This window comes from Galbibacter kalidii (genome assembly GCF_026241135.1).
In the GTDB taxonomy this organism is placed as follows: domain Bacteria; phylum Bacteroidota; class Bacteroidia; order Flavobacteriales; family Flavobacteriaceae; genus Galbibacter.
This window is the reverse complement of record NZ_JAPFGA010000013.1, coordinates 115,343-159,353: the sequence shown is the minus strand read 5'-3', so window position 1 is coordinate 159,353 and position 44,011 is coordinate 115,343. Positions and strand designations below refer to the sequence as shown.

35 protein-coding genes and 1 pseudogene (1 of these 36 only partly in view) are annotated in these 44,011 nt (G+C 39.9%); 26 read left to right on the top strand and 10 right to left on the bottom strand.

Annotated elements, in window-relative coordinates; translation table 11 throughout:
* Positions 1-270: 270 nt before the first annotated feature.
* A pseudogene (locus tag OOZ15_RS13925) lies at positions 271-759 on the bottom strand (alpha/beta hydrolase family protein); the annotation flags it as partial.
* On the bottom strand, positions 749-1,204 hold the full coding sequence (locus OOZ15_RS13920; RefSeq protein ID WP_265957036.1) for a hypothetical protein: 456 nt from the start codon (positions 1,202-1,204) through the stop codon (positions 749-751). The gene OOZ15_RS13920 and the pseudogene OOZ15_RS13925, both read right to left, overlap by 11 nt.
* A 232-nt stretch (positions 1,205-1,436) precedes the next feature.
* On the opposite strand from OOZ15_RS13920, the gene rimP reads away from it, so the two are divergent.
* Genes rimP through infB form a run of 3 tightly spaced genes read left to right on the top strand, consistent with a single transcriptional unit; the run spans position 1,437 to position 5,962 of the window.
* Positions 1,437-1,898: a ribosome assembly cofactor RimP gene (rimP, locus tag OOZ15_RS13915; protein WP_265957032.1), complete on the top strand. Its 462-nt coding sequence runs from the start codon at positions 1,437-1,439 to the stop codon at positions 1,896-1,898.
* An 18-nt stretch (positions 1,899-1,916) separates the two neighbouring features.
* Positions 1,917-3,149: a transcription termination factor NusA gene (gene nusA / locus OOZ15_RS13910; RefSeq protein ID WP_265957031.1), complete on the top strand. Its 1,233-nt coding sequence runs from the start codon at positions 1,917-1,919 to the stop codon at positions 3,147-3,149.
* Positions 3,150-3,187: 38 nt separating this feature from the next.
* Entirely contained in the window at positions 3,188-5,962 is a 2,775-nt protein-coding gene (gene infB / locus OOZ15_RS13905) for a translation initiation factor IF-2 (protein ID WP_265957030.1), read from the top strand.
* Positions 5,963-6,014: 52 nt separating this feature from the next.
* Here infB and OOZ15_RS13900 read toward each other — a convergent pair whose 3' ends face one another.
* Entirely contained in the window at positions 6,015-6,416 is a 402-nt protein-coding gene (locus OOZ15_RS13900) for an SPOR domain-containing protein (protein ID WP_265957029.1), read from the bottom strand.
* 211 nt (positions 6,417-6,627) lie between these two features.
* Here OOZ15_RS13900 and OOZ15_RS13895 point away from each other — a divergent pair, with 211 nt between their 5' ends.
* The 8 genes from OOZ15_RS13895 to OOZ15_RS13860 all read left to right on the top strand — a co-directional run bounded on the left by OOZ15_RS13895 (position 6,628) and on the right by OOZ15_RS13860 (position 18,368).
* Positions 6,628-7,914 carry a c-type cytochrome gene (locus OOZ15_RS13895; RefSeq protein WP_265957035.1) on the top strand — a complete coding sequence of 429 codons (1,287 nt, stop codon included), beginning with the start codon at positions 6,628-6,630 and terminating at the stop codon, positions 7,912-7,914.
* Between the two features lie 91 nt (positions 7,915-8,005).
* On the top strand, positions 8,006-11,131 hold the full coding sequence (locus OOZ15_RS13890; RefSeq protein ID WP_265957028.1) for a TAT-variant-translocated molybdopterin oxidoreductase: 3,126 nt from the start codon (positions 8,006-8,008) through the stop codon (positions 11,129-11,131).
* Positions 11,132-11,167: 36 nt separating this feature from the next.
* Positions 11,168-12,901 carry an NrfD/PsrC family molybdoenzyme membrane anchor subunit gene (gene nrfD, locus OOZ15_RS13885; protein WP_265957027.1) on the top strand — a complete coding sequence of 578 codons (1,734 nt, stop codon included), beginning with the start codon at positions 11,168-11,170 and terminating at the stop codon, positions 12,899-12,901.
* Between the two features lie 3 nt (positions 12,902-12,904).
* A complete protein-coding gene (locus tag OOZ15_RS13880; protein WP_265957026.1) occupies positions 12,905-13,429 on the top strand; it encodes a DUF3341 domain-containing protein in 525 nt (174 codons plus the stop codon).
* 9 nt (positions 13,430-13,438) lie between these two features.
* Positions 13,439-14,011, top strand: a complete 573-nt coding sequence (locus tag OOZ15_RS13875; protein WP_265957025.1) for a c-type cytochrome — start codon at positions 13,439-13,441, stop codon at positions 14,009-14,011.
* A gap of 27 nt (positions 14,012-14,038) precedes the next feature.
* A complete protein-coding gene (locus tag OOZ15_RS13870; RefSeq protein ID WP_265957024.1) occupies positions 14,039-15,406 on the top strand; it encodes a quinol:cytochrome C oxidoreductase in 1,368 nt (455 codons plus the stop codon).
* Positions 15,407-15,438: 32 nt separating this feature from the next.
* On the top strand, positions 15,439-16,503 hold the full coding sequence (locus tag OOZ15_RS13865) for a cytochrome c oxidase subunit II (RefSeq protein WP_265957023.1): 1,065 nt from the start codon (positions 15,439-15,441) through the stop codon (positions 16,501-16,503).
* Positions 16,504-16,547: 44 nt separating this feature from the next.
* Positions 16,548-18,368, top strand: a complete 1,821-nt coding sequence (locus OOZ15_RS13860; RefSeq protein WP_265957022.1) for a cytochrome c oxidase subunit I — start codon at positions 16,548-16,550, stop codon at positions 18,366-18,368.
* Positions 18,369-18,451: 83 nt separating this feature from the next.
* Here OOZ15_RS13860 and OOZ15_RS13855 read toward each other — a convergent pair whose 3' ends face one another.
* A complete protein-coding gene (locus OOZ15_RS13855) occupies positions 18,452-18,925 on the bottom strand; it encodes a very short patch repair endonuclease (protein WP_265957021.1) in 474 nt (157 codons plus the stop codon).
* 31 nt (positions 18,926-18,956) lie between these two features.
* Between OOZ15_RS13855 and OOZ15_RS13850 the strand changes: the two genes are divergently transcribed.
* Complete coding sequence (locus OOZ15_RS13850) at positions 18,957-19,724, top strand: Eco47II family restriction endonuclease (protein WP_265957020.1); 768 nt, start codon at positions 18,957-18,959, stop codon at positions 19,722-19,724.
* On the opposite strand, the gene dcm is transcribed toward OOZ15_RS13850, so the two are convergent.
* Positions 19,713-20,981, bottom strand: a complete 1,269-nt coding sequence (gene dcm, locus OOZ15_RS13845) for a DNA (cytosine-5-)-methyltransferase (protein ID WP_265957019.1) — start codon at positions 20,979-20,981, stop codon at positions 19,713-19,715. The two genes, OOZ15_RS13850 and dcm, sit on opposite strands and share 12 nt — an antisense overlap.
* A 146-nt stretch (positions 20,982-21,127) precedes the next feature.
* The gene (gene ahcY, locus OOZ15_RS13840; protein WP_265957018.1) at positions 21,128-22,444 is read right to left on the bottom strand and encodes an adenosylhomocysteinase; all 1,317 of its coding nucleotides are present in this window, start codon (positions 22,442-22,444) and stop codon (positions 21,128-21,130) included.
* Positions 22,445-22,553: 109 nt separating this feature from the next.
* Here ahcY and OOZ15_RS13835 point away from each other — a divergent pair, with 109 nt between their 5' ends.
* From OOZ15_RS13835 to OOZ15_RS13800, 8 genes are all read left to right on the top strand, one after another.
* Positions 22,554-23,186, top strand: coding sequence for a 4'-phosphopantetheinyl transferase family protein (locus OOZ15_RS13835; RefSeq protein ID WP_265957017.1), 633 nt, complete (start codon positions 22,554-22,556; stop codon positions 23,184-23,186).
* 43 nt (positions 23,187-23,229) lie between these two features.
* The gene (locus OOZ15_RS13830; RefSeq protein WP_265957016.1) at positions 23,230-23,490 is read left to right on the top strand and encodes a YkoF family thiamine/hydroxymethylpyrimidine-binding protein; all 261 of its coding nucleotides are present in this window, start codon (positions 23,230-23,232) and stop codon (positions 23,488-23,490) included.
* A complete protein-coding gene (pnuC, locus tag OOZ15_RS13825; protein ID WP_265957015.1) occupies positions 23,474-24,112 on the top strand; it encodes a nicotinamide riboside transporter PnuC in 639 nt (212 codons plus the stop codon). The genes OOZ15_RS13830 and pnuC overlap by 17 nt, the downstream gene beginning before the upstream one ends.
* Positions 24,067-24,633, top strand: coding sequence for an ATP-binding protein (locus OOZ15_RS13820; protein ID WP_265957014.1), 567 nt, complete (start codon positions 24,067-24,069; stop codon positions 24,631-24,633). Before pnuC ends, OOZ15_RS13820 begins: the two co-directional genes overlap by 46 nt.
* The gene (locus OOZ15_RS13815) at positions 24,630-26,192 is read left to right on the top strand and encodes a DUF4301 family protein (RefSeq protein ID WP_265957013.1); all 1,563 of its coding nucleotides are present in this window, start codon (positions 24,630-24,632) and stop codon (positions 26,190-26,192) included. The genes OOZ15_RS13820 and OOZ15_RS13815 overlap by 4 nt, the downstream gene beginning before the upstream one ends.
* 237 nt (positions 26,193-26,429) lie before the next feature.
* A complete protein-coding gene (locus OOZ15_RS13810; RefSeq protein ID WP_265957012.1) occupies positions 26,430-26,732 on the top strand; it encodes a hypothetical protein in 303 nt (100 codons plus the stop codon).
* Between the two features lie 395 nt (positions 26,733-27,127).
* The gene (locus OOZ15_RS13805) at positions 27,128-27,403 is read left to right on the top strand and encodes a hypothetical protein (protein WP_265957011.1); all 276 of its coding nucleotides are present in this window, start codon (positions 27,128-27,130) and stop codon (positions 27,401-27,403) included.
* 124 nt (positions 27,404-27,527) lie between these two features.
* A complete protein-coding gene (locus OOZ15_RS13800) occupies positions 27,528-28,880 on the top strand; it encodes a sigma-54-dependent transcriptional regulator (protein WP_265957010.1) in 1,353 nt (450 codons plus the stop codon).
* Here the strand turns inward: OOZ15_RS13800 and OOZ15_RS13795 are convergent.
* On the bottom strand, positions 28,877-31,330 hold the full coding sequence (locus OOZ15_RS13795; protein ID WP_265957009.1) for an ATP-binding response regulator: 2,454 nt from the start codon (positions 31,328-31,330) through the stop codon (positions 28,877-28,879). The genes OOZ15_RS13800 and OOZ15_RS13795 overlap by 4 nt on opposite strands.
* Before the next feature lie 464 nt (positions 31,331-31,794).
* Between OOZ15_RS13795 and OOZ15_RS13790 the strand changes: the two genes are divergently transcribed.
* On the top strand, positions 31,795-34,176 hold the full coding sequence (locus OOZ15_RS13790) for a TonB-dependent receptor (protein WP_265957008.1): 2,382 nt from the start codon (positions 31,795-31,797) through the stop codon (positions 34,174-34,176).
* Positions 34,177-34,273: 97 nt separating this feature from the next.
* On the opposite strand, the gene OOZ15_RS13785 is transcribed toward OOZ15_RS13790, so the two are convergent.
* Complete coding sequence (locus OOZ15_RS13785; protein WP_265957007.1) at positions 34,274-34,720, bottom strand: Rieske (2Fe-2S) protein; 447 nt, start codon at positions 34,718-34,720, stop codon at positions 34,274-34,276.
* Positions 34,721-34,850: 130 nt separating this feature from the next.
* Here OOZ15_RS13785 and greA point away from each other — a divergent pair, with 130 nt between their 5' ends.
* The 3 genes from greA to OOZ15_RS13770 all read left to right on the top strand — a co-directional run bounded on the left by greA (position 34,851) and on the right by OOZ15_RS13770 (position 37,187).
* Positions 34,851-35,327 carry a transcription elongation factor GreA gene (gene greA / locus OOZ15_RS13780; protein ID WP_265957006.1) on the top strand — a complete coding sequence of 159 codons (477 nt, stop codon included), beginning with the start codon at positions 34,851-34,853 and terminating at the stop codon, positions 35,325-35,327.
* A gap of 61 nt (positions 35,328-35,388) precedes the next feature.
* Entirely contained in the window at positions 35,389-36,309 is a 921-nt protein-coding gene (locus OOZ15_RS13775; RefSeq protein WP_265957005.1) for a hydroxypyruvate isomerase family protein, read from the top strand.
* Between the two features lie 11 nt (positions 36,310-36,320).
* Entirely contained in the window at positions 36,321-37,187 is an 867-nt protein-coding gene (locus OOZ15_RS13770) for a polysaccharide deacetylase family protein (protein WP_265957004.1), read from the top strand.
* A 1-nt stretch (position 37,188) separates the two neighbouring features.
* Here OOZ15_RS13770 and OOZ15_RS13765 read toward each other — a convergent pair whose 3' ends face one another.
* Positions 37,189-37,677: a YciI family protein gene (locus tag OOZ15_RS13765; RefSeq protein ID WP_265957003.1), complete on the bottom strand. Its 489-nt coding sequence runs from the start codon at positions 37,675-37,677 to the stop codon at positions 37,189-37,191.
* Positions 37,678-37,687: 10 nt separating this feature from the next.
* A complete protein-coding gene (locus tag OOZ15_RS13760; RefSeq protein WP_265957002.1) occupies positions 37,688-38,161 on the bottom strand; it encodes a CYTH domain-containing protein in 474 nt (157 codons plus the stop codon).
* 115 nt (positions 38,162-38,276) lie between these two features.
* Here OOZ15_RS13760 and dinB point away from each other — a divergent pair, with 115 nt between their 5' ends.
* Both dinB and OOZ15_RS13750 read left to right on the top strand, forming a co-directional pair.
* Positions 38,277-39,380 carry a DNA polymerase IV gene (gene dinB / locus OOZ15_RS13755; RefSeq protein WP_265957034.1) on the top strand — a complete coding sequence of 368 codons (1,104 nt, stop codon included), beginning with the start codon at positions 38,277-38,279 and terminating at the stop codon, positions 39,378-39,380.
* Between the two features lie 122 nt (positions 39,381-39,502).
* A protein-coding gene (locus tag OOZ15_RS13750) for an endonuclease/exonuclease/phosphatase family protein (RefSeq protein ID WP_265957001.1) crosses the window boundary here: on the top strand, positions 39,503-44,011 show its 5' portion. It continues 129 nt past the right edge of the window; 4,509 of the gene's 4,638 nt are visible here — the first part of the coding sequence; the start codon lies at positions 39,503-39,505; its stop codon lies beyond the right edge, outside the window.

Here is a 44,011-nt window from a genome sequence, read left to right as displayed (position 1 = left end):
TAAATCGTAATAGGTCTAGTGATAATTCCAATGCAAGTATTTTTTTTGCAAAGATCGAACTTTACTTCAATTCTCACACAACTTTTAGGAATGATCCCAAGTGTAGCTTGTCGAGGGGAGTCCTTGTAGGCCAACAAAAATAAATGAAAATCCCGCTCCATTTTAGAGCGGGATTTTTTGTTTTAAGCCTTATGTTTTTAGGATTTTTAACTTGCTTAACTATTTTGAATCATTATTGATTGGTTTTTTGTTTTTTACATAGGTGTCTAGCTACTGGTCTTCTTCCCATAAAACATGCAGGGTACTTTCTTTTGCACTATATCCATGACTTTCTTTTGGTAGTATGACAAGTCTGACAGTTGCCCCTAACCCTTTTAAAGCGTTGAAATAACGTTCACTTTGCATAGGATATGTCCCCGAATTGTTGTCAGCTTCACCATGGATTAAAAGCAAGGGAGTTTTCATTTTGTTGGCATGCATAAAAGGAGACATGGTGTAGTATACTTCCGGAGCTTCCCAATAATTGCGTTCTTCACTTTGAAACCCAAAAGGGGTCAGTGTTCTGTTGTATGCACCACTCCTTGCAATTCCGGCAGCGAAAAGGTCAGAGTGCGAGAGTAGGTTGGCAACCATGAAAGCACCATAGCTATGTCCGCCTACAGCTACTTTTTCCCTGTCGATATAACCCAGTTGATCAACGGCATCAATGGCAGCTTTGGCATTGGCAACGAGTTGTTTTCTGAAAGTGTCATTGGGTTGCAGATTGTTTTTTTAAATCAGCAACCCAAAGCTCGACACCGGTTTTGGTAGTATTTGTGAAAGCCATCATAGATTCGTCCGGAGACCACCTCAGGTTGGCAATCCTTGGGTTTTCAGGAAGGCCTTTTATTTGGATAGCATCCTTATCATGAGGGTTTTTTATCTTGATGTTGTTGTAATACCTTGTTCGGCTACCAATGTTGGTGACCGGATTGATGCGTAAACCGGCCAAGCGCAACTCAGGTTCAGAGAGCTCTTGGATGCTTTTGTAGCGGTCGCGGTAGAGCATAACCATGTATTTGCCATTATCGCTTATTCGAACAGAAGGGGCCAATTGAACATCAGCGAGCTCCAATATTTCAGCAGGAGGTTTTTGATAGGTCAATTTTTCTTGTGAGTAGCCTAAAAAACATATAAAAAGAATTAAAATAGAAAGCTTTTTCATGATTGTTGGATTTAATTAGCTTGACTAATTTACATAAAATCAATTCATGATTCTTGAATTTAACAAAAAGCAAAAGCAAGGACAAAGTCTTGTTTTTGCTCGTAGGTGCCGCAAAGAAATTAGTAACAAATTAGTATTTACAGGTTTAAAAAAAATTGTATATTTGCAGCGTTGAAAGTGAATAATCTATTTCAGAGGGGACGAAAAGTCCCCTCTTTTTATACTAATTCGAATGTTGAAGGAAAAAGTAGCGACGCTTTTAAACGAAGTTTTTGAAGAAAATCAATCACTTTTTTTGATTGATTCTTCTGTAACTCCTGACAACAAGGTCAAAATAATTATCGATGGCGACCAAGGGGTGTCTTTAAAAGATTGTATTGCCGTAAGCAGGCATATAGAACACAATCTGGACAGAGAGGAAGTGGACTTTTCATTAGAGGTAACTTCTCCGGGAGCTACAGAGCCTGTTAAACACAACAGGCAATTTCAAAAAAATGTAGGAAGAAAGTTTCAGGTGAAAACATCTGAAGAGAAATATGAAGGGACACTGACCCAGGTTGCCGAAAATGGTATACAGCTCGAATGGAAAACCAGAGAGCCCAAGCCTATCGGAAAAGGAAAAGTGACTGTGAAATATGAAAAAGAGATCCCGTTTGCGGATATCGTGGAAGCTAAAGTGAAGATAACTTTTTAATTAAGAAATTAAATTGACATGGAAAATCTTGCATTGATCGAATCGTTTTCTGAGTTTAAGGACGATAAACTCATAGATCGTGTGACATTAATGGCCATTTTGGAAGATGTATTCAGAAATGCGCTAAAGAAAAAATTTGGATCTGACGATAATTTTGATATTATTATCAACCCAGATAAGGGTGACTTGGAAATATGGAGAAACCGAGTTGTAGTGGCAGATGGTGAAGTGGAAGATGACAATCAGGAGATATCCTTGTCTAAAGCAAGAAAGATCGAGCCCGATTTTGAAGTGGGTGAAGATGTGTCTGAAGAAGTAAAACTGGTTGACTTGGGAAGAAGATCGATCCTCGCTTTAAGGCAAAACCTGATCTCTAAGATACACGAACACGACAATACAACCATATACAAGCAGTTTAAAGATCTTATTGGTGAAATTTATACTGCCGAAGTACATCACATACGTCATAAAGCTGTTATTTTGCTGGATGATGAAGGAAATGAGATCATCCTGCCGAAAGACAAGCAGATTCCTTCAGACTTTTTCAGAAAAGGAGAGAACGTTCGCGGGATCATTGAAGGGGTAGAGTTGAAAGGAAACAAACCGATGATCATCATGTCCAGGACTGCACCGGAATTCCTCGAGAAATTGTTCGAGCAGGAAATCCCGGAAGTTTTTGACGGTTTGATCTCTGTGAAAAAAGTGGTGAGAATACCCGGTGAAAAAGCTAAAGTAGCCGTAGATTCTTATGACGACAGAATAGATCCTGTTGGAGCTTGTGTAGGAATGAAAGGATCGCGAATCCACGGAATCGTGCGTGAATTGGGCAACGAGAATATCGATGTGATCAATTATACGAGCAATCCGCAGCTATTTATTAGCAGGGCATTGAGTCCGGCAAGGGTAAGTTCCGTAACTTTGAACGATGAAACTATGCACGCCGAAGTGGTTTTAAAACCGGAAGAGGTGTCAAAAGCCATTGGAAAAGGCGGGTTCAACATTCGCTTGGCAGGACAATTGACCGGTTATGAAATAGACGTGCTTCGAGAAGGTGTTGAGGAAGATGTAGAGCTTACAGAATTCTCGGACGAAATTGAAGGATGGATCATAGAAGAGTTCAAAAAAATAGGCCTTGATACGGCCAAAAGTATTTTAGACCAGGAAGTAGCTGATTTGGTGAGAAGAACTGATCTGGAAGAAGAAACAATTTTAGAAGTAGTCAGAATTCTTAAAGAAGAGTTTGAAGACTAATTTTTAGAATAAATAAAATTTAGGATAATAAATATTTTATGGCTGAAAGCGCAAAATTGAGGCTAAATAAGGTTTTAAGGGAATTAAACATTTCATTAGACAGGGCGGTAGAATACCTCTCTGATAAAGGTTATGAAGTGGAGGCACGACCTACCACAAAGATAACTGATGAGGTGTATAATGTGCTCTTAGACGAATTTCAAACAGACAGGAGTAAAAAGGTAGCTTCTAAAGAGGTTGGGGAAGAAAAACGTAAGGAGAAAGAAGCGATCAGGCAGGAACTGGAGAAAGAAAATGAGCTGAAACGCCAAAGAGAAGAACAAGAAATTGTTAAGGCTAAAGCAAATTTGACAGGTCCTAAAAAGGTTGGTAAAATTGACCTTGAATCTGAAAAGAAAGAGTCAGCTCCTGAAAAGAAAGAAGAAAGGCCGGCCGAAAGTGCAAAAGCGCCTAAGCAAGAAGAAAGACCAAAGGAAAAGGCGAAAGAAAAAGCGCCAAAAGAGGAAGTAAAGAAGAAAAAAGAGGCAAAAACTGAAAAGAAAGCACCTCAAGAGAAGAAGCCTGAAGATCCCAAACAAACCAAAAAGGTAATTGTAGATGGTGAAGAGGTAGACTCTGAACAAGTAGAAACCAAATACACCAAGCTTTCCGGGCCAAACTTCACAGGGGAAAAAATAGACCTTTCTCAATTCAACAAGCCCAAAAAGAAAAAGGAAACCGTTAAAGATGGTGATAAAAAAGGCGGAGGTAAACAAAAAGCCTCAGATGATAAGAAAAAACGTCGCCGTAGGATAAGCAAAGACAATAAGGGCGGCGGAAGATCAAATAACAAATCCGCAGGAGGTCGATTCAGAGACAAGAACCAACGCGGCGGAAAAGGCAGGCGTCAAGTAGAAAAAGTTGAGCCTACAGAAGAAGAAGTGCAAAAACAAGTGCGTGAAACACTTGAAAAACTTCAAGGAAAAACAACTAAGTCCAGAGGTGCTAAATACCGTCGGGAGAAAAGAGATTCGCACAAGCAAAAAACAGAAGAAGAATTAGCACAACAAGCAGCAGAAAGTAAGGTATTGAAGGTGACCGAGTTTGTTACGGTCAACGAAATCGCTACTTTGATGGATGTTTCGGTAACGCAAATTATCTCTGCTTGTATGTCGCTTGGAATGATGGTGACCATGAACCAGCGCTTGGATGCGGAAACATTGACCATTATTGCTGATGAATTCGGTTATGAAGTCGAATTCATTACTACCGATATAGAAGAAACTATTGTTGAAGAAGAGGATGCACCGGAAGATTTAGAGCCACGTGCACCAATCGTTACCGTGATGGGTCACGTAGATCATGGGAAGACATCCTTGTTGGACCACATTCGCGAAGAGAATGTAATTGCCGGGGAAAGTGGTGGAATTACACAGCACATTGGTGCTTATGGGGTGACCTTAAAAAATGAACAAAAAATAACATTTTTGGATACACCGGGTCACGAAGCCTTTACGGCTATGCGTGCTCGTGGTGCACAAGTAACAGACCTTGCAATTATCGTGATTGCAGCAGATGATGATGTGATGCCGCAAACGAAAGAGGCGATCAGTCACGCACAAGCAGCGGGAGTACCAATCGTGTTTGCAATCAACAAGGTGGACAGGCCTACGGCAAATCCAGATAAGATTAAAGAAAGCTTGGCCAATATGAATTTATTGGTAGAGGATTGGGGTGGTAAGATACAATCTCATGACATTTCTGCTAAAACAGGACAAGGCGTACAGGAATTGCTTGAAAAAGTATTGCTGGAGGCTGAACTTCTTGAGTTGGAAGCCAATCCGAATAAAATTGCGAATGGTACTGTGGTTGAAGCTTACCTTGATAAAGGAAGAGGGTATGTGTCGACCATATTAGTACAGGGAGGAACGCTGAAAATAGGAGATTATGTGCTTGCAGGAACGCATAGCGGTAAGGTAAAAGCTATGCAGGATGAACGAGGAAAAGATGTTAAAGAGGCAGGGCCTTCAACGCCAATCTCGATTTTAGGATTGGATGGAGCACCTCAGGCGGGTGACAAGTTCAATGTGTATGAAGACGAAAGGGAGGCAAAACAGATTGCTGCCAAACGTACACAATTGCAACGCGAACAATCGGTAAGGACACAACGTCACATTACCTTGGATGAAATTGGAAGACGAATTGCCTTGGGTGACTTTAAAGAGCTTAACATTATCTTGAAAGGTGATGTAGATGGTTCAGTTGAAGCGCTTACAGATTCCTTCCAGAAACTTTCAACAGAAGAAATACATATCAATATTATTCATAAAGCAGTAGGGCCTATTACAGAATCCGATGTGTTATTAGCATCGGCTTCAGACGCTGTTATTATCGGATTTAACGTAAGACCGATGGGTAACGCACGTTCTATAGCTGATAAGGAAGAAATCGATATCCGTACCTATTCGATCATCTACGATGCTATCAACGATCTTAAAGATGCCATGGAAGGGATGTTGTCTCCTGAATTGAAAGAAGAGATCACAGGAACAGCAGAAATCAGGGAGACCTTCAAGATATCCAAGGTGGGTACCATTGCTGGTTGTATGGTGACCAATGGTAAGATATACAGAAACTCCAGTATACGATTAATCCGTGACGGAGTGGTGATATTCACAGGAGAGTTGGAGTCGCTTAAGCGATTTAAAGACGATGTGAAAGAAGTGTCAAAAGGTTATGATTGCGGACTTCAAGTGAAGAATTACAACGATATCCAAGTGGGTGATATTGTAGAATGCTTCCAGGAAGTAGAAGTAAAAAAGAAACTCAAATAAGAGTAAATTAATAGTTAAAAAAAAGCGGCTTTTCGGCCGCTTTTTTTATGGTTTATGGTTCCAGGAGAAATGCACTTGGGTATTTTTCTTTTACCTGTAAGAGATGTCGATCGGCCTCAAGTCGTGTCCTGAAATTCCCTACCCTTACTTTATAGTTAGGTGTTTCAAAGGAAATATCACTACTCATATCGTCAAACTGATTGGAGAACGATTGTTTGGCTTTTTGAGCACCTTCCAGAGTACCGTTATAGATTTGAATGCGGTATCTTTTTGTATTGCTACTGTTTATTTTGGCTTTGTAAGCAACAAGTTTCTCAATTCTCGGGTCTTGATCAATGTTTATTTTACCCTCCTTGGAAGAAGTTTTAACACTCTCCTGAGCATGGGTAATTCCACTGAAAACAAATGTAAAAATCAATAAAACAAAATAGTTTTTAAAGGCTAATAATCTCATAATGAATGCTGTTTTGTGCAAATGTAAATTTAATATTTTTTTTAAGTCAAACTTTTTTATTTAGAATTGATATAAATTATCATTAACGCTTCTCGAACGTTTTCCAAATCGAGTCTATGTCGTATTTTTGTGCTCGGATTTAAAAAACGGTTTATCACACAATATAGTGTAATAATCGTGCCAATTTATGATAGAAAATACATATTCCAATATGAAAAAGGTGATATGCCGTAATTCAACTTCGCGAATTTTAGGTATCGGATTAGCGCTTCTGCTATCATTTTCAAGTTCTCTTTTTGCACAGGATCAAGAGGCAGATCCAGCAGCGGGTAAAACCCTGTTCAACACATATTGTGCTGCCTGTCACCACCTCGATAGGAGGATGACCGGACCAGCGCTTAGAGGTGTAGGCGACAAGCATGATACGGAGTGGTTGTATGCGTGGATTAAAAACAGTCAGGCTTTGATCAAGTCCGGAGATAAAGAGGCTGTGAAGCTGTGGGATGAATACAAGCCGTCTGTGATGACTGCTTTTCCTCAGTTAAGTGATGCCGATATTGACAATATTATTGCTTACACCATGCAGCCGAAGTCGGAGCCGAAAGTGGCTGATACAGGAGGTGCTGCTCAAGGAGGGGGAGCTTCTGGTGGTTCAGGTGTAGGAAACGAACTCATTCTTGGTGGTTTGATCTTGGTTTTTGGGGTCTTGGTCGTGATGCTTTTCTTGGTGAACAAGACCTTGAGAAGAATTGCTGAAGCCAATGGGGTTGAGTATCCTGAAAAAGAAAAAGGACTTCCGTTGTGGAAGGCATTTGTTCAGAACCAGTTCTTAATGTTGGTCTCTGCTATTGTCTTGCTTCTCGGAAGTGGTTATTTTGCTTTTGGCTATATGATGCAAATAGGTGTAGATCAGGGGTATCAACCTGTGCAACCCATTCACTTCTCACATAAGATCCATGCCGGAGATAACGGGATTGACTGTAAATATTGTCACTCTTCTGCAAGGGTTTCCAAAACATCGGGGATTCCTTCTTTGAATGTTTGTATGAACTGTCACAAGAGTATTCCTGAAGTGGCTCCGGAAACCGGAACTGCAGAATATTCAAAAGAATTTTACGATGGTGAGATTGCCAAATTGTACAAAGCTGTAGGTTGGGATGTTGCTACTCAAGATTACACAGGAAAAACAGAGCCTGTAAAATGGGTGCGTATTCATAATTTACCGGATTTCGCATACTTCAATCACTCTCAACACGTAACTGTTGGTAGAATTGCATGTCAAGAATGTCACGGTCCTGTTCAGGAAATGGAAATCTTACATCAAGATGCGCCGTTAACTATGGGATGGTGTATCAACTGTCACCGTGAGACTAATGTGAAGATGGAAGGGAATGAGTATTACACCAAAATTCATGAAGAACTTTCCAAGAAGTATGGTGTTGAAGAATTGACGGTGGCTCAGTTAGGTGGAATCGAGTGTGCAAAATGTCACTATTAATAAAAACAATTTCTCGAAAGGAAATTTTAGAATAAGAACGTAAAGTTGAGGCTTGCTTTGAGCAGGTTGATTTAAAATAGTTATATATAACATGGCATCAAACAAAAAATACTGGTCAAGTGTTGAAGAGCTAAATCCAAATAGTTCTATCGCGGAAACGCTTAAACAGAATGAGTTTGTTGAGGAAATTCCTACAGATGAATTTTTGGGAGATGAAGAGTCGTTAGGTTCGTCATCGACAAGCAGAAGGGATTTTCTTAAATATGTAGGGTTCAGTACGGCTGCTGCTTCTTTGGCGGCATGTGAAGGCCCTGTGAAGAAATCTATACCTTATGTGGTTCAGCCGGAAAGTATCGTTCCGGGAGTGGCAAATTATTATGCCACAACCATTGCAGATGGATATGACTTTGCCAGCATATTGATCAAAACTCGTGAAGGCCGACCTATAAAAGTAGAAAGCAATACCGACGCTAAGGTAAATGGAAGTGCAAATGCAAGAGTGCATGCTTCTGTCTTGGGTCTGTATGATAGTTTAAGAGTGCAAGGGCCTAAAACTGAAGGTGAGTATGTTTCTTGGGACGATCTGGATACCAATGTGGTGAATGCACTGACCAAGGCTAAGGTTACAGGGAAACAAATCGTTTTGCTTACACAAACCTATGCGAGTCCTTCTACAAAGAAATTGATTGCCGAATTCAACGAAAAATACGGAAACGTTAAGCATATTCAATATGATGCCATTGCTGAAGATGCTGCCTTAAACGCTTTTGAAGCTGTTTATGGGGTTAGGGCGTTGGCTGATTATGATTTTTCCAAAGCGGAAGTGATTGTTTCTTTTGGAGCCGATTTCCTTGGAGATTGGCAAGGTGGAGGATATGATTCTTCTTATGCCAAAGGACGTATTCCTTCTCACGGGAAAATGTCACGCCATATTCAGTTTGAATCGAATATGAGCTTGACCGGAGCTAATGCAGATAAAAGAATTCCCTTAACGCCTTCACAACAAAAAGTAGCTTTAGCTAAATTTTACGGGGCGCTTAACGGAACATCGGTAAGCGGTGAATTGCCTGCAAAAATTGAAGAAGCTGTAAAAAGTGCAGCTGCTCAGGTGAAAAAAGCAGGAAAAAAAGCCATTGTAGTTACCGGAATCAATGATGAAGATGCACAAAAAGTTGTTTTGTCGATCAACAAAACGCTTGGAAGTGCAGCAATGGATGCCAATGCGCCGAGATTGACAAGGCAAGGTGATGCAAAGCAAGTAGCTTCCCTTGTTGATGACATGAATGCCGGTAAGGTAGAAGTGTTGGTGATGAGCGGGGTCAATCCGTTATACACATTGCCAAATGCTTCAGAGTTTGAAGCTGCCCTTGAGAATGTAGGGCTTTCAGTAGCATTCTCATTAAAAGAAGATGAAACTGCCGTGAAGGCAAATTATATAGCTGCAGCACCTCATTATTTAGAGTCTTGGGGTGATGCGGAAATGAAGAAAGGGCATTACAGTCTTATGCAGCCTACCATTAGGCCTATCTTCAACACAAGACAATTTCAGGAAGCTTTATTGAAGTGGAGCGGAATTGAAAAAACATATCAAGAGTATTTAAAAGAAACATGGGAAGCAGATATCCTTGGAGGTTCTTCTTGGAATTCGGCTTTACATGATGGGGTATTTATCGGAAGCGGAAATACTGCTCCAGCAGTTGAAGAAACTATTGAAGCAGCAGCACCTGTTGTTGAGACTGAAACATCTGAAGAGGAAGAAGTGGAAACTGCAACTGTTCCAGTCGCTTCTTTAGTAAAAAAACTGGCGAATACTACTTCTTCGGGAATGGAGCTTGTGCTTTATCCTAAAATATCAATGGGAGACGGACAGCAAGCCAATAACCCTTGGTTGCAAGAATTGCCGGATCCGATCACTCGTACAACTTGGGATAACTACTTAACGATTTCCATGGCCGATGCTGAAGCATTAGGTGTTGAAAACTATACGGTTTCCAATGGAGGATTGAACGGGGGGTATGCTAAAGTAACCGTTGGTGATGTGTCGATCGAGAAAGTACCGGTATTGATACAACCGGGACAAGCAAAAGGAACAGTGGGACTTTCTTTCGGTTATGGAAAGAAAGCAGCAATGAAGGAAGATATGAAGACGGGGGTTAATGCCTATCCGCTTTACTTAGGCTTTAAGAATACCCAAGAAGTAAAAATAGAAAAAGTGTCCGGTGTGCATGAGTTTGCTTCAGTGCAAATGAAGAGTACCATGGACGGAAGAGGTGATATTTTACGTGAAACCTCTTTAGAGATATTCAATACAAAAAATGCTCATGATTGGAATCCGCAGCCGAAAGTTTCTGTAAATCATCAGGAAGTTCCTGCAGACGAAGCTGATCTTTGGACAGAATTCGACAGTTCTATAGGGCATCACTTCAATCTTTCGATAGACTTGAACGCCTGTACAGGTTGTGGGGCATGTGTAATTGCTTGTCACGCAGAAAACAATGTGCCGGTAGTTGGTAAGAGAGAGGTAAGGAAATACAGGGATATGCATTGGTTGCGTATTGATAGATATTATTCTTCTGAAGAGACATTCGAAGGAGATAATGAAGCAGTTGAAGCTGCTCCTAATTCTATTAGTACGTATCATGAATTGGAACATCCGTCTGAGAATCCTCAGGTGGCATTCCAGCCGGTAATGTGTCAGCACTGTAACCATGCTCCTTGCGAAACGGTTTGTCCGGTAGCGGCAACGTCACACGGTAAACAAGGTCAGAACCAAATGATCTACAACCGTTGTGTGGGAACACGTTATTGTGCGAATAACTGTCCGTATAAAGTGCGACGTTTCAACTGGTTCTTGTACAGTGAAAATGATGAGTTCGATTTCCACATGAATGATGATCTGGGTAGAATGGTATTGAATCCTGATGTTACTGTACGATCTCGTGGTGTGATGGAAAAATGTTCTATGTGTATCCAAATGACACAGAAGACCATCCTTGACGCCAAGCGAGAAGGAAGACCGATCAAAGACGGAGAGTTCAAGACGGCTTGTTCGGCAGCATGTAGCTCGGGTGCTATGGTGTTTGGTGATGTGAACGACAAGGAAAGTGAGGTAGTTGAATTGAAAGAAAGTAACCGTATGTATCATTTGCTTGGATTCAAAGGAACCAGACCGAATGTATTCTATCATGTTAAAGTGAGAAATACAGAAGAAGTATAAAAAAAGAGATTAATAAGAATAATTATATAAAGTATTATGGCGTCGCATTACGAAGCACCTATACGTGAACCTTTAGTAAACGGAGAGAAATCTTACCATGATGTTACTGTAGACGTTGCTGCTCCTGTAGAAGGAAGAGCGAATAAACAATGGTGGATTGTCTTCTCAATAGCCTTAGCGGCTTTTCTTTGGGGAGTAGGCTGTATTATCTATACCATATCAACCGGTATTGGTGTATGGGGATTAAATAAAACGATAGGTTGGGCTTGGGATATTACCAACTTTGTATGGTGGGTAGGTATCGGGCACGCAGGAACCCTTATTTCTGCGGTGTTGTTGCTTTTCCGTCAAAAATGGAGAATGGCGGTGAACCGTTCTGCGGAAGCAATGACAATCTTTTCAGTAATACAAGCAGGATTGTTCCCTATTATTCACATGGGGCGTCCGTGGTTGGCTTATTGGGTGTTGCCTATTCCAAACCAATTTGGGTCATTGTGGGTGAACTTTAACTCGCCTTTGCTCTGGGACGTATTTGCGATTTCCACATATCTGTCGGTTTCCTTGGTATTCTGGTGGACAGGTTTATTGCCTGACTTTGCCATGATCAGGGACCGAGCTGTAAAACCTTTTCAGAAAAAGATATACTCATTGTTGAGTTTTGGATGGACCGGTAGAGCAAAAGACTGGCAACGTTTTGAAGAAGTGTCTTTAGTGTTGGCAGGTTTGGCTACGCCTTTGGTACTTTCGGTACACACCATTGTATCTTTCGACTTTGCGACATCGGTAGTTGCGGGATGGCACAGTACCATTTATCCTCCGTATTTCGTTGCAGGAGCGATTTTCTCCGGTTTTGCCATGGTGTTGACATTGCTAATCATTATGCGTAAAGTTTCCAATTTGGAAGCCTACATTACCAGGGTTCACGTTGAGTACATGAATAAGGTAATTCTGCTTACTGGTGGAATTGTGAGTGTAGCCTATATAACAGAGTTCTTTATCGCATGGTATTCCGGAAGCAATTATGAAGATTACACATATTTATCCATCGGAGCTGCAACAGGTCCTTATTGGTGGGCATTCTGGGCGTTGATTATCTGTAACTTTATCGTGCCGCAGACACTTTGGATTAAGAAATTGAGAAGAAACTTTGCATGGTCTTTCATTGTATCGATCATCATCAATATAGGAATGTGGTTCGAGCGATTCGATATCATTGTGATCAACTTGAGTAAAGGTCACTTACCATCGTCTTGGTCTATGTTCTCTCCTACTTTTGTAGATGTGGGAATCTTTATCGGAACTATCGGGTTCTTCTTCGTGTTGTTCTTGTTGTATGCCAGAACCTTCCCTGTAATTGCACAGGCAGAGGTGAAAACAATCCTGAAATCATCGGGTGAGCGATACAAGCGTTTGCGTGAAGAAGGAACGAGCTTGGCAGGCGCAGCTGCAGATCAGAGAACAGCATTAAAACCAGTAGCAGCTAAAGCACCAAGCGGGAAAACAGAGATTGATAAAGAAAAACAGTCTCAATTGTTAAACACAATTGGAGCTTTTGATCCTGAAACCGATCAAGCTGATGATTTGAAAAAAATTAACGGTATCGGGCCCGTAATGGAAAAGACACTAAACCAGATTGGGATCTATAAATACGAACAAGTAAGTAAAATGTCCGAGAACGAATACGATCTTTTAGATGCTATTACAGGAGCATTTCCCGGGAGGGCACAAAGAGACGATTGGGCAGGTCAGGCTAAAAATCTAATAAATTAATCTATGGCTTCAAAAGTTATACAAGCAATATATAATGATGACGACATATTGATGTCGGCCGTTAAGCGTGTTAAAGAAGCGCATCATCATATAGAGGAAATATATACGCCGTTTCCGGTGCACGGATTGGACAAAGCTATGGGATTGGCACCAACGAGAATTGCCATCACATCGTTTATGTATGGTTGTGTTGGGCTTACAGTTGCCATATTGATGATGAACTTCATCATGATTGAAGACTGGCCGCAAGATATTGGTGGTAAGCCAAGTTTTAGCTTTATATCGAATATGCCGGCTTTTGTGCCTATCATGTTTGAGATGACCGTATTCTTTGCTGCTCACTTAATGGTGATTACTTTTTATATGAGAAGTAGATTGTGGCCATTTAAAAAAGCGGAAAATCCGGATGTTAGAACTACAGACGACCATTTTTTAATGGAAGTATCGTTGAGCGGTAATGAAGAGGAGTTAACAAAGCTCTTAACAGATACGGGAGCACTAGAAGTTAAAGTTTCAGAAAAGCATTAATAATTCGAAATGAGAGTTTTTGTAAAAATAGGGATTGTTTTAGGGGTTGTAGCCTTGGTTGCATCGTGTCAAAACAAATCAACACCAAATTATCAATACATGCCTGATATGTATGAGCCCGTAGGTTATGAAACCTATCAGGAAACCCGTGCATTCAGAAATGGAAAAGAGGGGCAATTACCTGTAGAGGGAACTATTGCACGAGGGCATAAGCCTTATGATTATCCAAACACATTGGAAGGTTATAATGAGGCCAAGTTGAATCTTAAAAACCCAACTGATTCTGTTACTGCAGTTTCAGAAGATTATTTAAAGAACGGTGAGGAGCTTTTCAATATATACTGTGCTGTTTGCCACGGAGACAAAGGTGACGGACAAGGCGTTTTGGCAGAACGTGAAAAAATACTTGGGGTGCCAAGTTATGACGATGCCGGAAGAGCAATTACAGAAGGAAGCGTTTACCATGTCATTCGTTATGGATTGAACGCGATGGGGTCTTATGCCAATCAATTGAACGAGGAAGAGCGTTGGCAAGTAACCGAGTATGTAATGACACTAAAAGAAGACTTAGAGAATAAATAATCAACTATCAAAAAGAAGATTCAGAATATGTACACGTTTTCAAATAGATTAAGAATAGCATCTTTCATTTTAATGATAGTTGGCGTTCTTGGCATAGGATATGGATTTTTTCATTCTCCTTCTACGGTTGAAGAAGCAAAAGCCCTTGTTGCCCAAGATGCACATCACGGAGAGGCTGCATCACATGGAGATAATACACACGAAGCAACCGGTCATGAAGCGGCAAGCGCCGAAGAACATCACGGAGAGACAAGTGAGCACGGAGAGGCTGCAGAAGGGCATCAATCACATGATGAGCATACCTTAGCAAAATTACAGAATCGTCCATGGGCAGCTGTTTTTGTAGCAGCGTTCTTTTTCTTTATGCTCGCTCTAGGAACTTTGGTTTTTTATGCTGTACAGCGTGCTTCACAGGCAGGTTGGTCACCGGTTCTTTTTAGGGTGATGGAAGGCATTACCGCCTATTTATTCCCGGGAGCCTTGATTATCTATGTATTTATGGTATTGACGTCAGGCTTCCATATGAACCATCTTTTTATTTGGATGGATCCAAACGTGATGGCGCATGATGAAATACTGCAACTGAAATCAGGATATTTGAATATTCCTTTCTTCTTGATCAGATCTTTCCTATTCTTGTTGGGATGGTGTGTTTATAGATATTTTGTCGTTAGAAATTCAGTAGCACAAGATGAAGCAAGTGATTATGCTCACCATAAAAGAAACTTTAAAATATCAATCTTTTTCTTACTGTTCTTCTTTGTTACCGAAGCCATAATGGCATGGGATTGGTTTATGGGATTAGAACCACACTGGTATAGTACGTTATTTGCATGGTACATTTTTGCAAGTATGTTTGTGTCGGGAGTAACTGTGATAGCTATGGTTACGATGTACTTGAAGTCAAAAGGGGTTTTAGACTTTGTAAATGATAGCCACCTGCACGATTTGGCCAAGTATATGTTCGGATTGAGTATTTTCTGGACGTATTTATGGTTTGGTCAGTTTATGTTGATCTGGTATGCAAATATTCCTGAAGAAGCCGGTTATTTCTTAACACGGATAGAATATTACAATTTACCTTTCTTTGGTATGCTGGTGCTTAACTTCGTGTTCCCATTCTTAGTATTGATGAACAGCGACTTTAAGCGAATGAACTGGTTTGTGATGATTGCCGGGATCAGTATCCTTATAGGCCATTACATCGATATTTTTCAGCTTGTTATGCCATCCACGGTTGGTGAACACTGGAGCTTTGGAGTACCCGAAATTGGAAGTATACTTTTCTTCTTAGGATTGTTCATTTTTGTAGTGTTCAATGCCTTGTCAAAAACAAAATCGTTCTTGGCAAAAGGCGATCCGTTTGTTGAAGAGAGTAAACAGTACCACTATTAATTAAATTTTAAAAAGTAAACAGGATATATACGATGACTGCTTTATTAACAATAATTGTTCTTCTACTTGTTGCCATTGCCATTTGGCAAATGACCAAGATTTTTGAATTATCTCAGATCAATACAGATAATTCTCAAATAGCCAATGATAAAGACAACAAGCTTAACGGGTATTTAATGTTTGGATTTTTGGTGTTCATCTACCTACTCACTATCTATTGTTTTTGGGAGTGGGGAGATGTAGTACTTGGGACTCCGGCTTCTGAACACGGCTCTGAATATGATAACCTGATGTTCATTTCGATGGCATTGATCTTCTTTGTACAGATAATAACACAGGCCTTGTTGCACTATTTTGCCTATAAGTACAGAGGAGAAAAAGGGAAAAAAGCTTTGTTCTTTGCGGATAATGATAAGTTGGAGTTTATTTGGACAATTATTCCTGTAATTGTATTGGCCGGATTGATCCTTTACGGATTGTTCACTTGGACAAGCTTGATGGATATTGATGAAGAAGAAGGCAATCCGATGATTATCGAACTGTATGCACAGCAGTTCAACTGGAAAGCGCGCTATGCCGGAACGGACAATGTGCTTGGAGAAGCCAATGTACGATTGATCGATATAAACAAAAACAATGTGATTGGTATAGACGAAACAGATTCTTACGGAGAAGATGACGTTATTTCCCAAACAGAACTACACTTGCCTGTTGGAAGAAAAATCATCTTTAAAATGCGTTCTCAAGACGTATTGCACTCTGCATACATGCCTCACTTTAGGGCACAAATGAACTGTGTGCCGGGAATGGTTACTCAGTTTTCATTTACACCAACAATAACCACAGAAGAAATGAGAATGGATCCTGATATGGCTGAAAAAGTTAGACATATCAACAAATTGAGAGCAGAACGTAGGGCTAATGGCGACGATAATGCCGATCCATGGGAATTTGATTATATCTTATTGTGTAATAAGGTTTGCGGTTCTTCTCACTACAATATGCAGATGAAGATTGTTGTGGAATCAGAAGAGGACTTTAATGCTTGGATGGAAGAACAACAAACGTTCAAAGAATCAATGGCGGCAGCGCAGTAAGAACTATTAATTTAAGTTAGATAAAAATAAAAGAAAATAAGATTATGTCAGCAACAGCACAAGCGCATTCAGAAGAACATGCACATGATCACGGGCATCATCATAAAGAGACCTTTATAACTAAATATATTTTCAGTCAGGATCACAAAATGATCTCTAAGCAATACCTGATCACAGGTTTGATCATGGGAACTATAGGTATATTGATGTCTATAATGTTTAGAATGCAGATTGCATGGCCCGGGGAATCTTTTAAAATCTTCGAAGTTTTATTGGGAAAATGGGCACCAGATGGTGTGATGGATCCTAATATTTACCTGGCATTGGTCACCATTCATGGTACCATTATGGTATTCTTTGTGCTTACTGCCGGATTGAGCGGTACTTTCAGCAACTTGTTGATTCCATTGCAAATTGGAGCAAGGGATATGGCATCAGGGTTTTTGAACATGATTTCATATTGGTTGTTCTTCTTGTCATCAGTGATCATGGTTATTTCCTTGTTTGCCGAGGCCGGTCCTGCTGCTGCCGGATGGACGGTCTATCCACCATTGAGTGCTTTGCCACAAGCGCAAGGAGGTTCCGGATTGGGAATGACACTTTGGTTAGTTTCCATGGCGATTTTTATTGCATCTTCTTTGTTGGGATCTTTAAATTATATCGTAACGGTATTGAACCTGCGTACCAAAGGAATGACAATGACCAGATTGCCTTTGACGATTTGGGCATTTTTCGTTACGGCTATTATCGGGGTGGTTTCTTTCCCGGTACTTTTATCAGCCGCGTTATTATTGATTATGGACAGAAGTTTTGGTACTTCCTTCTTCTTGTCAGATATTTTTATTCAGGGAGAGGTATTACATTACCAAGGCGGGTCTCCGGTATTGTTTGAACACCTATTTTGGTTCTTAGGACACCCAGAAGTATATATCGTAATATTACCTGCCATGGGAATTGTATCGGAGATTATGGCTAACAACTCACGTAAACCTATTTTTGGTTACAGGGCCATGATTGCTTCCATATTAGCCATTGCATTTTTGTCAACGATAGTTTGGGGTCACCATATGTTTATATCGGGAATGAATCCGTTCTTAGGATCTGTGTTCACATTTACAACATTATTGATCGCGATTCCATCAGCGGTAAAAGCATTTAACTGGATAACGACCCTATGGAAAGGAAACCTGCAAATGAATCCGGCGATGCTATTTTCAATAGGATTGGTTTCTACTTTCATTACAGGTGGACTGACAGGGATAATTTTAGGGGATAGTGCACTGGACATTAATGTTCACGATACGTATTTCGTTGTAGCACACTTCCATTTGGTGATGGGTATTTCAGCACTATATGGCCTGTTCGCAGGAGTATATCACTGGTTCCCAAGAATGTTTGGACGTATGCTAAACAAGAACATGGGGTATATCCATTTTTGGGTTACTGCGATATGTGCATACGGAGTATTCTTCCCAATGCACTTTGTAGGAATGGCCGGTGTTCCAAGACGTTATTATACGAATACAAACTTCCCAATGTTTGACGATTTGACAAACATTCAGGTAGTGATGACTGTCTTTGCCATCATAGCCGGATTGGTGCAGGTGCTATTCCTATACAATTTCTTTCATAGCATTTTCTATGGTAAGAAAGCACCTCAAAACCCTTGGAAAGCAAACACATTGGAGTGGACAGCTCCTGTAGAACACATGCACGGGAACTGGCCTGGTGCAATCCCCCACGTATACAGATGGCCTTACGATTACAGTAAGACCAAAGAAAACGGTGAGTATGTAATCGAAGGACAGGATTTTGTACCACAAACTGTTCCTTTACAGGAAAATGAAGAAGAATTGAATCATTAAAGATTTATATAATTTCCCCTGAACATAACTGAAAATTTTCGGTTATTACGGTTAAAAGGTCACCTTTATAGGTGGCCTTTTTATTACCAATCGTTTCTACCTGTCTCAATATAGGTTAGTACGTCGTTCAGGCACCGCTTTAAATCATTTTTTACATCCCTTTGCCAAAACCGGAAGACGGTATAACCCATTTCAGCTAATTGGCGGTTTACCTCTTTGTCGCGTTGCATATTGCGCTCTATTTTAGGGATCCAAAAACCGCGGTTACTTTTTATGGTCTTCTTTTTTTCATCCCAGTTATAACCGTGCCAAAACTCACCATCTATAAAAATAGCAAGTTTGTACTTTTTAATGGATACATCAGGTTTTCCAGGAAGTGTTTTGTTGTTTACCCGATAGCGAATTCCCTTCGCCCACAGCGCCTTTCTGAACAAGAGTTCGGGTTTGGTATTTTTCCCACGGATGCGGCTCATGATTTTTGACCGTTTTTTCGTGGTATAAAAACCCGATTCTTCGTTAAAACGAGGGACTTTTATTTTGTTATCTTCGTAGGGCATAACTTTCTACAAATTATAAAAAATGGGACAATTGGGAAATAAATACGTTGATTTTGTAACTGATGAACATTTGCTGAAATGTATTTCAAACCTTTATCTTTCTTATGTTGAAGCTAAAAAAGGGTTTACCAAATCGAAGTTCTATAAAAATAAAGTAGATACTTTTAAATTGACTTTTGATTCAAAATTCAATGAATTATCTGAAGAAGAATTAATAAAATTGGAAATGTCAAGGCAAATAGATAAGTCTGTTAATAATGCTATTGGTACATTTCATGAAGAAATTCTTGGTGGAATTGATGGTTATTCCAGTGGAAAATTAAGTGGTTATGATATAAAAGCTGATGATAATACTTTGTTTGCTGAAATCAAGAATAAACATAACACAATGAACAGTAGTTCTGCAGAGAGTGCGTTCCAGAAGTTAGCACGTTATGCAGATGATAACCGTCAGGCAAAATGTTATTTGGTTCAAATTTTGGCAAAAAAAAGTTTCTTAAAAAAATGGGAGGGCATAATTAATAGAAAAGAATATAGTCATAGTAGGGTTTTTATGATTTCAGGAGATAAGTTTTATGGATTATTAACAGGAGATAATAATGCTTTCTACAAGCTGTATAAAGCTTTGCCAATTGCTGTCAATGATTTTTTAAAAACCATTGATAAAAATTCAGCAAATAAAAATACCATCCTAAATGATATTTCAGAAGGAGCAAAAAAATCCAAGAGAAGTATAATGGACGAAATAACTTTTGAAAACTTTTATTATTATAGTGGGTTTGATGATTTAAGCATATAGAGCTTGTTCACCTTTAACTTTTAATTGATGCAATTCAACTTTGTTCAAAAACGAAATAACAGAATAGCCAATTTCTTTAGCCAAGTTAACAGGAACAGCGTTGCCAATTTGTTTGTATTGTTGTGAAACAGAACCTTCAAATTTCCACTCGTCAGGGAACGTTTGTATTCTTGCATATTCCCTGACGGTAAATGGTCTAGTTTCATCTGGGTGACAACGCTCGGTTTGCTTTTGTGCAGGACTGCAGGTCAATGTTAAACAAGGCTCGTCCCAGCCAATCCTTCTAGCCATACCTGTTTTACCTCCGCCAAGGTAAAAGCTTTTTTGCATGTATTCTTTTTGTATGTCAAGGGGTAAATCCCGCCAATAACCCTTTGGGGGCACTAAATCCAATACTCTTTTTTTGTGGTCCGGATAAGTGGACCCTTTTGATTTTGGGACGTCTTTATCAAAGAGTTTTCCTTTTTTTAAAGCATCTTTTAGAGTGTAGATCTCAGAGAAAGGTTTTGGGTAATGGTATTCTACGTCTATATCTTTTCTTACGGCAACCAGTATCAATCGTTCCCGTTTTTGAGGAACATTATAGTGAATGGCTTTTAATACCTCCACTGGAGAAACCACATTGTAACCGATTTCATCCAATATGGAAATCATGCCTTCCAAAGTTCTTCCTTCATCATGATTTAAAAGCCCCCTAACATTTTCACCAATACAAATCTTAGGTTGTACTTCTTGAACTACTCTTGCAAATTCATAGAATAAAGTTCCACGAGCATCTTTCAATCCCAATTTTTTGCCGGCATAGCTAAATGCTTGACAAGGAAACCCCCCGGTTACTACATCAACTTCATTTTTGAAATGCGAAAAGTCAAAATTTTTGATATCTCCTTCGAACACATTCCAATTAGGTCTGTTTTCATGAAGTGTTTGACATGCCCATTTATCAATCTCGTTAAGTGCTTTGCATTTCAGTCCTGCTTTTTCCAGACCAATAGCTAAACCTCCCGCACCAGCAAATAATTCCAATACGGAATAATCTTTTATAGGTTTGATAAAATTCCCTTCGTCAAGTTTTTCAAAAAACCTTTTGAATTCAGGAAAAATTTGAAGTTGTTCTTTTTTATAAACCCTGTAGTTGCTCATGGGTTCCCGAACGGCTTTTAGTTTACCTTCATTGTCCCATCTTCTTAGGGTTTCTGGGTTTTTGTCCAAAATTTCAGCAGCTTCGGAAACTGAATAGATGTCTTTTATAACCATATTATACAACCTTATATATGGTTACAAATATAATTAAATTTTATATTCAAAAAACTTAAGTTATCAACAAAAAACCCCAAACTCCTTTACAATCGGAATTTGGGATTTGTTTATGGGGTTAAACCTGTTAGGTTTTTGTTTATTATCTAATATCTATAATAATCCGGTTTGAAAGGCCCTTTGGCCTCTACACCGATATATTTAGCTTGTTCCTCGTTAAGTTCTGTGAGTTCAACACCTATTTTTTCAAGGTGAAGTCTGGCTACTTTTTCGTCCAGGTGTTTAGGCAACATATACACTTCGTTTTTGTATTTGTCGCTATGGTTCCACAACTCGATCTGCGCCAGTGTCTGGTTGGTAAACGAATTACTCATTACAAAACTCGGGTGTCCGGTAGCACAACCTAGGTTGACCAATCGGCCTTGAGCCAAAAGAATCACATCTTTTCCGTCAATCGTATATTTATCTACTTGCGGTTTGATGTTTACTTTGTTCTCCCCATGGTTTTTATTAAGCCAAGCCACGTCTATTTCATTGTCAAAGTGCCCAATGTTACATACGATAGTCTTGTCTTTCATTTTCTTAAAATGAGAAGCAGTAATGATGTCTTTGTTTCCGGTTGTAGTGATGATGATATCGGCTTTTTCAACAATGGTATCGAGTTTCTTTACTTCATAACCTTCCATAGCGGCTTGAAGTGCACAAATCGGATCAATCTCAGTTACGGTAACAATAGACCCTGCTCCTCTAAAAGAAGCTGCTGTACCCTTTCCTACGTCTCCATATCCGCAAACTACTACACGTTTTCCGGCAAGCATCACATCTGTAGCCCTTCTGATAGCATCCACAGCGCTTTCGCGACAGCCATATTTATTATCGAATTTCGATTTGGTCACCGAGTCATTCACATTGATAGCCGGCATTGGTAACGTACCGTTCTTCATACGTTCGTATAGACGGTGAACTCCCGTAGTGGTTTCTTCAGACAAACCTTTAACCCCAGCAGCAAGCTCAGGATATTTGTCCAATACCATATTGGTCAAGTCACCACCGTCGTCCAAAATCATGTTCAAGGGTTTTCTTTCTTCCCCAAAGAACAAGGTTTGTTCAATACACCAATCAAATTCCTCTTCCGTCATTCCTTTCCAGGCATATACGGGAATTCCGGCAGCGGCAATGGCAGCGGCAGCTTCATCCTGAGTAGAATAGATGTTACAAGAACTCCACGTCACCTCGGCTCCAAGAGCGATTAAGGTTTCTATAAGAACAGCCGTTTGAACGGTCATATGTAAACAACCGGCGATACGGGCACCCTTAAGGGGCTGCTCATCTTTATATTCTTCTCTTAGCGACATTAAACCCGGCATTTCAGCCTCGGCCAGTTCTATTTCTTTTCTTCCCCATTCCGCCAAAGAAATGTCTTTTACTTTGTTGGCTACATAAGGAATTGTTTTGGTACTCATATTACTTTCTTATTTTTACGCTTGTTAAGCGGTTTATATTTCCTGCTTAACAGCAATTTTCATTTGATTTAAGTCAGGTGCAAAGTTACATAAATAACTTGTATAAAACATGCCTCTTTATAAAACTATAACAGTAGCCCCGGGTACTAAAGTGTTGATTTGGAAGATAGAAGAATCTAAGGAAGACTTGATGAAGGGCATTGAGGCTACGAAAAATTGTATTTCAAGGCTGAGCCATATGAAATCTGAAATTCATCAAAGGGGATTTTTGAGTGTGAGGCATTTGTTGAAAGCTGCCGGATATAAAGCATCAGATTTGTATTATGATGGTTTCGGAAAACCACATTTGAAAGACGGAAAGTATATTTCGATAACACACTCTTTTATTTTTTCGGGGATTATTGTCAGTGACGACATCAAAGTAGGGATTGATATAGAAAAACAGCGGGAAAAGATCAGTGTGATTGCCCATAAGTTTGTGGATTATGAATACAATTACCTGACCGATGAAGACATTCGGAAACTTACCGTTGTATGGTGTGTAAAAGAAAGCCTGTACAAAGTTTTTGCCCGCGAGGGAATGAGCTTCATTCAGCATGTCAAAGTGATTCCGTTTGAGCTGAATGATAAAAAGACCGTTGGTTGGGTGTATTATGAATCCATCATAAAAAAATATAAGCTCAATTTTTTAGAGTTCGACGGATTTACCTGTGCGTATGCCTTAGAAGATGGTTTTCAGTAGGAAATAAGCAGTTCAAACACAAATAAATCAACATCTAATTAGCATGAAAATATCAGTAGAATTAACATTGACACCCATACAGGACGATTTTGAACCGTCTATCATTCATTTCATAAAAAAAATGAGAAATTCTGGTTTGACCGTGAAGGAAAATCCGCTGAGTACACAAGTATACGGGGATTATGACGAGGTGATGAAAGTATTGACGACAGAGATCAAAGAGGCTTTTGAGATGATCGACAAGGGTTTGTTGTACATGAAGCTGGTAAAATCTGACAGAAGCGATTATGAGCCACATTTTTGATTGGTTTTTTGCACAATACCAAGGTGTTCCCACACATTATGTTGTGTTGGAGATCATAGCTGTAGTTTTCGGGTTTTTGAGTGTGCTGTACTCAAAAAGGGAAAACATTTTGGTTTACCCTACAGGGATTATCAGCACAGCTATTTTTGTGTATTTACTGTTGCAGTACAGCCTTTTGGGGGATATGATGATCAACGCTTACTATTTTTCCATGAGCATTTACGGATGGTATATGTGGACACGGAAAGTAGATGACACCCATTTTATCCCGATAACCAAAACGACCGTAAAAGAACAGAAAATTGCTGTTTTGCTTTTTGTCGGGACGGTGATTTTTGTCTTCGGAATCTATGAATTTTTTGATAAGTGGGATAGCTGGGTGTCTTATGTGGATATTTTAACCACTGCTATCTTTTTTGTTGGAATGTGGCTTATGGCTAAGAAAAAGCTGGAGAATTGGATCTATTGGATTATTGGGGATATTATTTCGGTTCCACTTTACTTGTTTAAAGGCTTGGCCTTTACCAGCTTGCAGTATTTGATTTTTACCATTATCGCTATTTACGGATATAAAGCATGGAAGAAAAACTTAAACAAAAGCCCTCAGACCTTGTTAAAGTAGTATTGTTCGGACCTGAATCTACCGGAAAGACGACTTTGGCAGAAGATTTGGCGATCCATTTTGAGACAGAATGGGTGCCTGAATACATGCGGGAATATCTTGAGGAGAAATGGGACCACGAAAAAAAAATGTGTGAACCAGAGGATCTTCTACCCATTGCAGAGGGACAAATGACTTTGGAAAACAGCTTAACTTCAAAAGTAAAGGAGCTTCTTATTTGCGATACTAATCTGTTGGAGCTAAAAGTATATTCAGAAGCATATTATAACGGATATTGTCCCCCGTTAATACAAAAAAATGCTTTGGAAAATAAATATAATTTGTATCTTTTAACAGCTATTGACGTACCGTGGGAGGAAGACAATTTAAGGGACAAACCCCACGATCGTGAATTTATGTTTTCCTTGTTCAAAAAGGCCCTCGACATTCATAAAATGCCCTATGTAATATTGAAAGGCGATCGACAAAAGAGATTGCAGGTTGCTATTAACCAGATTGAAAAACTTTTAGAAAAGAAATGACTACACTTACTAAAGCTGACAAGAAGCAATTAAAAGAAAAAGGAATTACTGCCAAACAGCTAGAAGAACAAATTGAAGTATTTAAAAGGGGGATACCTTATGTTAATCTAATTGCTGCAGCCACCATAGGTCATGGAATCCATAATTTTACCAAAGAGGAAAAAGATAAATATGTAAAGCTGTTTGAATCTAAAAAAGATCAGATGGAATTGTTGAAGTTTGTTCCGGCTTCCGGAGCGGCCACCCGTATGTTTAAGGCGTTATTTCAGTTTTTGAACAATTATAATCCGGATAAGGAAACCATAAACGCTTATGTGAACAGGGAAAAGGCCGACATCATCCGCACGTTTTTTATCGGGGTTGAAAAATTTCCTTTTTACGAAGCTGTTATCAAGCGCTTTGTGGAAAAACACCCCGATTTTTTAAACCTGCCGGATCACTTTCAAAAATATTATTTCATCAAAATCATGCTTTCTGAAGATGAATTTGATTACGGCTCGAGTCCGAAGGGTTTATTGCCGTTTCATAAATACAAAACCCATCCGGCAACGGCCTTTGAAGAACACCTGTACGAAGCTGCTTTGTATGATGAGTCTAACGGATTGGCCAAATTACATTATACGATTTCTAAAGAACACAATACTGATTTTGATGATGAAGTGGGAAAAATTCAAAATCTGGTGGAAGAAAAAACAGGAGTTTCTTTTTCAACTTCATTTTCTTTTCAGAAAAGTGCAACCGATACTGTGGCGGTTGATATGGAGAACGAACCTTTCCGTTTGGAATCCGGGGAAATATTGTTCAGACCGGGGGGTCACGGTGCACTTATTGAAAACCTGAATGATCAGGATGCTGATATTATCTTCATCAAAAATATAGACAATGTTGTGGTCTATAAGTACAAGCACGAAGTAGCACTTTACAAAAAAATACTGGCTGGTAAATTACTGAAATTGCAGGAAAAAGCTTTTGCATACGCCAAACTCCTTGACGAGGCCGTTCCCGATGCTTCAAGAATTGAAGAAATGAAGACATTTTTGAAAGAAGAGCTCAATGTACACATAAAACCGGATGTGGATAAGTATAAAGAGGTATATCAAATTGAATTCCTAAGAGAAAAACTCAATGCCCCGATACGAATATGCGGAATGGTAAAAAATGAAGGAGAGCCCGGAGGAGGTCCTTTTTGGATTAAAGATGAAGACGGAAACATCTCTCTTCAAATTATAGAATCCCCACAAATAGATGGCAACAACAAATTTCAGCAGGATATTTTGAAAGCATCAACGCATTTTAATCCGGTGGATATTGTTTGCGGTATCAAGAATTATAAAGGAGAGAAATACAACTTATTGGATTATGTGGACAAAAGACAGGCCTTTATCACGAACAAAACAAAAGAAGGGAAGGAATTGAAGGCATTGGAGCTTCCTGGTCTGTGGAATGGTGGTATGGCATTCTGGAATACCATTTTTGTGGAAGTACCGCTTACCACTTTCAATCCGGTAAAAACAGTAGTCGATCTGCTAAAACCTGCGCATCAGGTGAAAGATTTGTAAAAAACGTACATACTTCTAACTTCGTACTTCATTTATATGTTTCTTTTTTACACACTTTTTGAGGATTTACACACTTTTTTACACATTCTACTTTGATCATATTATTTTGAAAACAAGCATAAGTGTTTGTTTTTCAGTATTATATATCCCAATAATGTTTTGCGGTCATTATTGGTACAGATATGGTTATATATAAATCAGAAAACATTAATTAATAATCATAAAAATAAATTTATTATGAAAAAGTTAGTTTTAGTATCCGCAATCGCTTTAGGAAGTTTTGCTTCATTTGCAGCAACACCTGTTATTTTCCACGACGGAATTGCAGAGGATATCTATATGATCCAGGAAGAGTACGTAGAAATTGAAATAGCTGAGGTTCCCCAAGCCATTACAGATAAATTGGCTGCAGACTATCCTGGTGCAGAACTTACCAAAGCCTATAAAAATGAAGCTTCTGAATACAAATTGGAAGTTGCTGTAGGTGAGCAAACTGCAACACTCTACGCGAATGAAAATGGTGAGTGGATTGAAAAATAAAGCGTAAAGCTTCGTTTATTTTAATTACGTTCAAAAAAGCTTCCCTGTGTTTTTGGGAAGCTTTTACTTTTACATCAATTAGTTTAAGGCGAGCCTAAGGAGGTATTCAAAACAAAAAAGCCTTGATTTATTTCGACACAGCCCCGATGGTTTGGGAAGAGACTTGCCTGACGGAAGTCCGGTTAAACCCATTTAGTGGGCAAACTGTATAATCCTTATCCATCTACTGCACAAATACACACTTTTTACACACTTTACATAAATCTAACATCATTTTAAATCATTAATAAACAATAGATTACCGTTTGTTAACCTTTTTGGCATGAAAATGGTGTTAATTTTGGAGAGGTTAACTAGAATTCATCATAATCAAAGAAAAAATAAAAGGATTGGTAATGGGATCAACAGTAACATTGGAAGATTTCGATTCGTTTGCTGCAACTCCGGTGGTGTTTCACGATGGGATTGCAGAGGATATTTATACTGATCAGGATGAATACAAAGAAATAGAAATATCAGAACCTCCACAAGCAGTTTTGCAAGCTGTTGAAACAGATTATCCTGATGTGACTTTTAAAAAAGCATGTATAAACGAAGTAGAAGAATATAACATACAAATTACAGACGCAACACAGGTCTCAAATTTGTATGTAACCCAAACAGGTGAGTAGATTCAAAAGGCAATGATGAGGTCATATTTTGTTTGGAGGGACAGCTTAGGCTGTCCTTTTTTTATGACTTTTTTTAGAATATGACGGGTAATAACTCCTATTTTTGTAGAAATTGACTTTTGGAATGCCTAAGATCTTATTAATTGAAGATGATGTAGCTTTTTCGGTAATGTTGGAACGATTTCTAACAAAGAATGACTTTGTTGTGGAAACAAGTTATTCTTCGGAAGATGCAGAAAAGAAACTTTCAACAACAACATACGATCTGGTTTTTACCGATTTGAGGTTACCGGATGATGACGGGATTTCCGTTCTTACCAAAGTCAAAGAAAAACATCCGGAAACACCTGTAATATTGATGACCGGATATGCTGAAGTTTCCACAGCCGTTAAAGCGATGAAAAAAGGCGCTTTCGATTATATCTCAAAGCCTTTCAATCAGGATGAGGTGTTGATCGTGATACAAAATGCTTTAAAGAAGGAGAAATTACCTGCCGGGGTAAAATCCGTAGAAAAACCTTTAGTAAAAACAGATACTCCTAAAAGTCCTTCAAAAGCAGTGGAGGGAATCAGCAATGCTTCCCAAAAATTATACGAATACATCAAGCTCGTGGCGCCCACTGATATGTCGGTGCTTATTACCGGTGACAGTGGTACCGGGAAAGAAGTGGTCGCGAGAAGGATTCACGATAATAGTAGCCGTAAAGATTTTAGTTTTATCGCTGTCGATTGTGGGGCAATCCCCAAAGAGATTGCTGCAAGTGAGTTCTTCGGACATGTAAAAGGTTCGTTTACCGGAGCTGTGAACAACAAAGTAGGTCATTTTGAAGCTGCCAATGGAGGAACGATCTTTCTGGATGAGGTAGGGAATTTGTCCTATGAAAACCAAATCCAGCTTTTAAGGGCTTTGCAAGAACGAAAAATAAAACCTATCGGAAGCAATCAGGAAATTGAAGTGGATATCCGTTTGATCACCGCTACCAATGAAGATCTGTTGAAAGCAGTAGAAGAAGGTCAATTTAGGGAAGATCTTTATCACAGGCTAAACGAATTTACAATCAAAGTGCCTAATCTACACGAACGCAAAGAAGACCTGATGATCTTTGCTGATCACTTTCTGAACTTGGCCAATCATCAACTGAATAAAAATGTACTTGGTTTTTCAGATGAAGTGATCAGTATTTTTCAGCAGTACAAATGGCCGGGGAACCTAAGGGAAATGTCCAATGTGATCAAACGTTCGGCCTTGCTTACACAAGGTGATTTGATTGTAAAAGAAGTATTGCCTGCGGAATTGACCCGACCGAAAAAACCGGAGCATGTGACGATTTCTTTTTCTACAAAAGACAATGAACGAAAGTTGATTATCAACGCTTTAAAAGAAGTAGGCAACAACAAATCCAGAGCTGCAAAACTGTTGAACATTACCCGAAAAACACTTTATAACAAGATCAAAGAATACGAAATCGAGGTTTAGCAGTTAAGATGTTTTTGCACTGCAGAAAAAGTCCTTTCAATATTCTTTTTCAGGTTTTTGAAGTGAACGGGTAACTGTTCTTTTTCTTCCTTTTTAAAATGTTCCATAAAATCCAAGTGAGGAACCACAGCATGGGCGTTTATTTGCCGAAACATACTCAGCATTTTATGTGCTTTTTTTCTCACTTCTTCCAGTTCTCCTTTTTTGATATTCTTTTTTAATGCTTTTAGGTCTTTTGCGGTGTTTTCAATAAAAACTTCCAATACTTGTGCCATAGATTCCTCGTCATTCAGAAACTCTTGCATGGAAGTGAGGTCGAAAAGAGCGTTGTTGTTGTTTTTCTCATCAGCTTGCTTTGTGGTATCTGTTATGTTTTCTTCAGTATTGTTGAACGCTTTTTTGATCTTATCTAGCAAGCCTTGCGGTTCATAGGGTTTGTGAAGAAACTCGGCAAACCCGGCTTCGATATAACTTTTCTTGTCGAGGTCCTTTCGTCCCGTTACAGCGATGATAGGTTGGTTTTTGTATTGATATTGAGGATCGGATTTCAGGGTTTCAGCAAAGAAAAAACCGTTGAATGAAGGCAATTGAATATCAGTAATAATAAAATCATACTCCATCTTTGCAATGTTTTGGAGTGCATCTTTACCATTGTTGAACGCATGGGTTTTTATGCCGTTGCGTTCCAGGATTTCAGTATTCAGTCTTAAAAGAGCTTCGTCATCGTCGATAACAATGGCTGTTTTTGGCGTGTGGTTTTCCGAATGGATTTCGGCACTAATCGGTAATTCTTGTTCACTGAATTCAGCCGGGAAAACAAAAGAAAAAGTACTTCCGACTCCTTCTTTGCTCTCCAGATAAAGGTTGCCGCCGAGTAGCGTTGCCAGTTTTTGCGAAATGGTAAGCCCCAGTCCTGAACCGCCAAACTTTTTTTCAATATCACTTTCAGCTTGTGTAAATTCCTCAAAAATCACTTTTTGCTTTTCTTTTTTGATCCCAATCCCGGTATCAACTACGGAAAGCGAAATAAGCGGATCTCCATTGCTGTTCTCTTTAAGTCGAGCTTTGACGGTGATATGCCCATCTTTGGTGAATTTATAGGCATTTCCGACGAGGTTGGACAAAATTTGCTTGATACGGAAAGGATCGCCAACGAGTAAGCGATCTATCTTGTCGTCGATATCGATGATGAGCTCGATCGGTTTTTCATGGTAAAGCGATTGTACACCTTCAGCGGTTTCTGAAATCAGGTTTTTCAGGTTGAAAGTCACTTTTTCGAGGTGGATTTTTCCGGCTTCAAGTTTAGAAAAATCCAAAAGGTCATCTACCAACTGCACCACATAGCTCGAAGCATTTTTTATCCGATCTGTATAATGGGATTCTTTTTCATTGAGCTCGGCGCCTTTCAATAATTCCGTATAACCCAAAATTGTACTTAAAGGGGTTCTCAGGTCGTGACTAACCATGGAAATAAGCTGCTCCCTGCTTTTCAGTAAGGATTCGTTATGCTCGTTAGAAGCTTCTATCTGTTTTTTGTATTGTTGGCTACGCCACGAGTCTTTTAGGATAATGATGGAAAAAAGGATAACGAGTATGGCACCAATAATAGCGGCGATGGTTACCACCTTCATGGCTCTATCCAATATCTTTTCGCGTTCGGAGTTCAGGGAGCGGACATTGTTCACGAACTCGTTTTCAAAAGCGGTTAGGATTTGTCGTAATTGTTGCGAAATCGTCAAATCGTTTTGCAGTAATTGGTTTTCCTTGATGCTGAGCGATTTTCTTTGAGAGGAAGCCTCCTCTTTCATGTTTTGCAGCATTTCTCTGGAGGTGGTTACGATAGAATCCAGTGTGGCTTGGTTTACGCTATTGCTGGAATCACGGGGAATATACCGATTGTAAATTTCGATTTGTTGTTGAAGGATATTTTTAATCTTGGGATCTAAGTTCTCAGGATCTTCTACATAATCTTTTAAGGAAAGCCTGCCCAGTTGTTCTTCAATATTGGAGAGTTTTTCGATGGTTTTTTCGAGAAATACTTCAGAACTGTCGTTTCTTCTCAGGTTCCGCAATTCGTTGATATTCCTTGTTTTTTGCTGAAGAAGGATATTTACACTGTCCAAAAGCTTTGCTTCATAGGGTTGTGCGATCATTTGTTTTAAAGAATCGATCTGAACAGCAATGGAATCGTTTTTCTGAAGGAAATTGGCATAAGGCCTACGGGAGTTTGACTGAATGGCCGAACGTGCAAAACTCTCACTTTCATACATTAGCGTAAGTAGTTTCCCTATGTGCAATATTTTGTTCTTTTCGATGGATTCATCGCGTTGGGCCTTGGTAAACGAATTGATTTCCTGAAAGACAATCCACCCCACGACCACTACCAATAAGGCAAGAGCCAGATAGCTTAAAAAGACTTTTAAAGGAATTCTGTTCTTCGAATTTTCCATCCTCTAAAGGTAAAGAAAGCCACGGAAAAGGGTGTGAAAGTTTTCTGAAAATATTTCCTTTAAACCTTTTCTGTTTTGTATTTTTGCAGCATCTCAATAAGGGGTGCTTTTTAGTAGGTGGTTTTGGTGACGGTTCGTCTGTCACCCCGAGCCTGCCTTTGTCAGCAGACAGACGCAGTTGAGGGGTTAAACCTGAAACCATGAACTAACAAAGGCTGAGATTATACCCGTAGAACCTAGAACAGGTAATGCTGTTTAGGGAGGACCGAGCGTAAAGAAACAGTCCAGTGGACTGTTTTAGCGAAGGGGTCAGCCGGCGGGTGGGCGAACAGTGTCAAGCCAGCTGGCGCGAGGACAAACAGGCATACTTCTCCCTAATTTTTAAACTTTGGGTAGCGCAGGACAATTTTTTTCATTTATCAACAAAAGAATAATGACCCCTTTTATTCGTAAAACAATTACGAATGAAACATTTATTCACATGCTTTAGTTTTTTATTGCTCTCGGTGATCAGTTATGGACAGGAATATTTAGTCTATGGAACTTTTACCGACCAAGAAGGTGTTCCTGTGTCTGGAGCGACTGTTATACATGCCGAAAGTAACAATGGAACACAAACAGATGACAATGGCTATTACGAACTAAGCGTTCCTGGAGGGGCACAAACATTGACCTTTAGTTTTTCAGCAGAAAAAGCCATTAAAAGAACGATCGACGTTACCGAAGCGACTCAACTCAATGTCAAGATCAGCGAAAGCGATATTCTCTTGGATGAAGTCCTCGTTTCTGCAATACGCGTAACGGGTGATACGCCTGTTACCTTTTCCAATTTATCCGCAGAGGAAATGGAATCCCGAAATTTAGGGCAGGATATCCCTGTGCTTATGAATTATTTGCCATCAGTAGTAACGACTTCTGATGCCGGTGCCGGGGTGGGCTATACTGGAATTCGTGTGCGTGGAAGCGATGCTACCCGCGTAAATGTTACTATCAACGGGATTGCATACAACGATGCAGAATCACATGGTACCTTTTGGGTCAATATGCCCGATTTTGCCTCTTCTGTGGAAAATTTACAATTGCAACGCGGAGTAGGGACATCAACCAACGGAGCCGGTGCTTTTGGAGCCAGCTTAAACTTGTTGACCGATGCTGTTGCTGAAGATCCTTATGCTGAAATTTCAAGTTCGATTGGGAGTTTCGACACCCGCAGGGCCAATATCAAGTTCAGCACAGGAAAATTGAACGATCACATTGAGGTTTCCGGAAGGTTGTCGAGGATCAAGTCTGATGGCTATGTAGACAGGGCTTCTTCAGATCTTAAATCTTACTTTTTGCAAGGGGCTTATGTAGATGATAATACACTGATAAAAGCCTTGATCTTTGGCGGACACGAAATCACCTATCAGTCGTGGAATGGTGTAGAAGATTGGCAAATTGAACAATATGGACGGACTTTTAACAGTGCAGGAGCTATTTATGACGAAGACGGAAATATTGTTGATTATTATGACAATGAGGTAGATAATTATAAACAAGATCATTTTCAACTGCATTGGAACGAACGATTAAACAATAATTGGAGCAGCAATATTGCGATTCACTATACCCGAGGGAGAGGATTTTTTGAACAATATCGTCAGGATGAAGACTTCGCAACCTACGGTTTTGAGCCTATCACGGTTGGAGGTGAAGAAATCAATACCACCGATCTTATCCGACGCAGATGGTTGGATAATCATTTTTACGGAGCCACTTTTTCAGCAAAATATGTAAACGATAAAATGGAATTTATTGCCGGAGGTGCTTGGAATAAGTATGAAGGCGGACATTTTGGCGAAGTGATCTGGGCGCGTTATGCGTCCAATAGCGAGATCAGGGATCGCTATTATGATGATAATTCCGTTAAAACAGATTTCAATGCTTATACGAAAATGATATATGATCTTACGGAAGACATCAGTTTATACGGAGACCTTCAGTTTCGACGGGTGGCCTATGAAGCCAACGGTGATGATACTGGCTTGGTAGATGATGAATTCAACTTTTTTAATCCGAAGGCAGGGCTGACCTATCATATTGACCAAAACAACGACCTGTATTTTTCCTATGCACGAGCCAACAGGGAACCTAACCGAAATGACTATGAATCCGGAAATCCGGAACCGGAAACCCTGAACGATTTTGAATTGGGATGGCGTTATGCCACACCCGCAGTTAAAATAAATGCGAATACCTATTATATGCGCTATAAAAATCAACTGGTGCTTACGGGAGCGTTAAACGATGTGGGAGCACCTTTGAGAGAAAATGTAGGCGATAGTTACCGCTTGGGGCTTGAGGTGGAGGCTACCTTATATTTTGCAGAGAAGTTCTTGCTGAGACCGAACGTGGCCTTGAGCACAAACAAGAATAAAGAATTTTATTTTCAAAGGGATGGAACATTAGAAAACCTGGGGGATACAAATATTTCGTTTTCACCCAATTTCATCGCCGGAAATAACTTCACCTATCTGCCAACAGAGAATTTACAGCTTTCCTTTTTGTCAAAATACGTGTCTGAGCAATACATGGGAAATATAGATGCTGAAAGTTCTAAATTGGATAGCTATTTTGTGAATGATTTTAATGTGAAATATACGATTGAAACCGATAGTTTCTTTAAATCGATTGTGCTCAGCGGACTCGTCAATAATATTTTTGATGTGGAATATATCTCCAACGGATATTTCTATACGTATGACGACACTTGGACAGATCCGGATGCCGTTACCACCATCGAAGGCGCCGGGTATTATCCGCAAGCGGGAATCAACTTTTTAGTAGGGGCTACTATGACTTTTTAATACAATAGCTTTCAGAAGATTATCTCTACCTAACCTCTCGCCCAAGGCGGGGAGAAATTATTAACTCCCCTCCTTTGGAGGGGCCGGGGGAGGATTGCTAATTATACACCTGTATCATATTATTATTTACCGTAACCCGATAATTCAGCAATCCATAAGGTCTCACTCCTTCTTCAACATCCGTTAAGAGGCTTCCATTGGCCAAGCTGTATTTATAATCTTCACAGCTGCATACACAAGTAACCCCATCTTGAATTGTCATGGTAGAACAGCTGCTGGGTGCATGATTTGGACAACTGGCCTCCCATGCAAAATAATTACCAAACCCTTGATTGAAAACGATAACTCCACGAATCCCTACATTCGAATTGGCTATATATACAGCATTTCCGGGAGTTCCCAAACTAGCATATTGTGGGAGGTTCAAATTGATGTCATACGAAAAACGAGGCTCTCCCAAATAAGGATTTCTACCATCTGAATCATCACTGCTGCAGGCTGTTACAAACAGTAAGGCGATTATGGAATAAAAAAATTGTTTCATTCGTTATCAAATTAAACGAGTTCATAATTAACCGCAATGTACAATAAATCATACGTTGATTAAAATTTTGTATATTTGTGTGAATCCTCTTTGGACAAAGGGGATTTTTGTATTTATAAATGATGAAGTTATGAGTAAAGTATCTTATTACACAGAAGAGGGAATAAAAAAATTACGCTTAGAGTTAGAACAATTAAAAAGTGTGGAGCGCCCTAAGGCCTCACAAGCTATAGCAGAGGCCAGAGACAAAGGAGATCTTTCTGAAAATGCAGAATATGATGCAGCCAAAGAGGCCCAAGGGCTTTTGGAGATGCGTATTTCCAAATTGGAAGAAACATTAGCCAATGCCAGAGTGATCGATGAATCGCAATTGGACACCTCAAAGGTATTGGTGCTTTCTAAGGTTAAGATCAAGAACCAAACCAATGGAATGGAAATGAACTACAAATTAGTAGCCGAAAGTGAAGCCGATCTCAAGACTGGGAAAATATCGGTGAATTCACCTATCGGTAAAGGATTGCTGGGAAAATCTGTTGGTGAGATTGCTGAAGTTAATGTGCCAAATGGAACTTTGAAATTTAAAATCTTGGAAATCTCCAGGGACTAAACTTTTTACTTGGCATTAAGGATTTTTGTATATTCAACCTTTATTCTTAAAATCCTTAACCATGCAAAGAAGAAAATTTCTTCAAAATACAATAGCAACAAGCTTCGGAGCTTCGGTTTTACCTACTGGAGCTTTCGCTTTTTCTGCTTCTGACAAGAAAGCCGAACATACTTATAAACTGAAATACGCCCCTCATATCGGAATGTTTAGACACCATGGAGGGAATGATGTGGTCGATCAACTCAATTTTATGGCCGATCAGGGATTTACCGCTTTTGAAGACAACGGTATGAAAGGACGACCCGTAAAAGAACAGGAAGCCATGGCCAAAACCATGCAGCAAAGAGGCATCGAAATGGGCGTTTTCGTAGCGCATACGATTTATTGGACAGAGCCTAACTTGGCCAGTGGTGATCAGGATAAACGGGAAGAATTCCTAAAAGAAATAAAAAAATCTGTTGAAGTGGCCAAGCGCGTCAATGCAAAATGGGTAACGGTAGTGCCCGGACATGTCGACCTTCGTCAGGAACCGGGATATCAAACTGCCCATGTGGTCGAGTCGTTAAAGCAGGCGTCTGCTATTTTAGAACCGCACAATATCACCATGGTTTTAGAACCGTTGAACTTCAGGGATCATCCGGGCTTGTTCTTGAAGAAATCAGCACAGGCATATGAGATTTGCAAAGCTGTGGATTCACCTTCCTGTAAGATTTTGTTCGACGTTTACCATCAGCAGATTACCGAGGGAAATCTGATTCCGAATATCGAAACCAGTTGGGATGAGATCGCTTATTTCCAAATGGGAGACAATCCGGGGCGTAATGAGCCCACGACTGGAGAAATTAATTACAAAAACATCTTCAAATACATCCATGATAAAGGATTTGATGGCGTCTTGGGAATGGAACACGGAAACTCCAAATCCGGAAAAGAGGGCGAACTTGCAGTGATCAAAGCTTATCAGGAAGTGGATGATTTTTAACATTGGATTTCATGGAAAGCATTGCCGAAGAATTAGGATATGTGGCATCGGACAAACTGTTGATTATCCATGCCGATGATGCGGGATTGTGTTATGCTGAAAACCGAGCAACCAAAAAAGCATTGAAAGAAGGGGTTGTCAATTCATACAGTATTATGATGCCGTGTCCATGGGCCTATGAAATGGCCTCTTTTGCCAAAGAGCATCCGCAGTATGATGGCGGAATTCACCTAACGCTCACCAGCGAATGGAAGCATTATAAGTTTGAACCCGTACTTTCAGCTAAAGAGGTGCCGAGTTTAGTGGATGAAAACGGACGTTTTTACCCCAAACGGGCAATGGTCAAAGAAAATGCTATTCCTTCAGAAATAAAAAAAGAGTTGAAAGCCCAAATAGAAAGGGCAATAGCTTGGGGTGTGAAACCAACGCATTTAGACTCTCATATGTTTACAATGGGATTGACTGAAGAAATCATCCAAGTATATCGTGAACTTGGAGAAGAATTCAAATTACCGGTGTTTTTGAGCAAGCAATTGTTGGGTGATTTTAAAATGAGAACAGAAAAACACATCCGGGAAACCGACTTTACCATTGAAAATGTCTTTACAGGGGAATGGAGTTGGTTTGAAGGAAAAGGCTTGGCGGCATACTACGACCATGCCCTGAATAATTTACAGGCAGGCATCAATATTTTACTGATCCACACCGCTTTTAACGATGAAGAAATGCAAGGGGTAGCTATTGACCACCCTAATTTCGGAGCCGAATGGCGACAAGCAGATCTGGATTATTTTACAAGCACTCACGCCAAGGAAATGCTGGAAAAACAAGAAGTAAAACTGATTACTTGGCGTGATATTCAGAAAATAATGTTCTAAGCTAACGCAAAGAAAACCCTTTAGCAGCCCACCACGGGTGTATTTCTATTTCCAGTCTTCCTGCTTTTACCATAGGGTCTGCATTAGCAAGGCTGTCGGCTATTTCCAGTGTGGGGACGTTGTAGATGGTGATGCCGCGAATATCACCATCATCTCCAAAAGGCCCTGAAATATCAGCATAACCTAATTCATACATTTTCCCCAAATGAGCCAGATGAAGCTTTTGAAGACTGTCAGCTTCTTCTTTGGTTTGTGATCTATTGGCTCCGCGCTTCAGAAAAGCGATATAATATTGCTGCATCAAGATAGTATCTCCACTTTTTTCATCTACATAATCAAAAATTTGAAATCCTTTTGCGGTAAGTTCCTTTTTTGTTTCAGTGACTGAAGGCTGTTCTTTAGTTTGAGAAGCCTTTTCAGTTTTATCTTTTTGCTCCCCTTGACAGGACAGAAAAAGAGAGAGGACGGTAATTAACAGTATGTTTTTCATAATAAAGTTTTTAATGGTTCCAGTTTTTATACGGATGCTTACTCAGTTGTGAATTGTAATATTGAACCTGACCAGTTACTTCTTCCCCGAGCCAATCCGGTTTTTCAAAATGTTCGTTTTCCGAAGCGAGTTCTACTTCAGCAACAATCAGTCCTTCATTATCACCTAAAAATTCATCCACCTCAAAAACATGGGCTTTGTGTTTGATTTTATAACGGATTTTGTCAATAATCCCTTTTTCACACAATAGCAAGAGATTTTCGGCTTCATTTTTAGAGATGGCTTTTTCCCATTCAAAACGGGTGGTGCCACTTTTTGAAGATTTTCCCTTAACGGTCAAAAAACCTACGTTGTTGTGAAGGCGAACCCTTACGGTACGCTCCGGATGTGTATTTAAAAAACCTTGAACCATATGGGTTTTTGAAAAGGCTTCTTCCTTAAAACTTTCCGAAGCGACGAGAAACTTGCGTTCTATTTCCTGCATGTTGTATTTTATAGATTAATCTTAAAATTCCCTTTTTTACCTCTCCTTGGGAGAGGTTAGAACTCCATTTTCGGTAGTTCTGGGTGAGGAAAATCTAAAACCCTAAATTTACATGATGCAAACCAAATTACCAATACGAAAGATCATTCATGTCGATATGGACGCTTTTTATGCGTCTGTAGAGCAAATGGACAATCTGGAGTTGAAGGGGAAAGCCATAGCTGTTGGAGGCGGTGAAAAGCGGGGGGTAGTTTCCGCAGCAAGCTATGAGGCAAGGAAATTTGGGGTTAGGAGTGCTATGAGTGGGTATCAGGCAAAGAGGAATTGTCCGCATCTTATTTTTGTGCCTCCCCGATTTGATCGCTACAGGGAAATTTCACAGCAGACCAGGAAAATATTTTTTGATTATACTGATTTGGTTGAGCCGCTTTCGTTGGATGAAGCCTATTTGGACGTTACGGAAAACAAAAAAGGGAATCCGTCAGCGACGATGATCGCACAGGAAATCAGAAATCGGATTTTTGATGAGGTGGGGTTAACAGCTTCGGCGGGGATTTCCATCAATAAATTTATAGCTAAAGTAGCCAGTGATTACAACAAACCCAACGGACAAAAAACAGTGGAACCCGATGAGGTATTTGAGTTTTTGGAGCAACTGGAGATCAGGAAATTCTATGGTGTAGGAAAAGTGACCACCCAAAAAATGTATCAGTTAGGGATTTTTACAGGGAAAGACCTGAAGGGAAAATCAAAGGAATATCTAACAGCACATTTTGGAAAAAGCGGTGCGTTTTATTATAATGTTGTGAGGGGAATTCATCTAAGTCCGGTTAAACCGAACAGGATCCCGAAATCGGTTGGGGCAGAACGAACATTTAATGAAAACCTGAGCAGTGAGGTTTTTATGCTGGAACGTTTGAAGAACATTGCCGAGGAGTTGGAGCGCCGCTTGAAGAAAAACAAGATCGCCGGGAAGACTATCACCCTAAAAATAAAATATAGTGATTTCAAACTGCAGACTCGAAGTAAAACCTTGGATTATTTTATTGCTGATAAAAACTTGATCTTGGAAACAGCTAAAGCGTTATTATATCAAGAAGGGCTTAATGATTCAGTACGATTACTTGGAATTTCACTGGCCAATTTGAATACCGAAAAAGCAAAAAAGAAAGAAGAAGTACAAAAAACGGTATCGGTACAGTTGAAGTTTGAGTTTTAGAATTGGGATATGTGTTTCACATGTGTGTCAAAATAACAATCAAATAACACATATTATTATTTAACAATGTTGATATGCGTTATTTTTGTGTATGAACTTACTTAAACTTAAAAATCAATAATATGAAGCAACAATTACTCTGCCTTTTTTTGGCATTTTTCACTTCCCTTACTTTTTCACAATCGGTTTTTATCAATGAAATTCATTATGATAACGATGGAGCCGACACCGAGGAAGGGATAGAGGTCGCCGGTCCTGTCGGAACAGACCTTAGCGGATGGACATTTGTGCTGTATAACGGTTCCACAGGATCGGTTTACAACACAATCAACCTAACCTCAGTTTTATTGGATATGGGATTGGGATATGGAGTGGAAGCAATTAGTTTGCCTTCAAACGGTCTTCAAAATGGGGCTCCGGACGGAATTGCCTTGGTGGATGCTTCAAGCAATGTGGTGCAATTTTTGAGTTATGAAGGGAGTTTAACCGCAGTCGACGGCCCAGCAGCCGGAATGACGAGCACAGATATTGGTGTATCCCAGTCGTCCGCTACCCCGATAGGAAGTTCGCTTCAACTTACCGGAACAGCTACGGAATATGACGGTTTTATTTGGGAAACTGTTGAGGCTGCTACTTTTGGAGCAATCAATACGAATCAATTCTTTTCAATTCCCAGCAATGATCCTGTGATCAACGAGTTTGTTTTTAATCATACCAGTACAGATGCAAACGAATATGTAGAGGTTTTTGGGCTTCCGAATACCGATCTGACAGATTTTTGGGTGCTCGAGATCGAAGGGGATAGCAACGCTTTGGGAACTGTAGACGGAGCTTTTCAATTGGGGACAACGAATGAAGAAGGGATTTATGTAACCCCTTTTATGGGGAATGAATTTGAAAACGGAACTGTAACCTTGCTTCTGGTGCGTAATTTCACGGGAAGTAATGGCGATGTGATCGATATGGATGCTGATGGGGTCATCGATACGGTTTTTTGGGATGAAATAGTAGATGAAGTGGGTGTGAATGATAGTGGCGCAGGAGATTTTAATTATACTGAAACAGTGCTTTTTGCTGGTTTTGACGGAGTCACGTTTACCGTAGGAGGAGCTTCCAGAATCCCTGATGGAACCGATAGTGATAGTGCTTCAGATTGGGTGAGGAACAATTTTAACGGAGCAGGGCTTCCTGATTTTCCTGATGCGGAAGCCAGTATAGGAGAAGCATTAAACACTCCCGGTGCAACTAATGAAGTGTATAACGGAGATGGAGGCGGAGAAGCCGTAGTGCTGATTAACGAAATTGATGCCGACACCGATGGGACAGACATAATGGAATTTGTCGAACTATACGATGGCGGTGTGGGAAATACCCCTTTGGATGGATTGACCCTTGTTTTGTACAACGGTTCCAATAATGAAAGTTACAATGCATTTGATTTGGACGGATATTCGACCAATGCCAGTGGATATTTTGTCTTAGGAAATGAAGGAGTAGCCAATGTTAACCTTGTTTTTGGTAGCAATGGCTTGCAGAACGGAGTCGATGCCGTGGCACTTTATATGGCAGACGCTACTGATTTCCCCAATGGAACAGCAGTAAGCATAGACAATTTGGTTGATGCTTTGGTGTATGATACCAATGATTCTGACGATGCGGAATTACTGGTTTTATTGAATGAAAATCAGCCGCAGATCAACGAAGGATTCAATGGTGATAAAGATCTGCACTCCATTCAGCGTTATGAAAACGGAAGTGGTGGTCTAAGAAATACAGAAACCTATGTGGCAGCCATCCCAACTCCGGGAGCAATTAACACCAATGCTTTGGAGCAGGTTGACCTTGTTATCAATGAACTCGACGCCGATACACCGGGAACGGATACCGCAGAATTCATCGAAATTTTTGATGGTGGAAGTGGAAACACGTCGTTAGACGGATTTGTAGTGGTGCTTTACAACGGAAATGGGGATTCAGTATATAACACCTTCGATTTAAACGGTTATGAGACTAATGCTGAAGGATATTTCGTTTTGGGAAATGAAGGGGTGGCCAATGTATCCCTTACTTTTGGCAGTAACGGCTTGCAGAACGGAGCCGATGCTGTGGGATTGTATCAAGGAAGCCCATCCGATTACCCAATCGGATCGACAGTCTCGACAGTTGGTTTGATAGATGCCGTGGTTTACGGTACAGACGATGCTGATGATACTGAATTATTGGTGTTGCTCAATGCAGGAGAACCACAACTGAATGAAAATGCACAAGGCGATAAGGATAATGAATCCCTGCAAAGAATTCCCAATGGACAGGGAGGCTTGAGGAATACTTCTTCGTTTGTAACAGCTTCACCAAGCCCGGGAACCGAAAACGGGGCAGTCGTTGTGCCAACAGAACCCGTAAGTATTGCTGAAGCACGTAGTTTGCCTGACGGAACTCCGGTAACAGTAAGCGGAGTACTTACCGTAGCCGATAATTTTGCCGGGCCGGCGTATATTCAGGATACTACCGGAGGAATTGCTGTATTTGATGAATTAGTTCACGGAGGTGGTTTTGCCATAGGTGATTCAATTACAGTGACAGCCACAAGATCATCTTTCAATAATCAGATCCAACTGGGTGGGGTTGCAGAAGTTGTTGATAATGGCTTACCAAATAATCCTATCCAACCAAAAGATATTACACTAAGTGAAATTGGTGATCACCGTGGAGAATTGGTACGAATAGTGAATATTAGCTTCCCTGCTCCCGGAAATTTGCTTTTTGGAAATTCAAATTATGTAGTGACCGATGCAAGTGGTTCGGGAGAACTTAGGATAGACACTGATGTAGATAGCCTTGTCGGACTTGCCCAACCTGAAAATTGTAGCGAAGCTATTGGCGTTGTAGGGACTTTTGAAGATTTTGCCCAGCTATTACCGCGATCTTTTGATGATCTTCCATGCGCAGAGCCGTTCGATCCGGACAATGGTGTTGATATTCCTAAAGAGGATACGTTTGACATTGTAAGCTGGAATATTGAGTGGTTTGGTGATGAAGGAAATTCACCCCCGGCAGGAGATCCAAACTCTGATGCTATTCAAAAAGATAGCGTGGTAACAGTCCTCAGAGAGCTGGATGCTGATATTTTTGCCGTGGTTGAAATTTCGGACGATACACTCTTTGCACAGGCGGTAAGCGAATTGGAGGGCTATGATTTCATATTGTCGGAAGCTACTTCCTATCCAAATGAACCCGGCACCAAACAAAAAATAGGTTTTGTATATAAAACGGAAACAGTTACGCCCAAAGAAACAAAGGCATTGTTGTCAACTATTCATCCTTATTATAACGGTGGAGACACTTCCTATTTAACAGATTATCCGGAAGCAGCAGATCGTTTTTACGCTAGTGGGAGATTGCCGTTTTTGATGAGTGCTGATGTTACTGTAAACGGTGCCACGGAAGAGATTAATATTGTGGCATTGCACGCCCGAGCAAATAGCAACAACGGAGCTCAATCGCGTTATGATATGCGTAGGTATGATGTGGAAGTGCTCAAAGACTCACTCGATGTGATGTTCCCGGATGGAAACCTTATCATTGCCGGAGATTATAATGATGATGTTGATGAAACCGTAGCTGATGGTATCAACACCAAAGAATCCTCATATTTGGAATATGTGAACGATACGGAAAACTATTTTATTCCAACCGCCGAGCTTAGCGAAAAAGGATTTCGTTCATATGTGTTCCGCGAAAATATGATCGACCATATTTCAGTATCTGATGAATTAAGCGGTAAATATATCGAAAATACAGCAGCAGTTCATTATGAGTTCTACGATAGCGATTATACTTTTACCGTTTCCGATCATTTCCCTGTATCTGTACGATTACAATTGAAAGAACTCACAGTCGATGAGGTAATAGTGACCGATGTGAGTTGTAATGGAGCAACCGACGGGGCAGCATCTGTAAGTGTTAGTGGCGGAGCATTTCCATACGAATATGAATGGAGCACCGGCGATACAACAAGCGAGATAGAAAATCTTGAACCCGGCATATATAGTGTTACCATTACGGACGGATCCGGAAATTCAATAACTCGGGATTTTGAAGTAACAGCACCTGAATCCATTGTAATAAATATGTCTGAGCCTGACACCTTGTTTACAGGGTATGGAGAACAACAATGTGTTACCATTTTTGCTGAAAGTATCACCGGAGGCTCTTCAGATTATACATATATGTGGAATACAGGGGAAAGTACGGAGAACATTTCGGTTTGTCCAGAGGTAACTACGACCTATGCATTGACAGTAACAGATAGTAATGGTTGCTCAGTTACCGAAAATGTTGTTGTTGAGGTTATAGATGTGAATTGCAGTAATAATCCATATCAACAAAAGGTTGAGATATGTTTTAATGGAAAATCACTTTGTATATCAGAAAATGCGGTTCCGATGTTGTTGAAAAAAGGAGCTGTATTAGGTTCGTGTGGTGGTGAGAATAGTTCAGAAACTGTAAGTGTTCAATTAAGGTCTAATCCAATCCGTAATAAAGCAAGGTTAAATATCATGAGTGTTGAGAATACGAAACTGGATTTTGCTATATATGATATGAATGCTCAGCTAAGATATCAGGAATCA

What these genes read in the sequence shown, in the direction of transcription:
- OOZ15_RS13920 (WP_265957036.1), bottom strand. Translation starts at nt 1,204, where the DNA reads ATGAAAAAGCTTTCTATTTTAATTCTTTTTATATGTTTTTTAGGCTAC.
- rimP (WP_265957032.1), top strand. Translation starts at nt 1,437, where the DNA reads ATGTTGAAGGAAAAAGTAGCGACGCTTTTAAACGAAGTTTTTGAAGAA.
- nusA (WP_265957031.1), top strand. Translation starts at nt 1,917, where the DNA reads ATGGAAAATCTTGCATTGATCGAATCGTTTTCTGAGTTTAAGGACGAT.
- infB (WP_265957030.1), top strand. Translation starts at nt 3,188, where the DNA reads ATGGCTGAAAGCGCAAAATTGAGGCTAAATAAGGTTTTAAGGGAATTA.
- OOZ15_RS13900 (WP_265957029.1), bottom strand. Translation starts at nt 6,416, where the DNA reads ATGAGATTATTAGCCTTTAAAAACTATTTTGTTTTATTGATTTTTACA.
- OOZ15_RS13895 (WP_265957035.1), top strand. Translation starts at nt 6,628, where the DNA reads ATGAAAAAGGTGATATGCCGTAATTCAACTTCGCGAATTTTAGGTATC.
- OOZ15_RS13890 (WP_265957028.1), top strand. Translation starts at nt 8,006, where the DNA reads ATGGCATCAAACAAAAAATACTGGTCAAGTGTTGAAGAGCTAAATCCA.
- nrfD (WP_265957027.1), top strand. Translation starts at nt 11,168, where the DNA reads ATGGCGTCGCATTACGAAGCACCTATACGTGAACCTTTAGTAAACGGA.
- OOZ15_RS13880 (WP_265957026.1), top strand. Translation starts at nt 12,905, where the DNA reads ATGGCTTCAAAAGTTATACAAGCAATATATAATGATGACGACATATTG.
- OOZ15_RS13875 (WP_265957025.1), top strand. Translation starts at nt 13,439, where the DNA reads ATGAGAGTTTTTGTAAAAATAGGGATTGTTTTAGGGGTTGTAGCCTTG.
- OOZ15_RS13870 (WP_265957024.1), top strand. Translation starts at nt 14,039, where the DNA reads ATGTACACGTTTTCAAATAGATTAAGAATAGCATCTTTCATTTTAATG.
- OOZ15_RS13865 (WP_265957023.1), top strand. Translation starts at nt 15,439, where the DNA reads ATGACTGCTTTATTAACAATAATTGTTCTTCTACTTGTTGCCATTGCC.
- OOZ15_RS13860 (WP_265957022.1), top strand. Translation starts at nt 16,548, where the DNA reads ATGTCAGCAACAGCACAAGCGCATTCAGAAGAACATGCACATGATCAC.
- OOZ15_RS13855 (WP_265957021.1), bottom strand. Translation starts at nt 18,925, where the DNA reads ATGCCCTACGAAGATAACAAAATAAAAGTCCCTCGTTTTAACGAAGAA.
- dcm (WP_265957019.1), bottom strand. Translation starts at nt 20,981, where the DNA reads ATGGTTATAAAAGACATCTATTCAGTTTCCGAAGCTGCTGAAATTTTG.
- ahcY (WP_265957018.1), bottom strand. Translation starts at nt 22,444, where the DNA reads ATGAGTACCAAAACAATTCCTTATGTAGCCAACAAAGTAAAAGACATT.
- OOZ15_RS13835 (WP_265957017.1), top strand. Translation starts at nt 22,554, where the DNA reads ATGCCTCTTTATAAAACTATAACAGTAGCCCCGGGTACTAAAGTGTTG.
- OOZ15_RS13830 (WP_265957016.1), top strand. Translation starts at nt 23,230, where the DNA reads ATGAAAATATCAGTAGAATTAACATTGACACCCATACAGGACGATTTT.
- pnuC (WP_265957015.1), top strand. Translation starts at nt 23,474, where the DNA reads ATGAGCCACATTTTTGATTGGTTTTTTGCACAATACCAAGGTGTTCCC.
- OOZ15_RS13820 (WP_265957014.1), top strand. Translation starts at nt 24,067, where the DNA reads ATGGAAGAAAAACTTAAACAAAAGCCCTCAGACCTTGTTAAAGTAGTA.
- OOZ15_RS13815 (WP_265957013.1), top strand. Translation starts at nt 24,630, where the DNA reads ATGACTACACTTACTAAAGCTGACAAGAAGCAATTAAAAGAAAAAGGA.
- OOZ15_RS13810 (WP_265957012.1), top strand. Translation starts at nt 26,430, where the DNA reads ATGAAAAAGTTAGTTTTAGTATCCGCAATCGCTTTAGGAAGTTTTGCT.
- OOZ15_RS13805 (WP_265957011.1), top strand. Translation starts at nt 27,128, where the DNA reads ATGGGATCAACAGTAACATTGGAAGATTTCGATTCGTTTGCTGCAACT.
- OOZ15_RS13800 (WP_265957010.1), top strand. Translation starts at nt 27,528, where the DNA reads ATGCCTAAGATCTTATTAATTGAAGATGATGTAGCTTTTTCGGTAATG.
- OOZ15_RS13795 (WP_265957009.1), bottom strand. Translation starts at nt 31,330, where the DNA reads ATGGAAAATTCGAAGAACAGAATTCCTTTAAAAGTCTTTTTAAGCTAT.
- OOZ15_RS13790 (WP_265957008.1), top strand. Translation starts at nt 31,795, where the DNA reads ATGAAACATTTATTCACATGCTTTAGTTTTTTATTGCTCTCGGTGATC.
- OOZ15_RS13785 (WP_265957007.1), bottom strand. Translation starts at nt 34,720, where the DNA reads ATGAAACAATTTTTTTATTCCATAATCGCCTTACTGTTTGTAACAGCC.
- greA (WP_265957006.1), top strand. Translation starts at nt 34,851, where the DNA reads ATGAGTAAAGTATCTTATTACACAGAAGAGGGAATAAAAAAATTACGC.
- OOZ15_RS13775 (WP_265957005.1), top strand. Translation starts at nt 35,389, where the DNA reads ATGCAAAGAAGAAAATTTCTTCAAAATACAATAGCAACAAGCTTCGGA.
- OOZ15_RS13770 (WP_265957004.1), top strand. Translation starts at nt 36,321, where the DNA reads ATGGAAAGCATTGCCGAAGAATTAGGATATGTGGCATCGGACAAACTG.
- OOZ15_RS13765 (WP_265957003.1), bottom strand. Translation starts at nt 37,677, where the DNA reads ATGAAAAACATACTGTTAATTACCGTCCTCTCTCTTTTTCTGTCCTGT.
- OOZ15_RS13760 (WP_265957002.1), bottom strand. Translation starts at nt 38,161, where the DNA reads ATGCAGGAAATAGAACGCAAGTTTCTCGTCGCTTCGGAAAGTTTTAAG.
- dinB (WP_265957034.1), top strand. Translation starts at nt 38,277, where the DNA reads ATGCAAACCAAATTACCAATACGAAAGATCATTCATGTCGATATGGAC.